This is a genomic window from Spirochaetota bacterium (assembly GCA_026414805.1).
Classification (GTDB): Bacteria; Spirochaetota; UBA4802; order UBA4802; family UB4802; genus UBA4802.
The window spans coordinates 1-57,671 of record JAOAIH010000011.1; the positions used below are offsets into that span (position 1 = coordinate 1).

41 protein-coding genes and 3 tRNA genes (1 of these 44 running past the window's edge) are annotated in these 57,671 nt (G+C 34.0%); 18 read left to right on the plus strand and 26 right to left on the minus strand.

Annotation, left to right across the window (positions count from 1 at the left end; translation table 11 throughout):
• Positions 1-283: 283 nt before the first annotated feature.
• Positions 284-2,329, plus strand: a complete 2,046-nt coding sequence (locus N3F66_03765) for a SpoIIE family protein phosphatase (protein ID MCX8123265.1) — start codon at positions 284-286, stop codon at positions 2,327-2,329.
• A 33-nt stretch (positions 2,330-2,362) separates the two neighbouring features.
• Here N3F66_03765 and N3F66_03770 read toward each other — a convergent pair whose 3' ends face one another.
• The gene (locus N3F66_03770) at positions 2,363-3,553 is read right to left on the minus strand and encodes an ROK family protein (GenBank protein MCX8123266.1); all 1,191 of its coding nucleotides are present in this window, start codon (positions 3,551-3,553) and stop codon (positions 2,363-2,365) included.
• 148 nt (positions 3,554-3,701) lie between these two features.
• Between N3F66_03770 and N3F66_03775 the strand changes: the two genes are divergently transcribed.
• From N3F66_03775 to N3F66_03820, 10 genes are all read left to right on the plus strand, one after another.
• Positions 3,702-5,141 (plus strand): MFS transporter, encoded by a 1,440-nt coding sequence (locus N3F66_03775; protein ID MCX8123267.1) that lies wholly within the window; start codon positions 3,702-3,704, stop codon positions 5,139-5,141.
• Between the two features lie 12 nt (positions 5,142-5,153).
• A complete protein-coding gene (locus tag N3F66_03780; GenBank protein ID MCX8123268.1) occupies positions 5,154-6,470 on the plus strand; it encodes a fucose isomerase in 1,317 nt (438 codons plus the stop codon).
• Positions 6,464-8,449: an alpha-glucosidase gene (locus N3F66_03785; GenBank protein ID MCX8123269.1), complete on the plus strand. Its 1,986-nt coding sequence runs from the start codon at positions 6,464-6,466 to the stop codon at positions 8,447-8,449. The genes N3F66_03780 and N3F66_03785 overlap by 7 nt, the downstream gene beginning before the upstream one ends.
• A gap of 162 nt (positions 8,450-8,611) precedes the next feature.
• Positions 8,612-9,304 (plus strand): hypothetical protein, encoded by a 693-nt coding sequence (locus N3F66_03790; protein MCX8123270.1) that lies wholly within the window; start codon positions 8,612-8,614, stop codon positions 9,302-9,304.
• 299 nt (positions 9,305-9,603) lie between these two features.
• Positions 9,604-10,608: an MBL fold metallo-hydrolase gene (locus tag N3F66_03795; protein ID MCX8123271.1), complete on the plus strand. Its 1,005-nt coding sequence runs from the start codon at positions 9,604-9,606 to the stop codon at positions 10,606-10,608.
• Between the two features lie 89 nt (positions 10,609-10,697).
• Complete coding sequence (locus N3F66_03800) at positions 10,698-12,137, plus strand: SLC13 family permease (protein MCX8123272.1); 1,440 nt, start codon at positions 10,698-10,700, stop codon at positions 12,135-12,137.
• Between the two features lie 70 nt (positions 12,138-12,207).
• Complete coding sequence (locus N3F66_03805; GenBank protein MCX8123273.1) at positions 12,208-13,050, plus strand: transketolase; 843 nt, start codon at positions 12,208-12,210, stop codon at positions 13,048-13,050.
• 143 nt (positions 13,051-13,193) lie between these two features.
• The gene (locus tag N3F66_03810) at positions 13,194-14,132 is read left to right on the plus strand and encodes a transketolase family protein (protein ID MCX8123274.1); all 939 of its coding nucleotides are present in this window, start codon (positions 13,194-13,196) and stop codon (positions 14,130-14,132) included.
• Between the two features lie 123 nt (positions 14,133-14,255).
• A complete protein-coding gene (locus N3F66_03815) occupies positions 14,256-14,729 on the plus strand; it encodes an RpiB/LacA/LacB family sugar-phosphate isomerase (protein ID MCX8123275.1) in 474 nt (157 codons plus the stop codon).
• A 239-nt stretch (positions 14,730-14,968) separates the two neighbouring features.
• Entirely contained in the window at positions 14,969-16,153 is a 1,185-nt protein-coding gene (locus N3F66_03820) for a CapA family protein (GenBank protein ID MCX8123276.1), read from the plus strand.
• Here the strand turns inward: N3F66_03820 and N3F66_03825 are convergent.
• Together N3F66_03825 and N3F66_03830 are read right to left on the minus strand one after the other, a co-directional pair.
• Positions 16,145-17,266, minus strand: coding sequence for an acyl-CoA dehydrogenase (locus tag N3F66_03825; protein ID MCX8123277.1), 1,122 nt, complete (start codon positions 17,264-17,266; stop codon positions 16,145-16,147). The genes N3F66_03820 and N3F66_03825 overlap by 9 nt on opposite strands.
• Positions 17,259-17,606 (minus strand): helix-turn-helix domain-containing protein, encoded by a 348-nt coding sequence (locus tag N3F66_03830; GenBank protein ID MCX8123278.1) that lies wholly within the window; start codon positions 17,604-17,606, stop codon positions 17,259-17,261. Before N3F66_03830 ends, N3F66_03825 begins: the two co-directional genes overlap by 8 nt.
• Positions 17,607-17,874: 268 nt before the next feature.
• Between N3F66_03830 and N3F66_03835 the strand changes: the two genes are divergently transcribed.
• The gene (locus N3F66_03835) at positions 17,875-19,122 is read left to right on the plus strand and encodes an acyl-CoA/acyl-ACP dehydrogenase (GenBank protein MCX8123279.1); all 1,248 of its coding nucleotides are present in this window, start codon (positions 17,875-17,877) and stop codon (positions 19,120-19,122) included.
• Between the two features lie 56 nt (positions 19,123-19,178).
• On the opposite strand, the gene N3F66_03840 is transcribed toward N3F66_03835, so the two are convergent.
• The 8 genes from N3F66_03840 to flgG form a co-directional block, all read right to left on the minus strand.
• Entirely contained in the window at positions 19,179-20,780 is a 1,602-nt protein-coding gene (locus N3F66_03840; GenBank protein MCX8123280.1) for an MBL fold metallo-hydrolase, read from the minus strand.
• A gap of 16 nt (positions 20,781-20,796) precedes the next feature.
• Positions 20,797-21,504: an ABC transporter ATP-binding protein gene (locus N3F66_03845; protein MCX8123281.1), complete on the minus strand. Its 708-nt coding sequence runs from the start codon at positions 21,502-21,504 to the stop codon at positions 20,797-20,799.
• 17 nt (positions 21,505-21,521) lie between these two features.
• Complete coding sequence (locus N3F66_03850; GenBank protein ID MCX8123282.1) at positions 21,522-22,826, minus strand: ABC transporter permease; 1,305 nt, start codon at positions 22,824-22,826, stop codon at positions 21,522-21,524.
• Between the two features lie 91 nt (positions 22,827-22,917).
• Positions 22,918-23,295: a rod-binding protein gene (locus N3F66_03855; protein ID MCX8123283.1), complete on the minus strand. Its 378-nt coding sequence runs from the start codon at positions 23,293-23,295 to the stop codon at positions 22,918-22,920.
• 7 nt (positions 23,296-23,302) lie between these two features.
• Positions 23,303-24,295 (minus strand): flagellar basal body P-ring protein FlgI, encoded by a 993-nt coding sequence (locus tag N3F66_03860; GenBank protein MCX8123284.1) that lies wholly within the window; start codon positions 24,293-24,295, stop codon positions 23,303-23,305.
• Positions 24,292-24,918: a flagellar basal body L-ring protein FlgH gene (locus N3F66_03865; GenBank protein ID MCX8123285.1), complete on the minus strand. Its 627-nt coding sequence runs from the start codon at positions 24,916-24,918 to the stop codon at positions 24,292-24,294. Before N3F66_03865 ends, N3F66_03860 begins: the two co-directional genes overlap by 4 nt.
• Positions 24,915-25,439, minus strand: coding sequence for a flagella basal body P-ring formation protein FlgA (locus N3F66_03870; protein ID MCX8123286.1), 525 nt, complete (start codon positions 25,437-25,439; stop codon positions 24,915-24,917). The genes N3F66_03865 and N3F66_03870 overlap by 4 nt, the downstream gene beginning before the upstream one ends.
• A complete protein-coding gene (gene flgG, locus N3F66_03875; protein MCX8123287.1) occupies positions 25,439-26,233 on the minus strand; it encodes a flagellar basal-body rod protein FlgG in 795 nt (264 codons plus the stop codon). The genes N3F66_03870 and flgG overlap by 1 nt, the downstream gene beginning before the upstream one ends.
• A gap of 182 nt (positions 26,234-26,415) precedes the next feature.
• On the opposite strand from flgG, the gene N3F66_03880 reads away from it, so the two are divergent.
• Positions 26,416-27,741: a hypothetical protein gene (locus N3F66_03880; protein MCX8123288.1), complete on the plus strand. Its 1,326-nt coding sequence runs from the start codon at positions 26,416-26,418 to the stop codon at positions 27,739-27,741.
• Positions 27,742-27,864: 123 nt separating this feature from the next.
• Here the strand turns inward: N3F66_03880 and N3F66_03885 are convergent, their stop codons facing one another.
• From N3F66_03885 to N3F66_03895, 3 genes are all read right to left on the minus strand, one after another.
• Positions 27,865-32,040, minus strand: a complete 4,176-nt coding sequence (locus N3F66_03885; GenBank protein MCX8123289.1) for a PAS domain S-box protein — start codon at positions 32,038-32,040, stop codon at positions 27,865-27,867.
• Positions 32,041-32,314: 274 nt separating this feature from the next.
• Positions 32,315-33,124, minus strand: coding sequence for a phosphoribosylformylglycinamidine synthase I (gene purQ / locus N3F66_03890; protein MCX8123290.1), 810 nt, complete (start codon positions 33,122-33,124; stop codon positions 32,315-32,317).
• Positions 33,125-33,132: 8 nt separating this feature from the next.
• Positions 33,133-36,120 carry an AIR synthase-related protein gene (locus tag N3F66_03895; protein ID MCX8123291.1) on the minus strand — a complete coding sequence of 996 codons (2,988 nt, stop codon included), beginning with the start codon at positions 36,118-36,120 and terminating at the stop codon, positions 33,133-33,135.
• 305 nt (positions 36,121-36,425) lie between these two features.
• Here N3F66_03895 and N3F66_03900 point away from each other — a divergent pair, with 305 nt between their 5' ends.
• The gene (locus N3F66_03900; GenBank protein ID MCX8123292.1) at positions 36,426-36,716 is read left to right on the plus strand and encodes a hypothetical protein; all 291 of its coding nucleotides are present in this window, start codon (positions 36,426-36,428) and stop codon (positions 36,714-36,716) included.
• Positions 36,717-36,751: 35 nt separating this feature from the next.
• On the opposite strand, the gene N3F66_03905 is transcribed toward N3F66_03900, so the two are convergent.
• Complete coding sequence (locus tag N3F66_03905) at positions 36,752-39,109, minus strand: sodium-translocating pyrophosphatase (GenBank protein ID MCX8123293.1); 2,358 nt, start codon at positions 39,107-39,109, stop codon at positions 36,752-36,754.
• A gap of 550 nt (positions 39,110-39,659) precedes the next feature.
• Between N3F66_03905 and N3F66_03910 the strand changes: the two genes are divergently transcribed.
• Positions 39,660-40,901 carry an HD domain-containing protein gene (locus N3F66_03910; GenBank protein ID MCX8123294.1) on the plus strand — a complete coding sequence of 414 codons (1,242 nt, stop codon included), beginning with the start codon at positions 39,660-39,662 and terminating at the stop codon, positions 40,899-40,901.
• A 27-nt stretch (positions 40,902-40,928) separates the two neighbouring features.
• On the opposite strand, the gene N3F66_03915 is transcribed toward N3F66_03910, so the two are convergent.
• Entirely contained in the window at positions 40,929-41,942 is a 1,014-nt protein-coding gene (locus N3F66_03915) for an aspartate-semialdehyde dehydrogenase (GenBank protein ID MCX8123295.1), read from the minus strand.
• Between the two features lie 426 nt (positions 41,943-42,368).
• Here N3F66_03915 and argC point away from each other — a divergent pair, with 426 nt between their 5' ends.
• Positions 42,369-43,415 carry an N-acetyl-gamma-glutamyl-phosphate reductase gene (argC, locus tag N3F66_03920; GenBank protein ID MCX8123296.1) on the plus strand — a complete coding sequence of 349 codons (1,047 nt, stop codon included), beginning with the start codon at positions 42,369-42,371 and terminating at the stop codon, positions 43,413-43,415.
• An 8-nt stretch (positions 43,416-43,423) separates the two neighbouring features.
• Here the strand turns inward: argC and N3F66_03925 are convergent, their stop codons facing one another.
• On the minus strand, positions 43,424-44,152 hold the full coding sequence (locus N3F66_03925) for a protein-L-isoaspartate(D-aspartate) O-methyltransferase (GenBank protein ID MCX8123297.1): 729 nt from the start codon (positions 44,150-44,152) through the stop codon (positions 43,424-43,426).
• A gap of 181 nt (positions 44,153-44,333) precedes the next feature.
• On the opposite strand from N3F66_03925, the gene ptsP reads away from it, so the two are divergent.
• A complete protein-coding gene (gene ptsP, locus N3F66_03930; protein ID MCX8123298.1) occupies positions 44,334-46,079 on the plus strand; it encodes a phosphoenolpyruvate--protein phosphotransferase in 1,746 nt (581 codons plus the stop codon).
• Positions 46,080-46,090: 11 nt separating this feature from the next.
• On the plus strand, positions 46,091-46,843 hold the full coding sequence (locus N3F66_03935; protein ID MCX8123299.1) for a class I SAM-dependent methyltransferase: 753 nt from the start codon (positions 46,091-46,093) through the stop codon (positions 46,841-46,843).
• Positions 46,844-46,911: 68 nt separating this feature from the next.
• Here N3F66_03935 and lon read toward each other — a convergent pair whose 3' ends face one another.
• The 9 genes from lon to N3F66_03980 form a co-directional block, all read right to left on the minus strand.
• Positions 46,912-49,359: an endopeptidase La gene (gene lon / locus N3F66_03940; GenBank protein MCX8123300.1), complete on the minus strand. Its 2,448-nt coding sequence runs from the start codon at positions 49,357-49,359 to the stop codon at positions 46,912-46,914.
• A 72-nt stretch (positions 49,360-49,431) separates the two neighbouring features.
• A complete protein-coding gene (gene clpX / locus N3F66_03945) occupies positions 49,432-50,700 on the minus strand; it encodes an ATP-dependent Clp protease ATP-binding subunit ClpX (GenBank protein ID MCX8123301.1) in 1,269 nt (422 codons plus the stop codon).
• Positions 50,701-50,734: 34 nt separating this feature from the next.
• A complete protein-coding gene (gene clpP / locus N3F66_03950; protein MCX8123302.1) occupies positions 50,735-51,325 on the minus strand; it encodes an ATP-dependent Clp endopeptidase proteolytic subunit ClpP in 591 nt (196 codons plus the stop codon).
• 95 nt (positions 51,326-51,420) lie between these two features.
• Positions 51,421-52,764 carry a trigger factor gene (gene tig / locus N3F66_03955; protein ID MCX8123303.1) on the minus strand — a complete coding sequence of 448 codons (1,344 nt, stop codon included), beginning with the start codon at positions 52,762-52,764 and terminating at the stop codon, positions 51,421-51,423.
• A gap of 533 nt (positions 52,765-53,297) precedes the next feature.
• A tRNA-Gly gene (locus tag N3F66_03960) sits at positions 53,298-53,369 on the minus strand.
• A gap of 4 nt (positions 53,370-53,373) precedes the next feature.
• A tRNA-Leu gene (locus tag N3F66_03965) sits at positions 53,374-53,455 on the minus strand.
• A 69-nt stretch (positions 53,456-53,524) separates the two neighbouring features.
• Positions 53,525-53,597 (minus strand) — tRNA-Lys (locus N3F66_03970).
• A gap of 176 nt (positions 53,598-53,773) precedes the next feature.
• Positions 53,774-57,289, minus strand: a complete 3,516-nt coding sequence (locus tag N3F66_03975; protein MCX8123304.1) for a PAS domain S-box protein — start codon at positions 57,287-57,289, stop codon at positions 53,774-53,776.
• Positions 57,290-57,292: 3 nt separating this feature from the next.
• On the minus strand, positions 57,293-57,671 hold the 3' portion of the coding sequence (locus N3F66_03980; protein ID MCX8123305.1) for a transglutaminase-like domain-containing protein. It continues 314 nt past the right edge of the window; the window shows 379 of its 693 coding nt (coding positions 315-693); its start codon lies off the right edge, out of view — the gene reads right to left on this strand; the stop codon is at positions 57,293-57,295.

A 57,671-nucleotide genomic window follows, 5' to 3' on the forward strand; every position in this document is an offset into this window, starting at 1 on the left:
TTGAAATATATTTTTTTAATTGTTTAATGAAAAAGCTATTTTTATTTTTCTTTGGCATAACTACCTCTCATAAAAAAAATTTATGTCACATATATTATGTCGGATGAAAAAATAATTTACTTAATATTTTTTTTAATTTAATAATATCGTTATCGATATTATAGTTGATAATTTTCTTTTACTATATAATTATTGATTAATATAAAATAACATTTTAAGGATATTATCATAAAGTTTAAGAATACATAAGTGACAAGCTTATATTACAATTTTGAGGAAATTTATGCAATCAAAACAAAATAAAGCAATGATGATAATATTTGTTTTAATAGGGGTTACAATAATTCCTGCAATTGCAATCGCTAAAAGTTTCTCAATCAAAAGCTGGCATTATGCAATAGGTGAAAAAAATCAGGATTATGAATCAGCCATTCAATTATCATATAAACCTCTACAAACAACCAGCAATCTACATGACCTCTTACCATCCAAAGAGGGGTATATCTGGGTGCGACGTGATTTTGAAATATATAACAATTTTTCACATAAAAGTTTAATGGGTCTACTTATCGAGCGATTAATGATAGCTGATGAAACTTATTGCAATGGCCAATTAATTGGCTCATCCGGTAAGTTTCCTCCAAATTTTTTTAGCGAATGGAATAAAGTACGATTATATACCATCCCCACCGGATTGTTACAAAAAGAAAAAAATACCATTCTTATAAAAATATATGTTAATAATGAAGGTTCAATAGCAGGGAAAACCCTTATAGGCTCATTTAATCAGTTGGAGCGTGAGTATAATTATCTGGATTTTTTAAACTCAAGGATAAATGCTATTATATCATTCTTGTTCTTTTTGGTTGGATGTTATTATTTCCTTATGTTTATTTTAAGAAAAAAAGATAAAGAAAATCTTTACTTTGGATTAACGTGCATTGTGTTTTCTTTCTATTTGTTTAATTTCTTTATTACGCGAATCCCTGGTTTTACATATGAATTAATCCCATATCTGTTATTTCAAAAAGTAATATTTATTCTTGTTTTTGTCATTGCATATTTATTAACACAATTTTTGGCAAAATATTTGGATATTCCTCAGAATAAATATTTACATTATTTATTAATTGCAGCAACTATTATTCCATCACTGTTATTGTTTTGGCCATCTAGCTACGCTTCGTTTCTTACAATACGCTATAAAATATTAATACTATTTTTACCTATATTTGTTATATATGGCATTGCAATAACTTTAATATCTCTTTTTAAACATAAAAAAGAAGCGTATATTTTATTACTTGGGAGTATACCTTTTTACTTTTGTGTTTTCTGGGATTTAATAGTACATAACTTATTAAAACTGGATGATGCAATATATTTAATGGGTTTTGGTTTTCCATCTTTTTTAATTTCAATCGCAGTTGTTTTGGCTGTCCAGACAGTACAATATCACAATGAAGTTGAGGAACTCAATGTTTCATTAGAAAAAAAGGTTGAAGAACGTACGCAGCAATTATTTGAAGCAAACCAAGAATTAAAACTTGCTTTAGCCCAAATACGTGAACAGCAGGAAATAGCACGTAAGGATATGTTGATGGCTGTTAATGTTCAACGAAGTATTATACCTCAAAAGCCACCTGTTGTTGAAAACTATGATATTGGTTTATTTTCCATGCCTATGTCGGGAGTTTCGGGTGATTTCTATGATTTTTATGTAAATAATTCCGTACTGTTGGGTCTAGGGCTTTTTGATGTATCTGGTCATGGAATATCTTCTGGATTATTGACCATAGTTTCAAAATCAATTATTTACCGAAATTTTATGAATTATTGTGATGTGCATTTAGGAAAAGTAATGGAGAATATAAATAATGAATTAATTAAGGAATTTGATAAAGTTGATAATTACGTTACCGGTATACTACTTAGATTTGATAATGATAAGGTAGAATATGTTAATGCAGCTCATGCTGATTTACTTTTGAGAAGAAATAATAGTAACTCTATTACAGTTTGTGTTCATAAAGAAAAAGATATAAAAGGAATGTTTTTAGGTATTGAAGGAATGAAAAGTGTTTTTTTACCGCTTCAATTCACTATAAAGCAAAATGACGTATTGCTTTTATATACTGATTGTCTGATAGAGCAGAAAAATAGTAATGCTGAGGAATTTGGTATAGAAAGAGTTAAAGAAGCTTTTTTGAATGCAAGGGGCAACAGTGCTCAACAAATATGTGATGAAATCATTGATGCTTTTAATCAATTTAAAGGGGATATGGATTTAACAGACGACTTGACGGTTATAGTATTAAGAAAAATGTGATACTAATAGTTGCTTCATTAATTATGCAAGAAATTACACCTGATATCCCCAGTCCTGTTTTATCAAGCTTAAACATACACCGTGGGCAATTGCTTCGGTCTTTATGCTTTGGAATTCTATTAACGCCCGCTTATACATTGTTATGTATCCGGTATCATGAAATATGTCTTTTATGTGAATATCTATCTGAGCAACTGGATCATTGTATATTTCAAACAAATCCCCGGTAAGGAGTATGTAATCCGGTGAAAAAACATTTATCACATCAAGTAATGCTTCAGAAAAATATTTTAAGGCTATATCAAGTTTTTCAAATATGCCTTTAGTTCTATTAGTATAATGATGATTAAGTTTGATAATTATGTTATCATAGCATTCATTTTCGTCTATGATGTTTTCCCCCTTCAACAGATTTACAAATGCTTCATATGAAAAATAACAATCAAGGCAGCCATTTCTTCCACAGATGCATTTGTGGTTTTCATTGCTGACTTTTATATGGCCAATCTCCCCTCTACTATTAACTATCGCCCCTTTATAAATTAAACCCAGTGCACTTGCAGCACGTGCCGAAACTACCATTATCCTGTCATATCGTTGATTAATATCTGATGTTGAAAGTATATACGATATCATACTACTGATATTATGATCAAAAAAAATACGAGTATTGGGGAATTTACTTGATAACAATGACATTAAATTAAAATCTTTTAGCTGAGGCATGAGTGTATATGAACGTAAGATACCGTTTTTTGTATCAATGTCGCCAGGGACAGTACAACCAACGGCAACTAGATTTGTAGCAAAAACAGGGTTTTTTGATAGCACTTCATCAATTTGTTGCACTATGATACTAGTGAATTCTTCTTTTGTGATGTTGCCTGGAATTCCTATTTTAGAAGTAGCTAGTACCTTATTGCTGAAACTTACTATGGATGTATACACTGCCTTCTGATTAAAGGTTATTCCTAAATATACCTGCTTTTCATGATTGAGTGTGTAAAACAAAGCTTTACGGCCTTTATCCTTTTGCTTGCCTTCTGTAGGCACTATTATACCTGTATTTTTTAATATTTTAAACGAAGTCATGACAGTATCCATGGAATACCCTGAATACCGCTTTGCTTCAGCTTTTGATAACGTAGAATGTTGCCTAAAAATGTCGACTATATGCTTTCGTTTATTTTCTTTTCTTTTGTTTATTTTTTCACCATGTGCCATATCATAACCTCTGGGTTTAGTAATTTTCTTGACATATTATCGATAACGATTTTATTATTATACTTACGGTTAAAATTTATAATATAACATTATTGCAAATAATTTTTACTTATGCAACAATTTTTTACAATTTAAAATAGGTATGGTTATGAATCAAGAAAGAAAAATTACAATCAAGAATTTATTGTCGTATGGTGTGGGTGATATTTTTGGGGGAGGTTCATTTGTTATTATTAATCTTCTTTTCATCTATTTCCTTACCGACATTGCCAAATTAAATCCAGCACTTGCTGGGCTTGTGGTACTTGCTGGCAAAGCCTGGGATGCAATCAGTGATCCAATAATGGGCTATATTTCTGATACCACAAAGTCCCGATATGGCAGGAGGAGAATATTTTTCTTATTGGGAATAATTCCAATTATCCTGAGCTTTATTGCAATGTGGCTGCCGCTTTCATCTGATAGCCAGATGATAAAATTTTTATATTATGCTTCTGCTTATGTTTTTTTCAGTACTGCTTTCACCATGGTGATGATACCATATTCTGCACTCAATGCTGAGATGACACGCGAATATAAAGAACGAACACGTTTATCAGGAGCACGTTTGATATTTTCTCAGATATCTTCACTGATTTCAGGGACAGTTCCCAAAATGATTATAGATAGATTTCAGGATAAAGGTGAAGGCTTTCTAGTAATGAGCATACTATTTGCTATCTTTTTTGCGTTGCCATGGATTATAGTTTTTTTTGGAACATGGGAATTACCTGATGTCCACATTGAAAATAAATCACTCACAGATTTTTTTAAAAACCTTACTATAATATGGACAAACAAATCCTTCCGCATTCATATTGGATTGTATATTTGCGCTTACTCAGCACTGGATTTAATTATGGCAATGTTTATTTATTATCTCACGTATTATATACAGAAACCTCAGATATTCACAGTGTGTTTGGGTTCAATGCTTGTTACACAGGTTTTGTTTTTGCCTGTATACGTTTTTATTGCAAATAAAAAGGGTAAGGGTTTTTCCTATAGGGTAGGAGTAAGTATATGGGCGATAGCTCTTGTCAGTACACTCCTGTTTGACAGTAACACTCCAATGTATTATATTGTTGCACTTTCGGTTGTAATGGGTGCGGGAATGTCGGCAGGCACAATGATTCCTTGGGCAATTTTGCCATCGGTAACTGATGTAGGTGAATTGATTACTGGCAAACAGCAAGCAGGTGTCTATGCAGGTGCAATGACATTTATACGTAAGCTTGTGCAGGCAATTGTTCTTGCTGTCTTTGGCGCTGTATTAGGAGCAATAGGATATAAAGCGGGAATGATTCAAAGCCCTGAAACCTTAGAACGATTGCGTTTGTTGTTTGCATTGCTGCCACCATCACTCATGATTTGTGGCATACTGATATCATTACAATTTAAAATCACACCAGTAACACATCCAATCCTTATACAGGAGATTAACAGATTAAAAATGGGTGGTAGTAAAGACACAGTTGAACCTCATGTAAAAGAAATTTGCGAAATATTAACCGGATATAAATATCAAAATCTCTTTAGAAAGCAATAACAGAGGTGTGCAATGAAAGAAATTACTCTTGGTGTAGTGTGTGTTGCACGTAAAACATTTGATTACAATGCAGCAGGTGAAATATTTGCCCGCATACAATCCCAATTGAAAAATGTAAAGGCAGTTCAATGGCACTGTTATGGTGATCTTGTATTTGAATTGGAAGATGCTCACAAAGCTATCTCGTTTTTGAAAAAAAAGGATTTGGATGCACTAGTGTGTATTAGTGGTACTTTCCATTTAGGTCATCTTGTGTTGGAACTAGTTAAACATTTTCCCGTCCCTGTTATGTTGTGGGGATTACCTGAATTGCCCTATGATGGGGGCAAAATACGGCTTAACTCAATTTGTGGTGTTAATCTTGATGCAAGCAATCTATACAAGGCGGGAATACGAAATTATTATGCACATTTTGGGAATGCAATTGATACTGACTGGGTAGGTGCAATACGTATTTTATCCATGCTTAAAAATGCAAAAATAGGGCTGGCTGGGTATCATGCACATGGCTTTTTTAACATTGATACATGGCAACCCGCACTATATCATCAATTTGGTGCAATGGTAGATCATTTTGAGTTAGCACAATTATATAATCACCCGGTCAATAAACAGTATGCTGATGAGTATAGGGAAATAATTGAATCAAATTTTGATACTGGTGAGATCAATTCAATACAAAAACAAAAGGTCATTGAATTAAGTTCACGACTCAAAAGCTTTATTGAAGACAACAATCTCACTGCACTTGCTATTCGTTGCTGGCCTGAATTTGCAGCGCAATTTGGCATTGCACCGTGTGCAGCAATGTCACTTGTGCAGGCTCATGATCTTATTATTGCCTGCGAAGGGGATGTAGATGGTGCAATATCTATGTTAGCTCACAAAGCGATAGGTGCTCAAACCCCATTTTTATTTGATTTTTCACAAGTGAACCTTGATGAAAATTTTGCATTGCTATGGCATTGCGGAGTTGCACCGTTTGTGCTTAAAGATACCGCAAACCAGGCTTCGCTGGATACGTATTTTGCTGCAGGAAAAGGTGTCACTACAGGCTTTGTCTTGAAGCCTGGTGATGTCTCAATATGCAGATTTGATTTTGATGGCAGTAACTATCGCTTGCTCTTATTAAAAGCGCATGGCGTCACTATGGATAAATTGTTAAAGGGAACATTCTTAAAGGTTACCTTTGATATGCCTGTTAGAAAAGTTCTTGATACCATAATTTATAATGGCATAGCACATCACGCATCAATGGTGTATGGGGATTATATAAAACCATTAGAGATAGCAGCCAGAATAAAGGGGTGGGAGATAGTGACATGTTAAAAGTAGACTATAATGAAACATCCTTTTCAGTTTATTACAAAAATCGCTGTATATTGAAGCATTCATTACAAAAGCCGTGTATAGCATTAGGTAATGGTACTGCTGTATATACAATGAAAGAAGGCAATTTTACAATAAAAGATTCCATTTTGTTTAAACAGTACCTTACACAATTTACAGTAAAGGAATATACTGGTTCAATCATAGTAGAATTTGAAGATGTTTTAACTTTAAAAATTACTGCAGATACCTACTGTACTATTGCAATTGAAGCTAAAAATCAGTTTAACAGATTTTGGTTACATTGTGTAGCCGACAGCAATGAGCATATATATGGCTGTGGAGAACAGTTTTCAAAACTGAATTTAAAGAAAAGAAAGTTACCTTTGTGGGTAAGAGAGCAGGGAGTAGGGCGGGGGCACGATTTAATTACGCTGTTAGCTAATATTTTATACGATGCTGGTGGTTGCTGGTATACTACATACTATCCACAACCAACATTTGTATCGAGCAACAATTACTTTGTCCACTGCAATGCGTCTTCATATGCTGAGTTTACATTTAAGAAAAAAGAACACATCCTTCATTTCTTGCAGATACCGGATTCGATAGTTGTCGGTGTATACAATACTCCGGTTGAATGCATAAAAGCAGTAGGTGATTTGTTGGGGCGACAGCCACGGCTGCCTCAGTGGGTACACGATGGGATGTGGTTAGGTGTGCAAGGTGGTATAGATGTTGTAAAGAAAAAACTCCAAAAGGCCCAAGATGCAGGTGTTAAAGTATCTGCGGTGTGGGTGCAGGATTGGGTTGGCAGAAGAATCACATGGTTTGGGAAACGCCTTTTCTGGAACTGGAAATATAATAACGAGTTATATCCCAATCTGCCATCATTTATTCAGGAGCTATCGCATAAAAATATTAAATTTTTAGGGTACATTAATTGCTTTTTAAATTCTGAAGGCGATTTATATAAAGAAGCAGTAGAAAAGGGATATTTAGTAAAAAACAAAGACGAATCAGTATATCAGTTTGATACCACTGGTATTATTGCAGGAATTTTAGATTTAACCAATCCCCATACGTGTACCTGGATAAAAAATGTAATTAAAGATAATATGATCGGCATTGGCATTGCTGGCTGGATGGCTGATTTTGGTGAGTATTTAGAAACTGATGTAAAGCTATATTCAGGTGAATCAGCTGAAATGTATCATAACAGATATCCGGCTGAATGGGCTCGAGTCAATTATGAAGCGCTTCAGGAAGCAGGTAAAGTTGGAGAAGTAGTATTTTTTACCCGTGCAGGATACACTGGCTCATCACACTACAGCACATTAGTGTGGGCAGGCGATCAGCTTGTCAACTGGAGTATGGATGATGGATTGGCTTCCGTTATTCCTGCTGGTATTTCACTTGGATTTTGTGGGGTTGGATATTTTCACTCAGATATAGGTGGATATACGTCATTAGCCTGGATTAAGCGCAAAAAAGAGCTTTTTATGCGATGGGCAGAATTAGGTGCATTTACTGCAGTTATGCGCACGCATGAAGGAAATAGGCCAGATTCAAATTGGCAATTTGACAGCGATAACCAAACTCTTCAGCATCTGTCAAAAATGACTAAAGTTCACGCTGCACTCAAACCATATATTGAACACTGTAAGGACGAATATCACACCAAAGGGTTACCCTTGATGCGACACCCTTTTATACATTATCCTGAAGATAAAAGGCTCCATTCCTTTCAGTATCAGTATTTATTTGGCCGTGATATATTTGTGGCACCTGTGTATAAACCACGGATAAAAAAGTGGAAGCTATATTTACCAAAAGACAGATGGATTCATATATGGACAGCCAAAGAATATGCTGGAGGGTGGGTTACAGTTGCTTCTCCTTTAGGTTATCCTCCGGTTTTTTATAGAAAAGAGTCAAAATATGCAGATCTTTTTGAGATTATCAAAGATATAAATTAGTATTATTAAAAATAAAAAAATTGTAAAAATAAGTTGCATAATACTAGTAGTTAATATTAAATAAAAAATAATTTGGCATAAGTAATTTATTGTTAGTTACTATGTGTTTTATATAGCATGCTTTTGTGGGATAAATTTTATTTAAATTTGGAGGATATTATAATGTCACTAAAAAAAATTATAGTATCAATCATTGTTATTATAACGCTATATTCAATTGTTATTGGCAACACTGGAAGATATAATCTTATCAAAAACAATATATTAACAATATGTGAATGGGAAAATGCAGGAGCAACATCAACATTAATAGATAGTAAAGATGCTACCAGATATGAACCTAATAAAATATTTGATGGTGATATCAAAACTGCCTGGGCAGAAGGTGATAAGGGACCAGGTATTGGCGTTAAAGTTGTGTTTGAGATTCCCACTCCCGGCTATTCAACTAATCTTTCAAACGGTGCTAAAATAATGAATATAGTAAATGGACTTGCATATTCTAAACAGCTATTTTATTCTAATAACAGGATCAAAGATCTAACCTTAGAATATTATGTTGGGGTTGATATTGGAGAGGAAGAGAACAACTGTTCTCGTTATGTATTGTATTTGTATGATACAAAATCGTATACTTTAAAAGATACCATGGATAAACAAAGTTTAAACCTCAATATAAATTTTGAAAAAGCTAAAAATTTCTGGAAGCAATCACGAGATATTGCCCGAAAAAAAGGATATAAAGTTTTTGAAGGTGACTATGGACGATATTTGTTTGGAGTACTAACGATAAAAAGCATTTATAAAGGCACTAAATATGATGATACCTGCATAAGTGAAATTTCTTTTGAATAAATATAGTCAAAGCCATTGTACTTCGTATTCAACTTTTGTTGCTTCACTTGCCAGTGTAACAATTTTTGCTTGGCCCCATTGTGAACGGAATGAATTACAATCAGAAAAAACATGCCTTAGTCATTAACATTGTTTGCAAAAGTCAATTAAAAATTTATTTTTTATATTACCTGTATTAAATGAATGAAATGAAATACTGTTTTTATGTTAACAATAAAGTAATTGACAACTATTTAAATTATAAATTTACATACTTTACAAACTTTTATAAATAATTTGACAATATTATAAGGGCAAAATTGAAGCTATCATATAAAATATCAAATATCAATAATACAATATATAGAATTTCATTACCATTACCAGGATATCCTCCATATATAAATGTATATCTCTTTAAAGGTGAAGTTAATACTTTATTTGATACGGGGATTTACTGGACATGGCGTTTATTACGCAACGCTTTAAAAGAGCTGGGTTTGCAATTTTCCGATATTCATCAGATTATTCCATCACATGGGCATGTGGACCACTATGGTGCAGCGTATGCGATAGTTAATAAAAATAAATATGCAGCAGTAATAGCACATAATGCTGATTCAAAGCGTATAGAAGAAGGCATATATGCAAAGCCTTTAGATATGCTTCGCTTTATAACTGCAATGGGTGTTCCAACACCGTTAATTGTACCACTTGCATTTCTTGATGTTATATTCAAATCAATGGGACACACTGTTACAGTTACTAAAAAAATTGTTGGTGATGAGTTTTCTATATTAGTTGGGAATTATAATGCCAAATTACTATTAACACCGGGGCATTCTAAAGGAGCAATGTGTTTATACATTGAAAAAGAAGGATTTTTATTTTCTGGTGATCACATTGTACCTGGTGTAAAACCTATCATATTGGCTGGTTTTGAACCAAATACTTCATTTCCCGTTTGGCAAAGCCATACCATATTTCATAATTCTTTGAAGAAAATTGAAAAATTAAATCCAAAATATATATTTCCTGCTCATGGCGAACCATTCCAGGAGAAATTGAGTCGTTTAATATCAAAATACCTGAAGGTATATCAATTCAGAAGAAAAAGAATGTTTAATCTATTACTCAATAATGACTATACAGTATATAGTCTTGCTCGTAATGTTTTTAAAAACCTTAAAGGGGTAAATCTGGTACTTGATTTATATCTTTCATTATCTGAAACTTATACTCATCTTGAAGCGATGTGCAATGAAGGTGAGGTTATACGATATAAATTTGATAAGGTATATTATTATACAGCTTCATTATTATAAAATTGCAGTTGACATATTATATCGATATCGATTAATGATAATCAACTCAATGTTTTAATTAAAATTTTTAATGCCATCCTGAAATGACAATGGAGCAGGGTAGAAGAAAAATAATCTATTTGATAGTTGCTATTGCAGCAGCCTGTGTAATTGTTTTGTTACCATTAGAAACACTAATTGTAGCAGGCAACGATATACAATTAACAACAACCGGAAAAAAAGCACTGGCTATTTTAGTATTTGCCGTCATATCCTGGGTAACCGAAATTATGCCATTTGCAATTACTGGCTTGTTATCTCTTTCGCTTTTGGTGATAGCTGGATGTGCTAATCTGGCTGACCTTATCAAGGAGGGATTTGGTAATCAGGTAATAGTATTTTTTATTGGTGTAATGATAATAGGTGCCATAGTTAATGAAACATCCTTCATTGCAAAGGCAACACATTATATTTACAAAAAATATTATAATAATCCAAAAATATTAATACTCATAGTATTATTTACAGGAATGTTACTTGCCGGTTTTGTTACCGAAATGGCTGCTGCTGCAATGCTGCTTCCTTTTTCAGTATCCATTTTAAAGAAAGCACAGGTTGAACCTTTGAAAAATGATTTTGGAAAAGCTCTGATGATTGCATGCGGATGGGGACCAGTAATAGGTGGTATCGCAACACCAGCAGGTTCTGGAGCTAATCCAATGACTATCAGTTTTTTAAAAGATCTTGCAAATATTAAATTAACCTTTGTTGATTGGATGCTTGTTGGATTTCCTGCAGCTTTGTTAATGTTACCATTTGCATGGATTATTTTAATCAAAAGCTTTGATGTATCTTCAGTTACTATCGCTCCAAATGAAGAAAAGATACCAATGCCAGTTACAAAAAAAGATATAATTATTGGGATTCTTTTTATTATTACCGTATCACTGTGGATTTTTGAACCATTAATTCATAGCCTTTTTCCCGCTTTACAATTCATAAACATGTCATTTGTAGCGTTAACAATTTCATGCCTTATGTTTTTACCAGGTATCTCACCCATAAGCTGGCAAAAGATTGAAAAATCCATAAACTGGGGTGCAATAATTCTAATTGTTTCGGGATTAGCTATTGGATCAACTATATATACAACGGGTGTTGCTAAATGGCTTGCATGTTTATTTTTCAGCCATCTGAATGTATTGCATCCTGTTGTAATGGTCTTTGTGATAGTTCTTGGAGTTTCAATTATTAAAGTATTGTTTTCAAGCAATACGGTTACTAGTATTATTATGGTTCCACTATTGATTGCTCTGTCAACTACTATTGGTATAAGCACTTCGCTTGTTGCAATACCTGCAGGATTAACTTCATCATTATCATTTATTCTTGTAACATCAACTCCAACAATTGTCATTCCTTACTCTGCAGGATACTTTTCAATATCTGATATGGTAAAACCTGGGATATACATGACTATAATTTCGTCGGTATGTGTTACAATAAGTTTTCTGGTGTTTGGTACTTTGTTTAATATAATAACATGGTAAGTGTACAAATACATTGTGATTAAAAATTTTTTAATTTTTTGTGCGATAGTTACTGTTAATGGAGGCTTTCATGAATACAATATCAACTGCACAACTTGAATCTTTGGCAAAAGAATTCCGCTATGTTATAACTGACATGATTTGCCGCGCTGGCTCGGGCCACTTAGGTGGTTCACTGAGTTTAGTGGAAATTGTCATGACATTGTATTACCGTATAATGAATGTTAAACCAGACAATCCAACCTGGGAAGATCGCGATAGGTTGGTATTATCCAAAGGTCATGCTGGGCCGGTATTGTATGTTGTACTGGCATATTTGGGATTTTTTCCTAAAACCTGGCTTAAAACGCTAAATCAAAATGGCACAAATTTGCCAAGTCATGTAGATCATAATAAAACACCTGGTATAGATATGACTGCGGGGTCATTAGGGCAGGGATTATCTTGCGCTTGTGGTATGGCATATGCAGCAAAATTAAACAATAAAAGCCATAATGTATTCTGCATTATTGGCGATGGTGAAAGCAATGAAGGTCAGATATGGGAAGCAGCAATGTTTGCAGGTCATAATAAACTGGATAATCTTGTTGTAATATGTGATTATAACAAAATGCAAATTGATGGTTTAACAGATGATGTTGTTACATTAGAACCATTAGCAGATAAATGGCGAGCTTTCAATTTTGAAGTATTTGAAATGGATGGTCATAACTGGGATGATATTTATTCAACAATTAATAAAGCAATTTCAGTACAAGGGAAACCATCAATGATAATTGCACACACAGTGAAAGGAAAAGGAAATGCTGAAGTAGAGAATAAAGTTGCAAGCCATAATATTAAAATTAATAATCAGGCAGATTATGATAAGTACATGAAAGGCCTGGGATATACAATTGAATTACCATATTGATTGTAATAAAATTTATGCTAAAAAAAATTATTACACACAGTGTTAACCTGAATTTTATTCAGGATCTAAGTCTTTTAGTTAGTTTGAAATCTAGCTGGGAATTATACTGTAGATGGATTTTAATTTTTATGGGGAGATAAAAAATGAACTATCAAGATATGGAAATGCGTGCAGTGTATGGATTAACATTATGTGAACTTATGGAAAATGATAAAAATGTATTGTGTTTAGAAGCCGATTTAAGCAAAGCATCGGGAACAAATCCTGCTGTATGTACAGCATATCCACAAAATTTTATTAATGTTGGTGTTGCCGAAGCCAATATGATTGGGCTTGCTGCTGGCCTTGCGCGTGAAGGGAAAATTCCAATTTGTGCAAGCTTTACTTGCTTTGCTTCCCGCCGAGTATATGACCAGATTACTATCAGCGTTGCTTATGCAAATACTAATGTTAAAATAGTTGGCACAGCACCTGGTATTACACAGGGGCCAAATGGTGGCACTCATATGGATTTTCTTGATCTTGCTATCATGCGTGCAATGCCAAATATGCATGTATATAGTCCCTGCGATGTATATGAACTGAGAGCTGTTATGAAGTATATGGCAACACATTATCAACCCACATACATGCAGTTATTGCGCGCAAAGATGCCTACTGTATTTGATGAAAGCTTTGAATTTAATCCAAAAAAAGCAACTATTGTATCTACAGGAAATGATGTTACTATCGTTACAACAGGATATACAACACATTTGGCTGTAAAAGCAGTTAAACAATTAGATGTTGAAGGAATTAAAGCAGAACATATTCATTATAGTTCAATTAAGCCATTTGATGAAAACACTCTTATTGAATCAGCAAAAAAAACTAAAGCAGTGGTTACTGTTGAAAACCAGAATATAATTGGAGGATTGGGTAGTGCAGTGTGTGAGGTTTTAAGCGAAAAATTTCCTGTAAAAGTTAAGCGATTAGGCGTACCAGATCAATTTGGTGAAGTGGCAACTGAAGACTATTTATTAAACAAATATGGATTCAATGTAGAACATATTGTAAATGCTTGCAAAGATTTGTTAAGGTGATAATAATTTTGTTACGGCCAATCCCTCTCTCTTATTTAGTATGGGGGAGGAGGTATGAGTTAAGTTAATTTAAGTTAAGTTAATTCTTACTTTACTTTTAATTTTATTAAGGAGGAAATCCTCATGAATTTTGTGATAGGATCTACACGTGCTGGATTACAATTGAAACGTTCGATTATAGAATATATGACAAAAAATGGTCACATGGTTGAAGATGTTGGGATGAAGGATGAAGAAAACTTTGTACCATATCACATCGCAGCGGCTAATGTTGCTAAGCTAATTTCGCAGGGTAAATATGAAAAAGGCATTATAATTTGTGGGACTGGTGCTGGCAGTGCAATAGTTGCAAATAAGTTCAAAGGAGTATACGCAGTACATTGTACTAATTCCTTTGAAGCAAAAAAAGCATCAGCAATAAACAATGCAAATGTTCTTGTACTTGCTGAATGGCTGACACCTGCAAATCATGCATTTGAGATAATTTCAGATTGGCTATCAACACCATTTGGTAGCGGTTTTGATGAGGATTGGAAAACATTTTTATCAAACTGCATTGATGAGATTAAAGACATCGAGGAAATAAATTTTAAATAATTTACTACAAGTAAAGTAATAGTTATTTTCATTATATATTTTTTTGTATTAAATTATAAATAGTTTTTAATTATTATATTTTTAATGTGACATAATATATCTTATCGGAAGTAAAAAGTCTTTATTGTTATCAATGATATTATAGAAATGAAATGTTTATGGACAAAAATAATAACAATATTGTATATGTATTATAGTTATAAAAATTAAATTAATAAAAACGGTTTTGAGTTTTAATGATGACCAAAATATATATTAAATTTATCATACTATTAACGTTTATTTTAAGTTATTGCAGTATAATTAATTCAACACAAAATAATTCAATAACTATTACATTTATTGGCGATGTCATTATGCATGGCCCTGTGAAGTCTTTTGCTTTAAGGAATAATATAGTTGATCCAAAAACAAAAAAATCAATAAACAACAATGGTTTTGATATACTCTTTGAAAATATAAAGTCTGAGTTTGAATCATCAAATCATGTAGTTGCAAACATGGAATTTCCTGTAGCACCTCCGTATACAAGTAAAGCATTTATATTTAACTGTCAACCTCAAGTACTGGATGCTTTCAAAAATATTAATATTAACATTGTGAGTTTAGCCAACAATCATATATTAGATCAGGGTTATGAGGGTTTAATTGCCACACTACAGATATTAGAATTAAAGAAGATACAATATGTCGGTGTAAGCAAAAAGGATAATTTAAAACAAAATGGACTAATTATTGGCGATGAATTGAAGGTTGGAATTGTTGCATATACTGGGGTCTTTAACTATGAGCTATCGCATAAATATAAAAATAGCATATACATCAATAATATTTATGATACTAAAAAAGTACTCAGTGATATTACTGATATAAAAAACAAATGCGATTTCCTTGTGATGATTGCTCATATTGGAAGCGAGTACAGTACACAACCATCAAAAAGCGATATGAATATGTTGCGTATGTATTGTGAAGCTGGTGTAGATTGTGTTATTGGACATCATCCACATGTAATACAGCCTGTAGAACAGATTAAAACAAGCGATGGACGTATATGTACTATATTTTATAGTTTAGGTAACTTTATAGCTAACCAATCATCAACTCATATTGATAGTAAAAGTGGTGTCAATTGCAGTACACGAGAAGGCTTAATTGTTAGGTTACTATTGAAGAAACAGAATGAAAAAATATATAATGAGTATACTGTTATTCCTATTTTTATTTATAATATCCCAGAGACAGATGCAAAGTATAAATATGGTAGAAGAATACAACCAATAAGTTTTAAAAAACATATTGCAATGCAGAATGAAAAATATAACAACAGCGAGAATACAAAAGAATTTCAGAACAGGCTGAATGATATAAAAAAACATTTGTTTTTATATGGTAAATATGATAACATAATTTATTCAGATTAAAGAAGCAATTATCATCTTCTGAACATTCTCAGTACCATCAATGAACATCATTGTTTTTGCAAAATCATTTAATTGCTTAATTTCGCTTGTGTCAATAACGGACCTATAACCTAAGGCATCCATTCCAAAATTAGTGATATCAACAAACAATCTGCTTGCATAATATTTAGCCATTGAAGCTTCTTTTGTAAATGGCTCATTATTGTCTATTTTTTCACAAGCATCTCTGTATAGCAAACGGGATGCATAGAGACGTGTTTCAAATTCTGCTATCGGGAAATTGATACCCTGAAAATCATATAAAGCTTTTGAAAATTGTTTTCGGCTTTTCACGTGGTTTATAATAATATCGAGCGCTCGTTGAGCACCACCAACACAACATGCTGCAACTAAAGGCCTGCCTTTATCCAGCATTTCCGTTAGCAAAAAATAACCACTGCCTTCATCACCAATCTGATATTGTGCATCAATTAAAACATTCTCAAATGTAATTGAACCAATAACACTATTCACAAAAGCTGACACATCCATTCTTTCAACTTTTATGCCTTTAGAATTTGCTGGAATTAAAAAAGCATTCAACCCTGCTCTGCCCTTTTTGCTACCTTGAGCTATGATAAGATAAAATCCAGCAATTCCACTGTTGATAACAATTACTTTTTTACCATTGATTAAAATTGAATTGTCATTTTTAACGGCAGTTGTGCGAATAGAAGTAATATCAGAACCAGCCTGTTCTTCTGTGAGGCAAAATGCTAATGGTTTTTCGGTATCAGTTACTAACTTCAATAGCCATTTCTTTTTGTTATTATCTGCAAAAGATTTAATCAGTTCATAGCAATGTATAGTTGTTAATAATGTTGGTAATGTGTGATAATAATCATATGCCAGCGTTTCAAAAATGTAGCCTGCCTGCGTAAAAGACGATGATAGGCCTTGGTATTCGCTATTTAATAATAACAGATTTATTTTATGAGTACGATAGATAGCATAATATGCCAGTGCACGATCAATATCAGATAAATTATGTATTTGCTTGGTTTGTGATTGCAGAGATTCAAGACATTTATTTAAAGCTTTATTAATATTTTCAGGCAAGTATGCATTATTCATGGTCCTTTCTCCAGAGAAGAAAATCGATAAACTGGTTTAATTGTGAAAGTTCTTCGTTGTTCAAACGTTTTATTTTATATATAAGCAAATATATTTTTTCATCAGAAATTTCATTACAATTATTTTCTGAAAGCGATTCCTCATCAAGAAAATATGAAACTGGTTTTTCAAGATAATTGGCAATTTCTTCAATTTGATGAAAATATACCCTTCTTTTACCTAATTCATAATTAGACAATGCTGCCTGGGTAATGCCAAGCATTTTTGCAAGTTCAAGCTGTGTAATACCCTTTTCTTCACGGGCTAACTGTATCTTTTTCCCTATTTCTTTAAATGCCATAATAATTTACTATTGAGCATTCAACTTGATGATATGTAACATTTTAAAATATCCAAAAATTATTCATAAATTCAGTAAAGCATATTTTTAATTATTAAAAAATTCAAGAAATTCATTGACAAATATAACAATTATAACAGAAATATAACAAAATGTTATATTTTGATTTAAACAATTACTATAAATTTAATTATTTTGTGATGCGATAGTAACTTATGCAAACAAAAACAAGCTACAAAACAAAATAATATAATCTCTGGAGGCGTATATGTTTGATTTCATAATGACAGATGAGCAAATAAAATTGCGAGATGAGGCACGAGATTTTGTAAAATGGGTCCCACGTGAAATGATTCTGGATATGGATGCAGAAAAGATTCATTTTCCAAAAGAATTTTTAAAAGAAGCCGGGAGGAGGAATCTTTTAGGAATACGTTTGCCAAAACAATATGGTGGCAGAGGGCTCAAATGGGTAGATGATTGTATCGTAGCAGAAGAAATAGGTGTTGCCAGTTATTCTCTGGCATGTTTGTGGGGTGTAGGTGCCGATATTGTATGCGAGGCGATAGTTGAATTTGGCAATGAGGAATTAAAACAAGAAGTTGTTGTTCCCCTTCTCAAGGGTGATGTATATGCAGCAGAGTGTTTGACTGAACCGCGAGGCGGGTCAGATTTTTTTGGTGCAACAACTATCGCCAAAAAAGATGGAAGTGATTGGATAATTACTGGCCAAAAGCGATTTATAGTTGGTGCAGAAGGTGCTGACTGGTTTATGGTATATGCCGTAACAAATCCAGAAGGAAAGCCACATGAGCGCCTTACCTGTTTTATGGTTCCCAGAACAAGAGGTGTTGAAACAAAGTATATCTATGGGTTGATGGGAGTACGCGGTGGCGGTGCTGGAAGATTAATTTTAAATGAGGTAAGAGTACCAGAACGATATGCATTAAATGGCATCAATGGTGGTTTTGATGTGTTTGTAAAAAATATGATACCTGAACGATTAGGAACAGCAGCAATGACAATAGGCAGTGTTAGACCAGCTGTGGAAATAGCTACACGGTATACATCAATGCGAAAAGCATTTGGTCAACCTATTGCTAATTTTGAAGCTGTTGGATTCAAAGTAGCCGATAGTGTGATGCTTCTTGATGCAACACGGTCATTGGTATATAGTACCGCTTTGGCAATAGATTCGGGTAAAGTTCATCCCGGAAGAATCAGAAGAATGGTATCAGAATCAAAGAAGTTTGTAACTGAATCCGCCTGGACTATTGCCAATAATTGTATGCAGGTTATGGGAGGTATTGGTTATACAAACGTTTATCCTATTGAAAGGATTGTGCGTGACATTCGCCTTTCAATGATATGGGTTGGCACTAACGAAATAATGGATCTAATTATTCAAAATGAATGGTACAAAGAATATTTCAAAGTAATTTCTAAAGAAAATATTCGTGATGTTGAACAGGATGCACCAGGTGCTGATCAGATAGAGGAAAAAGTATACGAATAAAAATAATATAAATTGTGTAGCTATCTCTGTTCAACGCAGTGATAGCTACACATATATTATAATTCATCGTTTATCATACTAATCAATTCACGTACATCTTCTATATCATGTTCTACTTGATTCCAGTTAATTCGCCTACCCTCCTCTTTTGCTTTTTTATACCGCATCTTTAATGTTGCAAGCATCTGCGATATTATGTCAATTTCAGATTCTATGTTATCAGCTCTTTCTATAGGGCTGTATTGTGCATATTCAGATTTTAACGTGTCACAATCGATTATCTCTCCCCAATGTGGTACATACACTGTGTAACCAAATCTGTTGCGGACTTCATCTGCAAAAGCTGTTGATGCTTTTTCTTCACCATGTATCACAAAAACCTTAAGAGCAGGGTTTTTAATATGGCTCATCCACTCTAGCAAGCCCTCTTTATCAGCATGTGCTGAAAATCCGCCAATAGTGTATATTTTGGCTCGTACAGCTACATTTTCGCCATAAATTTTTACAAGTTGTGCACCATCGATAATTCTACGACCCAATGTGCCTTCGGCCTGATATCCAACAAATACAACTGAAGACTCGGGCTTGTACAGGTTATTTAAAAGATGATGTTTGATTCTTCCTGCAGTGCACATACCGCTTGCTGCAATGATTATCGCACCCTTTGCATTAGTATTTAACCACTTAGATTCTTCCACCGTCTGTACAAAATGAAGATTAGGAAAATCAAGAGGGCTATCGCCTGATTTAAGAAGTGATTTCATTTCATCATCAAAACAATCCTGGTTATTCATGAATATCTCAGTAGCTGATGTTGCAAGTGGTGAATCCAAATATACCGGTATTGGAGGTATTTCCCCTTTTTTTACAAGTTGCGCTATTGTATACAAAATTTCTTGAGTTCGTTCTATAGCAAATGCTGGAATAATAATATTACCTTTCTTATTATATGAATCAAGTATAACATGTTTTAATTCATTATAGGTATCTTCTTTACTTTTATGCAATCTGTCACCATATGTTGATTCAATAAGAAGAATATCAGCATACTCTGGAAGTTCAGGGTCTTTAATTATGGCCTGATTTTTTTGCCCAATATCACCGGAAAAAACAATAACTTTCTCTTTAGAATTATCTTGTATATGCATTTCAATAAACGAAGAGCCTAATATGTGTCCGGCATCGTTAAATCGTACTTTAATTTGAGGGTGAATGGATATTGTATCATGATAGTTAACTGGATTGAAATATTGTAAACATTGTTCTGCATCTTCTGAAGTGTATATGGGTTGGATAAATTCACGACCAAGTTTTTTTCTTTTTTTGTTTATTATCTCTGCATCCTGTTCTTGAATTCGGGCACTATCTGGCAACATTATTGTGGCTAATTGACAGGTTGCTTTTGTTGCATAGATTGGTTTTCTGAATCCTTCTTTTACAAGTTTAGGAATAAGCCCACTATGGTCAATATGTGCATGGGTAAGAAGTAAGCAATCTATCTGTGGTGGAGCATATATAAGGTTTAAGTAATTGCGTTCACGTAGTTCCCTTGTACCTTGAAACATCCCGCAATCAACCATAACGGTAAAATTGCTACTTTTAACAATAAATGATGAACCCGTAACTGTACGTGCACCACCAACAAATTCAATTTTCATATTATTTTCCTTAAAATTATATTCTGACATCACTCTGTATCATACCATCGATAAGTGTAATTACTCGCTGGGTTTTTGATGCTATATACTGATCGTGTGTAACAATAACCACTGTAGTACCCGTCTCATGACAACTTTTAAATAATAAATCAATTAATAAATCCGAGTTTTTTCTATCTAAATTACCTGTTGGTTCATCAGCTAGTATAATGTCAGGATGTGTAATGAGAGCACGAGCTACGGCAATACGCTGACATTCACCACCAGATAATTCAGCAGGTTTGTGATGAGCTCTATCGGCTATTCCAAAATGGTCTAATAATTCTAATGCCTTCTTTTTTGCTTTTTTTGTAGGTTGGCGCATAATCAGAAGAGGCATCATAGTATTTTCAAGGGCAGTAAATTCAGGCATTAAATTATGCATTTGAAAAATAAAACCAATATGAGCATTCCTGAAAGAAGATAGATCATCATATGAATAAGGTGCAATATCCTGATGCAATATCTGTACACTGCCTCCTTGAAATGTATCAAGGCAACCAATAATATGGAGCAGTGTTGATTTACCTGCACCCGATGGACCCATGATAGAAACTATCTCCCCTTTATTAATACTTATACTAACATTTTTAAGGACAGTTAACGAACTGCTGCCATATCCATACTGTTTTAGTAAATTATCAGTTTTAATTACTATATTTTCAGAATATGTTTGTTGAATCATTGTACTATCCATTACGTTTATTCATATCGAATTGACTCAACAGGATGCAATCGTGATGCATGCCATGATGGCAATATAGCAGCAACTGTAGCAATAAAGATTGCAAGTATAGCAACAAGCATAACAAATTCCGGTTGAATCTGAGTGGGGAGCGAATCTATATAATATACATTTTTTGGTATCAAAGAAACAGGATAAAATATACCAAGATCAAATGTGATATAAATCCATGACATTAAACCATTAATAACACCTTCAACCCAGTGAATGATTGCCTCTAAATTTATTGCTGTTACCAGTCCTGTAATAACCCCAATTATTGCACCAATCAGTCCAATAAAAAATCCTTCCAGAATAAAAATTATCATTATTGAGTATGGTTGTGCTCCCATTGCTTTTAAAATGCCAATAGCTTTTCGTTTTTCCATAACCACCATTACCAAAGTACCCATAATAGTGAATGAAGCCGAAATAATTACTAAAAAAAGGATTATTGTCATAATAAGTTTTTCTAATTTCAATGCATAAAATAGATTCTGGTTTTGCTGTTCTGCAGTTATTACCTGATAGTCATACCCAATAATTCCCTGGATAATTGACGAAACTTTATCCATATCGTACACATCATGAAGTTTTAATCCAAGACCGCTAATTATATTACCAATACCAAATAAATTTTGAGACTGTGTAAGAGTCATGAGAATAAGTTTTGTGTCAAAATCATAATACCCTGTCTTAAAGAAAGCAGCAATTCTGTATCTACCAATTCCAGGCGTTATTCCTTCACGTGCTGTCAACCTACCCTTTGGGACAATGATTTCAATGTAATCTCCCAACCTCAGATTATAATTGAAAGCCATCTCTTCACCAATAGCAATTGCGTTGGTGCTTTTAAATTCTTTATCGCCTGCAGTGATAAATTTTGTTACATCTTGTGGAACTTCACCAGGTTTGCCATATCCACGGATGGCTACCGGGAAAATATATGATTTAACACGCACCAGCCCCTGCCCCTGGACAAATGGCAATATGGTTTTGATGTGTGCAACATTTTTAATTTTGTTCGATAGCTCATTGTAATTTGGTATTCCCTCACTATCGGTATCAGCATAGTAACGGCTTATTGTGACATGTGCATCGACATCAAGAATTTTATCGCGTATTTGACTTTGGAAGCCGGTCATTACAGACATCACTACAATTAACACAAACACTCCAATGGCAACAATGAATATGGAGAGAAATGTATTGAACGAAATAAACCCCTGAGATTTTTTAGCTTTGAGATATCGCCAGCCAATAAAAAGCTCAAACAAATGCATAGTAAATCCTTTTGATAAAAGTTTTTACGAATGTATTTGCTAATTTTATTTTGTCAATTAGTTATAGATAAAGTTACGAGTTATTTGTTTATTATTTACTACTTAACTGTTCATATAGTGTTTTTGCTAGTCCAAAATTTGCAGTTTTTGACATCTGGAGGGCATATTCATTATACAACATATCCTCAAATATTTCCTGAGCCATTCCACCATAGAGCAAATCGTTCTCTTTGTGGAGAGTTTTCCGCATCTCTTTCAGCATCTGGTAAACAAATAACGACTCCATTTCAATACATACATCCATTAGCTTTTTATCAACAGGTTTTTCACTTTGTTTTGCAATTGCATCATTGAGCATTGATTTGAATTCTGTAGATTTGCCTTGTAGCTTTTGCTCTATATATTTTTGTCTGTTAATTGAATTAACCGTTTTTTGGTTATCAATAATATTATTTATTGTTGTATCCATACAAACCTCACTGCACAATTAACTCAGCATGAAGGCATCCTGCCTGCTTCATTGCCTTTAAAATAGCAATAATATCCTGAGTGCTCATACCAATATAATTTAACGAATCAACAAGGTCTTTTACTGTTGCTGCATCTTTCAGTAAATACATGCTCCCCTTTTTACGTGTTTCTTCTATTGTAATTGTTATGCCCTGCTTACTTATTACAGCCTGAGAAACACGAATATCACCACCCATAACGATAGTACCATTGCGTTCATTAATAACAACACGCGCACTATATACAGGAACAATTTCAATATTTTCAACTTCAGCAATAAAATCGGTAGCAGAAACATTTTGTGGAATAGTACACTGTATGAAACCCTTATCAATAAGTGGTTGCGAATCTGGATATTTTTTTTCTATGGCAGTTTTAATTTCCCTTGCAACAGAAAAATCAAAATTTAAAAGTGAAAATCGTATTTTTCCATCTTTAACAATCTCAGGTAAGATTTCTTTTTCAACAATACCACCAGAAACTATCCTACCTATTGTTCCCCCTTTACGCTTATCACCGGCAATGGAAACAACACCCTGTGCCACTACATAAGTAATATCATCAGCACCCTTTAATGCTGATTGTAATAGCACACCATTTTCAAGTGATTTTGCATCACCAATGGAAGAAACAGTTACATCTATTCTATCACCAACTCGCACATACGGTGGAAGGGTTGCAGTTACAAGTACCGCAGCAATATTTTTTGAATTAATATTTTCATCATTAAGCCCAAGATTCTTTAATACATTTGAAAGCGAGCTCTGTGTTAATTTAACTTTACTATCGCCTGTACCCTGCAATCCTATAACAAGGCCATACCCATATACTTGATTTTCTTTCAGCCCATCAATTGTTACCAGATCTTTAATTTTTACTGGTACTTCAGCTTCAAGAGATGTTGCACAAAATATAATAACTACTATCACATACCATATTTTTAATGAAAAGTGTTTCATTGCTGTGTTAACTCACCTAAAATTCTTTGAAGATATTGAATTATGATCTGTTGTTTTTCCTGCTCGGTCAATGCTGATGAAGCTGTTTCACCTTCTTTCAATGGCGGTCGAGTTATCTGCACACCCTCTTTGATACCCTGTATCTGCAAAACCAAATTTGCAATATCGCTTGAATTAATTGTGCCACCCTTTATAGCTGCAGGGTTAACGATGCCAGCAACGTTGAAAACAGTTGTTACACCACTAAATGAAAACGTTTTGGTACCTGCAATTCTGAAGTTACCATTGTCAAGGCGTTGCTGCACTGTTGCTGCAATATACAGCGCAATATTACCGCGATGCTGTAGATTTGTGCTGTTATTCTTTGTTGCTTTTTTATTTGCATTTACCTGTGGCAGAAATGGCGTGATGTTGCCATCCGGGCTTGAAGTGACCGTAAACGAATCGTTATTAGCAAGTGTCAGCGTAAAGCGCATTTGCGAAATATCTGTTATTGCTACTGTAAAAATATCGCCTACCTTTATGGTATCCTGTGCAGTGTAAATATTTTTGTCTCTCCAGATTGTATCAGCATACAAAGATGGAACAATCACCAGAGCTATCGCCAACAAATATTTTTTCATAGATAACACTCTATACTATTATTACCAATTTTACCAATGACAGTTTTACCATTAAATAATGAAATTTTTATTTCGTCACCGGTTTTTCCACTTTGTAGTGCTTTACCTGTCATTTCTATCACTATTGATTTTTTAATTAGCCTGACAGTAACCACATCACCTTTAGCTACTATTAATTCATTTAAAATTGGCGATAGCTCCTTTGAAGAGCTATCGGGTATCAAGAAAACCTCAGGCTTTACCAGCTTGACTGCACTTCCGTTAACAATAGCAAGACCGCTTACAACATTTTTTAATGATTGATACACTTCATTTCGAGTAATATATCCGTCTTTGAGTGCATCGTTAGTTATATTTACTTTTTTTACTGCTTCAGCTTCATCACCATCTACTATCGCAATATCATCAACTGTAACTATTTCTTTAGCTAAAATAGTTGATTTTAAATACACCACTACATCTGCATACAACAACGAATGTGCAAAAAATATAATGAGCGTTAATAATAGTATCCTATTCATTATCGCTTTAATCCAATTGCAGTACCTAACATGTTATCAGATGTCTGAATGGCTTTTGAATTGATTTCATATGCACGCTGAGCAACAATCATATTAACCATCTCTTCAACTACCTTTACATTGGACATTTCTAAAAAACCTTGATGCGTACGTGCCATTCCATCAATCCCCGGAGGGCCAGCTATTTCTTCCCCCGATGCAGGTGTTGTTTTATATAAATTGCCACCAATGTTCTGCAACCCTGCAGGGTTAACAAATCGCGCTATCTCAAGCTGGCCAACTTCAATGGGATCATCATCACCAACTATTTTTACAGTAATCCTCCCATCCTGACTTATGGATAATGTTTCCATAATAAAATTTTCTGGCAACACAATTGGTGGTTCAAGTAAATAACCGTTGGAAGTAACAATCTGTCTGTTTGAATCTATTTTGAAAGAACCATCACGAGTATACGCTATTGTTCCATCATAGAGTTGCACTTTAAAAAATCCCTCACCTTCAAGCGCAATATCAAGCTTATTACCAGTTGCCTGCAAACTTCCCTGATCAAACAGCTTCTGGGTTGCTGCAACCTTTACACCATGACCCACTTGAATGCCTGTTGGCACTTCACTTATTTCAGTTGCTGGTGTGCCAGCCATTAGGACGGTTTGGTATATTAAATCTTCAAATTCAGCTCTGATCTTTTTGAAACCTGTTGTGTTAACATTGGACAAATTATTGGATATCGTATCTATATTAAATTGCTGTCCTATCATCCCTGATGCAGCAGTCCATAATGAACGCATCATATAAACACCTCGTTACAATAAAATAGTGTACTTTTATGTACTTTTCGGCATATTTATTTTATTGCTTTATAGAAATGATTGACAAATGAGCTATAAAAGGGTAACAGCGTAGAAGATATAAACAATTATTTGTAACTTTAATACTATATTCAACACACAGTATAAAAATAAAGGAGACACTTATGAAATTAAAAAAAGTGATAGTTTTATTTGTTATTGGACTGCTATTTGCTGCTTGTTCAAGTGTGGATAAGAAAAGTAATTCCTCCAACACATCAACTTCATCACCTAAAAATGGTCCAGGAAAAATCTACTGGGACGACAAATCTTTAAAAGGTGAAGGAAATTTTACTAATGGAGCAAAAACTGGCAAATGGATTTTGTACCATAAGGGTACTGGCGAAAAATTAGCTGAAGGGGAATATGTAGACGACAAACAGCAAGGATTCTGGACATATTATCATAAGAATGGAGCAAAAAGCCTTGAGGGTAATTTTGACCAAGATCAAAAAACAGGAGAATGGATAGCATATTATCCTGAAGGCCCTATCATGTGGAAAGCTACCTTTGTTATAAAGCAAAAAACTGAAAGTGGCTTTACCATGAGAGTTGGTAGCATTGAAGGTACAAAGACATGGTTTTATCAGTCAGGAAGAATCTGGAAGGAAGAGCAGTTTACTAATGGTGAACAGACAGGAAGAAGCCAGGAATACTATGAAAACGGCAATCCAAAAATTATTGCATGGTATAAGGCAGGACAGCTTGATGGACAATGTAATAAATGGTATGAAAATGGCAAAAAATTAGAAGAAGGCACATATAAGGAAAACAAGAAAAACGGTAATTTTAAATTTTATTTTGATAATGGACAGGTTTCTGCTACTGGAAGTTTTATAATGGATAAACCTGAAGGTGACTGGAAATTCTATTCAAAAGAAGGTCTATTGCAAAAAGAAGGCAAATATAAGGATGGCAAAGAAATTGGTTTATGGAATTTCTACATGTATCCAACCAAAGTACAAAGAATAAAAATAATGGAATTGCCTCTACAGGGTGGGATGATAGATAATACCAATGAAAGTGCAAAATTATATAATGAGAAAGGTCAACTTATTGGTTTTGGCCAGTTAACTGGAATTCCAAAAGGCATATATACAATAATGAAAGATGGAAAACCAGCTGGTGAAATGTCATCATCATCTGTACCAGCTGATGATGTTAAAGAAAAAGTTACATATATTTGGACAGGAAAATGGGAAACTCCAAAGAAAAACGGTAAGTGGACTGAATATTATCCTGGCACAAAGAATATAAAATTGGAAGCAACATATTTAATGGATAAATTAAATGGTTCGTATAAAGAATTTTATCCAAATGGTAAAATAAAATCCGAAGGTGAATATTTAAATGACAAGATGAATGGTGAATGGAAAGTATATAAACCAGATGGATCACTGGATGATGCACAGTCGGGCAAGTACATGCTTGGTAAAAAAATGAGTTTTTAATATGTTCAGCAAATATATAAAAAGTTGACTATCATTGTACTGTGATTTATAATATGTTTTCACTTATTTGAATAAGTGCATTTTTGTTGTACATGGGGTTGTCTTATTTTGTGACAGCCCCTATTACTTTTTATCCAATATATTTCGTAATTTCTTAGCTAAATCTAACATTGAAAAAGGCTTTTGTAAAAAATTTGTTTCTTTGTTTATTATATGCTCATAAAGCATTATATCTGTATAACCTGACATAAACAAGCACTGTATATCAGGCTTGATTTGTTTAATTTTTTCATAAAGTTCAACACCATTCATCTGTGGCATTACCAAATCAGTAAGTAGCATGTCAATTTCATTGCTTTTTGTTTTCATTATATCAATAGCCTCAGAAGGTGAACTGGTTATAATTACTTTATACTGTAGCCTCTCCAGCATTATCTGAATCATTTTCAACAGTGATTGTTCATCCTCTACAACCAGCAATGTTTCTCCATTACCAAGAGGTTTTTCATCAATTTTGATTTCATCCTTAATAGTATCTGGAGTTACGTATCGCGGTAAATAAATCTTAAAAGTGCTTCCAATTCCTTTTTCGCTGTATACGGTAATAAATCCATTATTTTGTTTGACTATACCATACACCGTTGACAATCCTAATCCAGTACCTTTACCAATTTCTTTAGTTGTAAAAAATGGGTCAAAGATTTTATTAATAATCTCTTTATCAATACCGCACCCATTGTCACTTACCGAAAGTACCACATATTCACCAGGCAGGCAATCTGTAATATCCCTGCAGTAGTCTTCATCAAGAAGCATGTTCTGTGTATGTATAGTAATAATGCCATTATCACTAATCGCATCACGAGCATTTATACATAAATTTGCTACTATCTGGTTAACCTGAGTTGGGTCAATGAGTACATTCCAAAGTTGAGGATGTGGATTAAATCGTAATTCAATATTCTCGCCAATTAATCGTTGTAACATCTTCAACATATTTCCTACAACGTCGTTGATATTTATCACATGGGGCTCAGTGATTTGCTTTCGTGCAAAAGTTAAAAGTTGTCGGGTGACATCAGCTGAACGCTTTGCTGCGCTTATAATTTCATTTAAATATATTTCCAGATCCTTTTTATTATCTATTTGCATTAATGCTAACTGTGCATTTCCCATTATTACTTCAAGCATGTTGTTGTAATCATGAGCAACACCCCCTGCCAACCTGCCAATTGATTCAAGTTTTTGAGCCTGTATGAGCTGTTCTTTTAATCTATCTCTTTCTTCTTCAGCTTTTTTCCTTTCGGTTATGTCAATATATAAGGTAGCAATATATGCTGGGTTCTTGTCACTATCATATAATACAAACCTATTGGCCATCCACCACTTAATGCCTGATTTATGATGTAGAGCAACTTCAACTGGTTCAACTTTTCCTTCTTTAATAGCCTCTCTATCTCCCCTAAGCAGTTTTTCAGCATCCTCTTTAGGAAAAACATCGTAGGGAGTTTTGCCAAGCCAATCTTCTTTTTTTAATTCCATAACCCTTTCCCACTCATCATTTAAATAAATATATCTTCCCTGCAAATCGCGTATGACAACAACAAGTGGGAGATTTTTCATAAACAATGAAAATTTTTCTTCTGATTCTTCTATCTTTTTTGCAGCTATCTTAATATCAGAAATATCTTTAAAAACAGTTGCAAACTGTCCCTTTTGTGGTGAAAACACTGAGATAATAAAATATTTATTCATTGGCTCATAATATGTTTCAAAAACAGTTGATTTACCAGTTAAAGCTACTTCTTTGTATATTTCAAAAAAAGGTGGTTTTTCTGTGTTATATACTTCTGTTGCTAATTTATACAACACATCTTCCTTTTTTAATGATAGAATTTGTTCATATTGCGGGTTGACATCTATAATTCTATAATTTACGGGATTATTGTTTTCATACACAAGCTCATGCAGGCAAATTCCATCATTGGAATGAATAAATATATTTTTGAATTTTTCTTCGCTTATTCGCAGTATTTCTTCTATTTTTCTGCGTTCAGTTATATCATGGGCTATGGCATAAGCTATTCCAAGTGATGTAACAGGATGTGAATTCCACTCTAACCATCGATATGTTCCATCTTTGCAACGATACCTGTTTTCAAATGTTATTAGATCATTTCCTTTGAGTAAATCATTTTGAATTACATGCAATGTTTTTTCAATATCATCAGGGTGTATAAATTCTAAGAATGGCCTTGACAGTAGCTCTTCCTGTGTATATCCCAGTGTTTTTTCAAATGCGGGATTAACCATTAAAAATGTTGCCGTGTGTAAATCTGTAATGCATGCTAAATCCTTAGTTAAAAGAAATAGATTTTTATAAGACTCCTCCTTTTCTTTATGGAGTTGAATTTCGTATACTATCTGGGATAATATGGTTACCCTGCTAATGTCTATCGGAGAATATTCCTTACTGATAGTGCCAACTCCTAAAATTGCAACTAATGAATTATTAATGAAGACAGGGATAAAAAGTTCACTTAATGGTTTTGAAATATTTGTAACTTTACAGCTAAAGTATTGTGATTCTTTATTATTTATAACCGGTTTTTTAGTTTCCTTACATTCATTCCACAATTTTTCATAATCTATACTGCAATCAATGGTATTATCAATGCAAAATGAGTGGAATGAATCTGGTGATACAATATTTGTTAATTCACCGGTTTTATTATAATAGTATTTATAACAAACAAAACAACTTACCTGGCTATCAGTAATATCTGCAATCAATTTTAACGCATATTGGATAAATTCCTCTTTAGAATGCTGCATTGAGTAGTTGATGAATCGTATTCTGATTTCGGATAATAGCTGAAAAAAACTTTCTTTTGTTCTATCCTGAATAATAATGACTGTACCCAGAATATTTCCTTCATTATTTTTTATTATTGTACCTTTAAAATCTATAGGAATCACTGTATTATTTCGTGAAAGAAGAACAGTTGTATAGTAATCTCCTTGAAATGAACCTTTGAGTATAGATTGATAGATATCATCATTAGATATTAATAAATTTTTATTAATAATATTAAGAACATCACCAACGTATTTTCCTTTAACATCTTCGTACTGCCAGCCAGTCAATAATTCAGCAATATAGTTGAATATCTCAATGTTTCCATTGCTGTCGGTGACAACAATTGCATCCCCTATTGATTCCAGAATTAGTTTGTATTGCAAAAATTGTCTTAGTTGTTCACTTTTAGCATCGGAAAGTTTTTGGAAATAAAGTTTTTCATTATTTTTTGTATATATAATAATATATGCAATAACTAATCCAATGGATAACACAGCAACAATTAAAGTTAAGAAAAATACATTGAACCATTGGCTCAATATAACTGAGTAGTTTTGTTTAGTTATAACCACCCATTCAATATCCGGAATAAATAATGAATAAGCTAAAACTTTATTGGAATCATTATCATATCCAAAAAGCAAACCACATTTCCCATTAAAAGATTGATAAATGACGTTATCTTTCTTTAATGAATCAATCTTGAATATTATAAACTGTGGATTATGATTCTTTATGTTAAAAGAATAAACTTGTCGTGTCCGTTTTTGAATTAAAACAGTTTCAGCTGATTGGGTTACTCCTGCTGCCCACTGAGATAATAGTGGCAAAAGATAATCTTGTGCCCTTGAAATACAAATAAGAAAATAAGAAGGCAATACATTTTCATTTACAAATAATGGCGCAATAAGGCTTATATGTAAATTGGATTCAGGGTAGTCATAATGGAGGTCTGTAACCGTAATTTTTTTTTGTGTTTTACAAGTGTTTAAAAACAATATACTTTCAGCGCTGAGTTTTTCTACAGTGTGATGTAATGTAAAAATGATAGAATGATTGGCACTTACTATTAAAATATCATATATGTCATTATTTTTAGCATAGAAATTTAATAACTGCCAAAGCTGTCCATATTTTTCTTTATCAGGATTGGAAAGATAGTTTTTTGAAAGAACAGTAAACATATTTGAATTAATAAGAAGAGTAATGTCATCAATCTGGTCTTTAATCCAATTTTGTATACCGTCCTTTTTTATTTTTGCATTACTTGATAACCTATATACAGAATGTGTCCGTACTGTTTCAAACTGTATATACAGCAAAGCTATGCTGAATGCTAAAATACAAAACAAAATAATACCAAGAATTATTATGATTTTTCGGGGTATTATTGATATATTGAATAAGCGAGATAACTGTTGTAATTTAGATTCTATCATGTAATAAACTCAATACATGGATAGCTCACATAAAATTTATGAAATTATATATAGAGTAAAAAAACGATATCAGCAAAAACTACCCATTTATTTTATAAAAATATTTTGCCAAAGTCAAACAAATTTATTGTAGTGTTATTATGAAATTTAAATTTCATTTAGACTAAATTGTATTAGTTAACATGAAAAAAATATAAGTATGGAAATATGTAATTGATTGAAGACTAAATGCGTATAGTTGCTTTTTTACAACCATACATAGGGATTGAATATTCTATAAAAAATATTCTACCGCATTTTTAAAAATTTTTAAACCTTCACCGTATACTGGCATATCCGTTTTATTTCTTTTATATTCTTCACGTAGATATGTCCAGTCATCTCGTTGCATAAAATAGATATGACGCTCAGGATGTGGCATCATTCCCATTATCCTTCCAGTAGTATCGCAGATGGCAGCGATATCTAACATAGAGCCATTTGGGTTATATGGGAATTGTCCGTGTGCTAAAGTGCCATCTGGTTTACTATACTGCATTATTATTTGATTGTTTTTAGTTAATGCATCTATAATATTTTGTGGTGCAACAAAATTACCTTCACCATGTGCAACTGGAATATGCAACATATCAATTCCCTTTGTAAAGACACAGTTGGAATTGGGATTAATTTTTAAATCAATCCATCGGCATTGAAATCTGAATGTTGCGTTGTGCTCAAGAGAAACCTCTACCTTACCAAATGGCAAAGTTAAACCCGGAACTATCCCAAGGTTAACCATAACCTGAAATCCATTACATATACCAATCATCAAAGTATCACGCTGTAAAAAAGCATACATCTCATCGGATAAATTATTTTTTATTTTATTAGCAAGAGCTTTCCCGCTACCGGTATCATCCCCATAAGAAAATCCTCCAGGGAATGCAAAAATCTGATAGTTGTTGAGGATAGATGTATTTTCAATGATATCATTTATGTGTACAATAGTTGCTTCAGCACCTGCTAATGCAAATGCAAAACGGGTTTCTTCATCACAATTAATTCCATATCCTGTCAGTATGAGTGCACGTGGTGTAGCCATTTATACCTCTAAAATTCACTGAATGTCGATTTATATGCTGTGTGAAGTTCGTTAACCGAAATTGAAATTATAGTTTTGTTGTTCAGACCAATTACATTAATATATGGCTCATTTTCAACATATCCAATGTGTGCAAAGGGTATGTCTTTGCAAAGTGCTTCAAATTCTTGTTTATTCTCAGGAGCTATCGAAACTAAAATACGCCCCTGTGATTCTGAATACAGCAATGTATCATTTCGATCAATATTGTGGTGAGGTATTTTACTTAAATCGATATGAGCACCCAATAAACCACCCATTGACGATTTTGCCAAAGCTATCGCTATACCACCTCGTTCAACGCTGGCACTTGATGCAATAAGTCCATTACGTAATGCTTTTTCAACAGTTATGTAAATTGCACTATTGCGCTGCGGATCAACTTTAGGCACAGTACTACCGATATATTTTTTCCCTGATAATTTTTCCCCCATATAAGCAAGATATTCACTTCCACCTAGTTCATCGTTAGTAATACCAAGTATATAAATTAAGTCGCCGGGCTTTTTAAAATCTAATGTTTGGCAATATGAAATATCGGAGACAACTCCAATTGAAGAAATCAACAGTGTAGGAGGAACAGAAATAAATACTTCATTGAAATTTTCATCGTATCCTTTGAAATCATTAAACATGCTATCTTTTCCGCTAATGAATGGTGTTTTATACGCTACAGCAAAGTCATAGCATGCGCGTGCTGCTTCTTTTAACTGACCTAATCTGTATGGATTAGTAGAATCACACCAGCAGAAGTTGTCGAGCAATGCTAATCTATCAAAATCACAACCAGCAGCAACAGCATTGCGAACTGCCGTATCAATTGAACATGCTGCCATCCAATATGTATCAATATCACTGTATGAAGGATATAATCCGTGGGATAGCACTACTCCGCGCTTTGATGTGAGCACTGGACGAATAACTGTAGCATTGCCATTAACTTTTCCTTTCCCCTGCAATGGCTTGATCACACTGTTTCCCTGTACTTCGTGATCATATTGTGTTGATATAAATTCAAAACTAGCTGTATTGAGACGTTGAACCATCGCTATAAAATCATTAGTTGCATTCAGTGGATCATCAAATGCTGGATATGGATGTGATTGTGGTGCATAGGTACTTGTAAGCTTTTTCTGAGGAAGACCTTCATGTAAAAAGTGAAGATCAATATTAAAGACTATCTCATTGTTATAGTATACTATGCCTCTGCCTGAATCAGTAAACTTACCTATAACCCATGCATCCACTCCCCTTCGTTTCATTAAGTTTAAAAATTCCTGCAGCGTTTCATCCGGTACTGCAAGCGTCATGCGTTCTTGAGATTCTGAAACCCATATCTGCCAGGGAGCAAGGCCAGGATACTTTAATGGCACTTTGTCAAGATACACAATAAAGCCACCAGCTTCACGTGCCATTTCAGAAACTGAGCATGAAAGACCACCTGCACCGTTATCGGTTATTGAATGATATAGCCCTTTATCGCGGGCTTCCTTTACAATGGCATCAGATAACTTTTTCTGAGTAATAGGATCGCCTATTTGAACTGCAGTGGCTGGACTCCCTGATGTCAAAGCTTCGGAAGAAAATGTTGCGCCATGAATTCCATCGCGTCCCACTCTGCCGCCAACCATTACAATATTGTCGCCAGGCATGGCCTTTTTCTGGACTGATGATTTGCCTTTTATTTTTTTTGGTATAAGACCAACTGTGCCCACAAATACAAGAGGTTTCCCTTTATAACGATCATCAAAATATACAAATCCCTGGGGTGTTGGAATACCAGAACAATTGCCACCAACATTGACGCCATGGATTACCCCTTCCATGATTCTTCTGGGTGAAAGCATTTTGGAATTTTTATCTTTTGATTTGTATAATGGCTTTGTGTCAAAAGGATTAGCAAAGCAGAAACCATAGCGATTGGCAACAGGTTTTGCGCCCAATCCAAACCCAATAGCATCCCTGTTTACACCTACAATCCCGGTGATAGCACCACCAAATGGGTCCAGTGCACTTGGACTGTTGTGAGTTTCAACCTTATCAGCAATAACATACTCATCATCAAACTCTATCCCTCCTGCATTATCACTAAATACAGAAACACAGATGTCGTTTTTTCCCTTCTCTCGCCTTATTCGTAACGTTGCTTCCTTAATATAATGCTTGAATATACCGTCATTGATATCATCCAGTTGAGCTGCAAATATAGTGTGTTTGCAGTGCTCGCTCCATGTTTGAGCTATGGACTCAAGCTCTACATCAGTAGGATTTCGCTTCTCTATCTCTTGATAATATTTTTTTATTGCTTCTAAAGAAAGCATATCAAGAGCTAATGGTCCTCGCCGTGTCCCATCAGGATTTTTTATGCCTTCTTTCCCCAATGCTAAAAGCTCTTCTTGAGATACGTTTAATGACACTATTTCGGCTTTTGGATCCTCATGTAGGGTTACAACAGGGATAGCATTTCCAAACCCGTTATTTGAAATATAATCATCATATGTTAAAATATTTGCTCTTTGTATCAATGGATTATACAATTCCAACGAAATCTCGTGTATATCATTATAGCTTATATCACCCCATAGAAAATAAGTTGAAGTAGTGAAAACAGATTTTTCAGGATCACATTCGGTTTTAAAAATGTCCTGTATCATTTCTCGGGTTGTGTGGGCTACGTTATCTGTTACTCCCGGAAGATAGCCAATCTCTATGGCATACGTAAAATGATTGGGTATATATGGTTGATTTATACAGTAATTTTGTGTTACAGGCTGTATAAGGGCTTTTGCAACATTTTCAATTTGAGTTACGGTAAGAGGTATGTTAATGAGATAGTTATCGGTACGAACACATTGTTCAACATGAAACCCTAAATGGGATAATTTCTTTTTTAGAACAATACCCCTTGAATCAGGGATAGTATAATATATTTCAATGCGATAATGAGCCAATTCCATTATTATTAAACCCCTTGATTGTCTTTGTGAATGAGAAAAATTTCTATAATAAAAATCAAGCCATAAAATTAAAAGCACACCAAAATGGTGCGCTTTTTATTAAGATTCTATCTTTAGCTGCTCGGTATGTATCAGTTTTGTTCAGTGCTAAAGATACGAAAACAAACTGTTGCATGTAATAATTATATCAAAACTAGTATGATTATCAAAAAAATATATTATTTTATTTTCGTTCTATAGATTGATTTTATTTTTCTAAATTAGTATATTATTGTAGAAATATATATCATTTAGGGAGGTGTGCCATGAAAGCAGGTTTATTAATCACCGGTAATGGTGCCTTAATCTATTTAACCTCGTACGATAGCTTTATGAATGAAAAACTTAAAGAAAAATTAGCATCTAAGGGAATTACAAAATTCATTGCGTATGAAATACCTGTAGAAGAAGCTAAAAAAAGATATGGTGGACATTTTGATATTGTAATTAGAGATTTACATGAAACTGATGATTTGCGTATACTTGACTACGATGGTTCAAGAGCATTTAAAATGTTTTCGTTCAAAGAATTAGGAAAGCCAGTATATCATGAATAAAAAAGCAGGGGGGTTTAACCCCCCTGCTTTTTTTCTTACTTCATCATACCTAATAGTTTTGCAATCTGTGGGTAGAAGTGAACCACTACACCAGCAAATACTACAGATACCATACTCATAAGCTTCAAGAGAATGTTAAGAGATGGACCTGAAGTATCTTTGAATGGGTCACCAACTGTGTCGCCTATAACACCGGCTTTGTGAGCATCAGAACCTTTTCCGCCATAGTTACCTTTTTCAATAAATTTCTTTGCATTGTCCCATGCACCACCTGCATTGTTAAGCATACATGCAAGTGCAAATCCTGCTGCCAAAGCACCAGCAAGAACACCAGTTGTTCCTGCAACACCCAATAGTAATCCTGCTGCGATAGGAACAATCAAAGCTAACATTGAAGGAAGGATCATCTTTTTCTGTGCACCAGCAGTTGAAATCATAACGCAACGTGCGTAATCAGGCTTCTGAGTTCCTTTCAATATGCCTGGGAATTCCTTGAACTGACGACGTACTTCTTCAACCATTGCACCAGCTGCTCTACCAACAGCCTTTATAGTCAATGCTGATATAACGAATGCCATCATAGCTCCAAGGAATAAACCGCAGAGTACCATAGGATTAAGCAGAGTGATATCATATGCTCGTACAAAATCGCCGATTGTAGCATTTTTGATAAGTACGTTATTTAAATCAGGAGTTATATTTGCAGGCAATATATTATAAAATTTAACAGAACCAACCTGGAAGAAACCTTCTGCACTTCGTGCTGCATACTTGCTAACCCAGATTTTTACTTCCTCAATATACGCAGCAATAAGAGCCATAGCAGTAAGTGCAGCAGAACCTATAGCAAAGCCTTTCCCTATTGCAGCTGTTGTATTGCCTAACATATCGAGTGCATCGGTTTTTGTTCTTACTTCTTTACCTAAACCACTCATTTCTGCATTACCACCAGCATTGTCAGCTATTGGTCCATATGCATCAGTTGCAAGTGTAATACCAAGGGTAGAAAGCATTCCAACAGCGGCAAAAGCAATACCATATAATCCTTTTGATACTGCTTCAGGTTCTGTTCCAAAACCGCCTGCAAGGCCAAATGCAGCAAGGATGCCTAGTACTATGGTAAGGACTGGTATACCTGAAGATAACATACCAGTTGAAATACCATCAAGAATACCTGTTGCAGGTCCCATTGTATGCTGTTTTGCAATACCCTGAGTTGGCGAATAATCATCAGCAGTATAGTATTCAGTAGATTTACCAATAATTAAGCCTGCAATTAAACCAGCTATAGAAGAACCAAAAACACCCCACGAAATAATATTAACATGAGCTAACACCGCTAATGCGATAATTAAAAGGAATGAACTTCCCCATACGCCACGGTTAAGTGCTTTCAGCAAAGTTTTCATTGAGGCATCTTCTTCAGTTCTAACAAAGAAGATACCAATAACTGAGAAAATAATACCAAGACCAGCAACAATCATAGGTGCAATTACTGCATTGATGTTTTCTATACCAACAAGTGGCAAAGCAGCACCTAATGCAGCAGTTGAAAGGATTGAACCGCAGTATGATTCATAGAGGTCGGCACCCATACCGGCAACGTCACCAACATTGTCGCCAACGTTGTCAGCAATTGTAGCAGGGTTGCGGGGGTCGTCTTCAGGAATCCCAGCTTCAACTTTACCAACTAGGTCAGCACCAACGTCTGCAGCTTTGGTGTAGATACCACCACCAACACGAGCAAAAAGGGCCTGAGTAGAAGCACCCAAACCAAAGGTAATCATTGTTGTAGTAATTTCTACAAGTTTGCCATGTTTAAATGCTTCATTAGTAAGCAGTGAAGCATCAAATGTTTGTCCAGCAGCAATAATGCCTATTTTTTCAGCTAATGCCTGGCTGAATCCCATGATATTATTATCATACACCCAATTCAGAACAATATACCATAAAGAAATGTCAAGCAAACCAAACCCTACAACTACCAGACCCATAACTGCACCCGAACGGAAAGCTACCTGCAATCCTCTGTTTAAAGATTCCTTAGCACCCTGAGCTGTTCGTGAAGATGCATGGGTAGCAGTATTCATTCCCAAAAATCCACACAATCCTGAGAAAAAACCACCTGTTAAGAAAGCAAATGGTACAAACGGATTCTGGATCCCATAATACGCTAGAATTGACAATAAAATTACCAGGATCACAAAGACTAAAGAGACCACCTTGTATTGTTGCTTGAGATAAGCAAAAGCCCCTTCACGCACTGCCTGTGCAATTTCGATCATTTTTTCATTTCCTCTATCTGCTTTCATCATCATTTTATAGAAGATGTAAGCAAATAAAAGAGCAACGATCGACCCAATTGGGGCTATCCAAAAAAGCATACTATCCATAGGGCCACTCCTTTTTTATTAATATTTTAAATAATTGTAAAACATTTAAAAATAGTAAAGTGCTCTTTTGATGTCTAAAAAAATGAAATACCATTTATTGTCAAGTGTATTTTACAATTAAAAAATTTAATGGCTGGGAAACTTCAAGTTTGAAGTGCAACATTTAGATGATAGTGTAGCAGTTCATAGGGAGATTCATAATTCCATGATTCTTGTAATTTTACCTTTTTTATATCGTTTATAGCATGGATACACATATCAGGTTATAGCTCTCATAACACGTTTGCACCTAAGCAGCTAACTATGGGTGCAGTTACAAGTAAAAATTTTTCTTTCTGCATACCACATTTTTTTAATGACTTTATACTCATTATCATTTATATTTATGTGAATACAGCTTTGAAAGTGCACTCCACAGGTGCCATTATAAATTACAATTAACTAACTTTATTGGATATGCTTCTTTAGAGGCTAATTTTTTTAAATAATATGGACAGTATAACTTAATTTTTGTATATTGAGATAATTAATTTATTTACAAAGGCTATATATGGAATGTGACGAGAAAAAAAGAAAACTCTCAATAGAAGAAATAATAAAACTCTCAAATGAGCTCAATACTATTCAGGATTTAGATATACTGCTTGAAAAATTACTTTATGAAGCCCGAAAATCAGTAAATGCTGATGCAGGTTCCATATATATAAAAGATAAGGATGAGCTTGTTTTTAGTCATGTGCAAAATGACACTCTTATACAACGATTGCCTCCAGGACAAAAATTAATATATTCAACTTTCCGTGTTAAAATTAATACCCGTTCCATTTCAGGTTTTGTTGCTTCAACGGGCACTATAGTAAACATTCCCGATGTGTATAATATTTCCCCCCACGTACCGTACAAATTCAATTCTACTTACGACGAAATCTCTAAGTATAAAACAACATCAATGCTTACAGTCCCCTTGCAAACAGTAAATGGCACCATCATTGGTGTATTGCAGTTAATAAATGCAAAAGACGATAAAGGAAATGTAATATCATTTACTAAAGATGATGAACCAATAGTAATGTTGTTTGCAAATAATGCCAGCCTTGTATTGCAGCGTGCTCAGATGACCAGAGCACTGCTTTTAAGAATGATAAGCATGGCCGAATTGCGTGACCCCAAAGAGACAGGTGCCCACGTTAACCGTGTAGCTACTTATGCTATTGAGCTATATGAGCGTTGGGCAAAAAACCATTCTATTGATCAAAAAGAGATAGAAACTAATAGGGATATTTTGCGTATGGCTGCCATGCTTCATGATGTTGGTAAAGTAGCTATATCTGATCTCATTTTGAAAAAACCTGGTCGATTTACTAAGGAAGAATATGATATTATTAAAGGACATACATTTCTAGGAGCCAGGTTATTTAAGGATACTCAATCACAGTTTGATGAGATAGCAAGTATAGTAGCACTTACACATCACGAAAACTGGGATGGCACTGGATACCCCGGCTATGTTGATGTTGATACAGGGAAGCCTCTTGAAAAAGGTATTGATGGTAAACCATTGCCACGTAAAGGTGAAGAAATACCCATATTTGGACGAATAGTTTCACTGGCTGATGTATATGATGCGCTTTCATCACGAAGAGTATATAAGGATGCATGGGATGAAAATGACGTGCTCAATGAAATTAAAAATGCTTCAGGAAAGAAATTTGATCCCGAGCTAGTTGATATATTTTTTGAATGTCACGACTTTCTAAAATCTATCAGGTTGCGGTATCCTGATAGTGAATAAATAAAAAATTTACGTACATATACATTATTATACCATCTTCTTTTCTATTAATAATTCTGCGATTTGAATAGCATTGAGTGCTGCACCCTTGCGTATATTATCAGATACTATCCACAGGTTGATTCCATTTGGTATTGATTCATCCTCTCTGATTCTGCCTACAAAGACATCATCTTTGCCTGCTGCATGAATTGCCAGAGGATATTCATTCTTTGATGGGTCATCAACAACTGTTACACCTTTTGCATTTCGTAGCAGTTCTCGCACTTCCTGTGGAGTTATCTTCTTTTCAGTTTCAATATTCACTGATTCTGAATGTCCATAGAATACTGGGACCCTTACTGTTGTTGCAGTTACTTGAATAGAGCTATCGCCCATAATTTTTTTGGTTTCGTTAACCATTTTCATTTCTTCTTTTGTGTATCCATTTTCAAGGAATACATCTATATGAGGCAATACATTAAAAGCTATTTGATGTGGATACACTTTTCGTTGCGAAATGGGATTTCCATTGATTATATCTTTTACCTGAATCTGTAGCTCCTCAATTGCTTTGAGGCCAGTCCCTGAAACAGCTTGGTATGTGCTAACTACAATTCGCTTTATCTTTGCCACATCATGTATAGGTTTGAGGGCAACCACCATTTGTATTGTAGAACAATTGGGATTGGCTATAATACCATTGTGCCAGTCAACATCATTGGGATTAACCTCGGGAACAACTAATGGAACATCCTTTTCCATACGCCATGCTGAGCTGTTGTCAATTACAATACATCCTGAATCAGCGGCTTTACGTGCTACTTCACGACTAATAGAAGCACCAGCTGAAAACAAAGCAATATCAAATCCTTTAAATGAATTATCAGTCACAGGTTCCACAGTAACCTTTCTGTCCCCAAACTCTAAAGTTTGCCCTACTGTAGTTTTACCCAAAAAACGGATATTATTGATAGGAAAATTGCGCTGTAATAAAATTTTTCTGAACTCTATACCAACAGCTCCAGTTGCACCTAATATCACTATGTTGTATTTCTTCATGTTTATTCCCCTGAAATTTTTATTTAGTATTTTTCTTATATAGCACTTTTTTTTGTCAATTATAACTTTTTTATTAAGAAATTTTTTACGTTATAACACATAATAATTTTTCTCAATTGACAATCAGTGTAGCATTGGGCATAACGTTACAAGTATTATAAATTTTTTTGTTCGATAGTTATTGATAAATGTTTTATTTATTTTGACAAGTTGTATAAAATTTCTATCACAGTACATTGTATACTAACTATAACCGTATGTGATATTATAATAAAATTATAAATGAATGACAAGATTTTGGAATAAATTTTTGACATTGATAATATGGAAGGAAGGATATTAGTAAAAAAATTAAAATCTTTTTTGGTAGATTAAATTCTTGAGAATAATATTGACAAAATTTTATTTTTAGTAGGAGACATCATTATGAAAAAAGCATTAATAGTTGGAGCTACAGGATTTGGTGGACTTGGATTAATTGAGATACTATTACGCCATAAGGGATTTAAGATTGCACAGCTAGTAGCTCGTAAAGATGTTGGAAAAAAAATATCTGATGTATTTCCTCACTTAGAAGGATTCTGCGATATGATCGTTGAATCACCTGAAGAAATACACTATGATGATATGGACATTGCCTTTTTTTCAACCCCTGATAAAGCAGGTATGCAGCTAATTCATGAATTTTATAAACGTAATATCCCTGTTATTGATTTCAGTGGCGATTTCAGGTTCACCACTGTTGATGATTATACTGTGTATGCAAAAAATAAAGGAATGAGTACCGAACACTTGGCTACTGATGTTCTTGCTCATACCGTGTATGGTCTTCCTGAAAAATATGCAGACAAAATTAAAAAAGCCAGAATTGTTGGCAACCCTGGCTGCTTTGCAATAGCAATGATTTTGGGATTACTCCCTGCAGTAGAGGAAGGTATAATTGAATCAGATACAATCATATGTGATGGTAAAACAGGTGTATCAGGTGCAGGGAAAAATCCAGGTGAAGCAAATTTTTATCCTCAGCGCTACGAAGACGTTAATACATACCGTGAAGGCCATCACCAACATATTGTAGAAGTGGAAAATATTTTGAATGCACACAGTAAAAGTCACAAAAAAATATTATTTATACCACAGATTGTACCTTTAAATAGAGGAATTCTGATTACTATCTATGCTGATGTAAAAGCTTCAATAGATGCCACAAAAGTCTTTGATTTATACAAAAGTTATTACGCCAATAAACCGTTCATTCATATAACCCAACGTTCTTGCCATACCACCGATGTACGCGGTACAAATCGCTGTCAGATACGCCCTTCAATTGACCAACGTACCGGCAAGCTTTTCATAACCTCAGTGATAGACAATCTTATAAAAGGACAATCAGGGAATGCAGTGCAAAATGCCAATTTAATGATGGGTTTTGATGAAACCGAAGGATTAATGGTTCCTGCTTTTTACCCTTAAGCAAAGCATTATTCATTTGACGGAACCATAGGTACAAAACGCACATAGGTTATTACTTTTTGTGAATATTTATTGCCGTTGCGGACAATTTTTACAAGTTCTTGGTGATAATCGCCTACCGGTGCTACCAGTATACCACCATCCTCTTTGAGCTGGTTGAGCAATGCATCAGGCACTGTTGGTGGTGCTGCAGTTAACATAATAACATCAAACGGAGCATGTTCAGGCCAGCCTTTATAGCCATCACCAATTTTAACAGTAACATTTTTATATCCTAACGATTTTAGTCGCATGGCTGCCTGTTTACCAAGTGGTTCAACTATCTCAATGGTATACACTTCTTTTGCAAGCAATGACAAAATTGCAGCCTGGTATCCCGAACCGGTACCAATTTCAAGAACTTTCTCACTGCCATCAAGTTCACATAATTCGGTCATCAATGCTACAATATATGGCTGCGAAATTGTCTGTCCATAGCCAATAGGTAGTGGATGGTCTTCATACGCTTGAGGGATACTGAGTTCTGGTACAAACTTATGCCTTTCTACTTGAAGCATAGCCTTTAACACACGAGGGTCTTTCACTCCACGGGCTTCTATCTGTTTTTTTACCATCAATTCACGAAGCTGTTGCAAAGATTCCCCCTTTACATCATTGAACGTAGCATTAAATAATGAAACAAGAGCTATCGCTAGTGCAATCATTATAAATATAACTGTTGTAATTTGCCAATTCATTTTTCAAATTATATTGAGTTACTGCTTTTAATTCTAAATATAAAATTTTTTATTTATCTTGACAAGTTTTTTACAATAAATATTCATTTCATTTTCAAACTTGAATTGAATATTTTGATTTACATTTTAATATATTTGACAATATACTTGAGCAACAGCTACTGGTAGTAGGTACAATATCATGTCAAAATCAATAGAAGGTATTATTGCTTCACCAGGGATTGTAATAGGCAAAGCCTATATTTACAGAGGTGATAATATTATTGTTCCCAAATACACTATACCCGAGGATCAGGTTGAAAAAGAGATAAGAAGGTATGATGAATCTCTTGCAAAAACTAAGGAAGAAATTAAAGCGATCCAGTCCCAGATAGCAAGCAGTCTATCCAATGATATGGCCGATATCTTCAAAAGCCATTTGATGGTACTTGAAGACCCCTATCTTGACCAAAAAGTTCGAGAAACTATCAGCAAAGAAAAGCGTAATGCTGAATGGGTACTAAATGATATATCTTTACAGTTAATTCAGAGTTTAAAATCTATTGAAGATGAATATCTCCGCGAACGAATTATAGACATATCAGATATAAATAAACGACTTATTAATAATTTACAGAAAACTCATGATGAATCACTGGCAGATTTAAAAGAGGAAGTAATTGTAGTAGCAACTGACCTTACTCCATCTGATACTGCAATGATGAATAAAAAATATGTTCTGGGATTTATTACTGACCGCGGTGGGAGGACATCGCATACGGCAATTATGGCCAGAGCCCTTGAAATACCTGCAATAGTTGGTTCACAGGTTGCAACATCCCTAATAAAACATGGCGATATTATTATTCTGGATGCAATTCATGGTAAAATAATTGTCAATCCATCAAAAGATGAAATAAGTGAATATGAAAAATACCGCGAAGACTTAAAACAACTTGAAAATGAACTAGCTTCTATAATAGAGCTTCCCTCTCATACTTTAGATAACGAAACTATATATATTTATGGCAATATTGAAATTCCTGATGAAATGAACATAATACGCGACCATGGTGCACAAGGTATTGGACTTTTCAGATCCGAGTTTCTTTTTCTTGACAAATCACTACCGGATGAAGAAAAGCAATTTGAAGAATATAAAAAAGTAGTAGAGTTTTTTAATCCACATCCAGTTACCATACGCACTCTTGATATTGGTGGTGATAAAATTTATGCATTTACTAAACAATATAAAGAGCGCAATCCTTTCTTAGGATGCAGAGCAATACGTTTTAGTCTTGAAAATGAATTTTTATTCAGGCCACAGCTAAGAGCTATATTACGCGCTTCGGCGTATGGCAATGTTAAGCTGATGTTTCCCATGATATCTTCAGTAGAAGAGCTTCTGAAGGCAAAATCAATTCTATATGATGAGATGGAAAATCTGCAAAAATTAGGAATACCATTTAATCAAAATCTTCCTGTTGGCATAATGATAGAAGTTCCTTCAACTGCAATTAACGTTGATATCTTCTGTAAATATTGTGATTTTTTCTCTGTTGGTACTAATGACCTTGTTCAGTATACGTTGGCAGTTGATCGCATCAGCGAAAAGATAGCTTATCTTTACAATCCTCTCAATTTAGCAGTCCTTCGTCTGCTTAAATTAATTGCAGATGTATCAAGTCAAAATAATATACCTCTTTCTATATGTGGCGAAATGGCTGGCGAACCAAAATATACTATGCTTTTAATAGGTTTAGGTTACCGTCAATTATCCATGAGTTCAGCATTCATGTATCAGATCAAGCGTATTATACGCTCTGTTACTGTGGAGGAATGCAAGGAGATGGTTAATAATCTCATGCAACTGGACAGTACGTATGAAATTGAAAATGCTATGATGGAAGTATTAAATAAAAAATTCCCCAACATGTTTTTTAAATAATTATCATTATTATGAAATTATATCACGACTTAGCTGAATATTATTTTACTATAGAAAAATGCCATCGAAATATTACCGATGATATTAATCTTATTTCAGAGCTTGCTAGTAATATTAAAAATCCAGCTCTTCTTGATTTGGGGTGCGGCACCGGTGAGCATCTGGGTGAGCTTTCTAAAAAGGGCTTTGTATGCACCGGTATTGACAATAGTAAAAGCATGTTAACATATGCAAAATTGCGATTCCCAAATGCTGCTAATTTTTTACTATCTGATATTACAAGTTTTGATTTCTTTGAGGATTTTGATGTTATTATTTCTTTATTTGGATCATTTGATTACATGATAGTTGATGAAGATGTGGATAAAGTTTTATGGAATACATGGCAAGCATTAAAAAATAATGGATTTTGTCTTTTTGAAATATGGAATGCAATACCAGTACGTGAAATAAAAGAAAAACCATTAACTACAGTATCAAGAGTTCATTATAAAAATCTGATCATTGAACGTCAACGAGGCTTTACGCTCATGCCTGATAATTCAAAAACCATTGCAGAAGTAAACTATTTATATACAATTTCAGATGGAACAACTATACAGCATATCACCGACAAACATGTAATGCGTGCGTTTTTTAAAGAAGAAATTGAAGGATTTTTAATGGCCAATGGATTTAAAATTGTAAATATTTTTGCAAATTCAAAAAAAGAACCCTTTATCAAAACATCCAATAAGCTTTTAATCCATTTTATAAAAAACTAAAAAATATCCATGATTTTATCATAACCATGGATAATTAATTTTAGAAATTCAACAGTTTTTTATGTTTTTTATGTATAATTATATTTTGTCAACAATTCATTGCTTATATCTGAAATCACAGATTCCCTTACTGTATCTTTCCATTGTTCATTAAGTTTTTCAGTTTTTTGTCTATCCTTAAAGAACTTGTCAGGTTCTTCTAATGACAGGAATAACACTTCTTCCATACTTGTAACCGGATGAAATATAAGCTGCTTACGAACGTATTCAGGAATCTTTTCAAGGTCTTTTTCATTATCCTTGGGAAGTATAACATGTTTAATCTGAGCACGATGTGCAGCAAGTACCTTCTCTTTTAAACCTCCAATAGGCAATACTTTCCCCCGAAGAGTTATTTCGCCAGTCATTGCAACATCACATCGTACTGGAATCTGACTCAGGAGTGAAGCAATCACTACTCCCATTGTAATACCAGCTGATGGCCCATCTTTTGGAATAGCACCTTCAGGAACATGTAAATGTATGTCATGTTTTCGCAATACATCTTCGGGAATGTTAAAATATTGAGCATTTGCTCTAACATAGGTGAACGCAGCATGTGCTGATTCCTGCATAACCTCGCCCAACTGCCCTGTTAGTATCAATTGTCCCTTTCCTTTTATTAAGGATGCTTCTACCTGAAGCACATCACCACCAACCTCAGTCCATGCAAGTCCATTTGCAAGGCCTATCTCACTTTTTTGTTCTTTTTCGCCATATTTAAACTTAATGGGCCCTAAATATTCATGTAAGATGTCAACTGTAATTTCACGTACATGTGAAGAACCGTATTTTACCACTTCACGTGCAACTTTACGGCACACCTTTGCTATTACTCTTTCTAAATTTCTCACACCTGCTTCTCGTGTATAGTGCCGTATGGTGTATAACATCATATCTTCGCTATATTTAATATTTGAATTATTTAATCCATTTTCCTTTATTTGTTTTGGCAACAAAAACTGTAAACCTATATTTAATTTTTCAGGCTCAGTATAGCTGTTTATTTCAATTATCTCCATTCTGTCCTGCAGTGGAGCCGGTATTCTATGCTGAACATTGGCAGTAGTAATAAACAAAACATCTGAAAGGTCATATGGTACTTCCAGATAGTGATCTACAAATGAATTATTTTGCTCAGGGTCAAGGACTTCAAGCAACGCAGAAGAAGGATCACCTCTGAAATCCATTGACATCTTATCAACTTCATCAAGAAGAAATACGGGATTAACGACTCCAGCTTTTTTCATTTGCTGAATTATTCTTCCTGGTAAAGCACCTACATATGTGCGTCTGTGGCCCCGTATTTCAGCCTCATCTCGCACACCACCCAATGACATTCTGACAAATTTCCTGCCTAATGCTCTTGCAACTGAACGCCCTAGAGAAGTTTTCCCCACACCCGGAGGACCAACAAAGCACAGTATTGGGCCTTTCAATTTGTTGGATAGATGACGTACTGCAATATATTCAATAATCCTTTCTTTGACTTCTTCCAGACCATAGTGATCTTCATTGAGAACCTGCATCGCATGGTCAATATCACGATTATCTCTTGTTCGCTTATGCCATGGAACATCTCGTAACCATTCAATATATGTACGAACAACAGCCGATTCAGCAGATAACGGTGGCATTTTTTCAAGTCGTTTTAGTTCTTTTAGCGCCTTGTCTTTTGCTTCTTTAGACATTTTAGCTTCTTCAATGGATTTGCGAAGTTCTTCAACTTCATCAGCTAAGTCATCGCCCTGTCCTAATTCCTTTTTAATAACTTTTATCTGTTCATTGAGATAATATTCTTTTTGAGTTTTTTCCATCTGTTTTCTAACTTTACCTTGTATCTTCTTTTCAATGTACATTATCTCAATTTCGCCGTTGATAAGTTCAATGAGCTTTTCAATTCTATCGACAGGGTTCCCAAGTTCTAGAATGGCCTGTTTATATTCCACACGCATTGTTATATATGAAGCTATAACATCAGCCAAATGCGAAATATCTTCAATCTGCATCACTGTTGTAAGAGCTTCCTGCGGAACTTTTTTATTTAATTTTATATATTTTTCAAAAGTATCAATTAAATTGCGTTTCAATGCTTCAACTTTGGAATCGTTTTCGTAAGGGCGCTCAATATCCTTTATGCCTACAATAATTCCGCTATCCGTTGATTCAAAATTAGAAATATATACTCGCGAAATGCCTTCAACAAGAACTTTTACTGTACCATCAGGCAATTTTAAGAGTTGAAGAATTTCTGAAAGAGTTCCTACATCGTGTATATCTTCTTTTTTTGGATTTGCTATTTGCGAATCAACCTGAGCAGCAAGGACCAGGAGGCGGTCGCCTTTCATAGCTGAATCCAATGCTTTAATTGAAATATCCCTGCCTACAAACAACGGTATTACCATATGTGGGAAAATTACCATATCACGCAATGGTAACAGTGGATATCGTTTAAAATAATCTATATCTTTTTTCATAGTTTCTCCTGAATTTTCTGTGTAATATTCCCATTAATAAAATAATGAAAATTGTGCAATTTGTACATATACTTATGCACTTTTTTCTGCTGATCGTTGAATGATTTCAGGGGATTTCTTGTGAAGCACCACATCTTCGTTGATAATAACCTTTGCTATGGATTTCTTGGAAGGAATTTCATACATAAGATCCAGCATTATTTCTTCAAGAACTGATCGCAATCCGCGAGCTCCTGTTTCGCGTTCAATAGCTATTTGTGCTATTGCATCAATCGCAGAATCAGTAAATTCAAGTTCAACATTTTCAAAGGCAAAAATTTTCTGATATTGCTTTATCAATGCATTTCGAGGTTTAGTAAGTATTTCTTTCAAGGCTTGTTTATCAAGCTCATGTAATACTGCGTGTACATGCAATCTCCCTACAAATTCAGGTATCAGGCCATACTTAATTAAATCTTCGGGAATCATTTTATCAAGAATATTTGCTTTCCCTATATCTTTTACAGATTTTATTTCTGCACCAAATCCCATTGTTTTATTGCCAATACGTGCATGAACTATTTTATCCAGCCCAACAAATGCACCACCACATATAAAAAGAATATTCTTGGTGTCGATAGATATAAATTCCTGGTGGGGATGTTTCCTTCCACCCTGAGGAGGCACATTTGCAATAGTCCCTTCAACAATCTTCAGTAATGCTTGTTGTACTCCTTCACCTGATACGTCACGAGTAATTGATGGATTTTCTGATTTACGTGAAATCTTATCTATTTCATCTATATAGACTATTCCGATCTCGGCTCTTTTTACATCACCATCAGCATTCTGGATAAGCCTGAGTAATATATTTTCGACATCTTCACCAACATAGCCCGCTTCGGTTAACGAAGTTGCATCAGCTATCGCAAATGGTACTTTCAATATTTTTGCCAAGGTTTGTGCTAGTAAAGTTTTACCACTGCCTGTTGGACCAATAAGCAAAATATTGCTTTTGTCTAATTCAACATCGCCTTTGCGCAAGTTAAAATTGCTAGTAATCCGTTTATAATGATTATAGACAGCAACTGAAAGAACTTTCTTTGCATACTCCTGCCCAATCACATATTCATCCAGAATTGCTTTAATTTCATGAGGTTTGGGCAAGTTGCTTGTTAAAAGGTCACCACCTTCTAGAGCCCAGTCTTCCTCTAAAATTTCATTGCATAATTCAATACATTCATCACAAATATAAACATTTGGGCCTGCTACTAATTTACGTACAAGATCCTGACTCTTCCCACAAAACGAGCAATAATGAGTGATCTCTGGTTTGCCATTATCTTTTTTCTTGCTTGACATATATCCTCTTACAAAAAGTTCTCTTATACATTACTTATCTACTATCTTTTCGGATAACTTTATCAATTAATCCGTACTCGACAGCTTCTTGAGCATCCATAAAATAATCTCGATCTACATCCCTTTCAATTTTTTCTATAGGCTGCTTGGTATGAAATGCATAAATTTCATTTAACCTTGACTTAATTTTCAAAATTTCTTTAGCATGAATAGCAATATCTGATGCCTGCCCCTGAAAACCACCCATCGGCTGATGTATCATAATACGTGAATTGGGAAGTGCTGAACGCTTTCCAGGTGCACCTGCTGCCAGTAATAAAGAAGCCATCGATGCGGCTTGCCCAAGGCAGATAGTTGCCACATCAGGTTTTACATATTGCATTGTATCATAAATGGCTAAACCAGATGTTACAATCCCACCGGGAGAGTTAATATACAGATAAATATCCTTATCAGGATCTTCTGCTTCCAGAAATAATAACTGAGCTATTACCAGACTTGCCAAATGGTCATCAATAGCATCACCAATGAAAATGATGCGGTCTTTCAATAAACGGGAATATATGTCATACGCCCGCTCACCACGTGCTGTTTGCTCTACCACAATTGGTACTAGATAGCTCATGCATTACCTCAACAAATTAATAAATTTCTAAACAACCTTTATTATATTGTAGCATTAGTTTATATAACTTCTATAAAATTATAGAGAATAGTTTTTTACTTCTTTTCGTTAATGTACTCCTGGAAGGTTACGGGTTTAAGCATTTTTATATCAGCTACCTGATAAATGTAATCATAGGCTGTATCAAGTATTAAATCACCCTCAATTTCTTCTCTGTTACCCTTCTCTTCAATTACCTTGACAACTTCTTCTTCTGTAATTCCATTTCTCTGAGCTATTGATTTGATAAATTTCTGAAATTGTTCTTCTGAAACTTTAAGTTGCTCAAGTTCTGCAATTTTAGTAAGCACTAATGCATTTTTGATATTGCGTTCAGCTTCATCTTTTATTGATTTAGTTAATTCTTCGGGATTAATCCCAAAAATTGATGCAAATTCATTAATATCTTTGCCAACATTACCAAATCGTGATTGCAATCGTCTGAAAATTGCATACATTTCTTTTTGGATTAAAGATTGTGGTATATCAAATTTACTGTTTTCTACAATTTTTGTAAGGATATCATTCTTTGCCTGATTTAATGTTTGCTCTTTTGCATACGTTTCCAGATTTTCTCGTATACGAGCTTTTAACTCTTCTAAAGTATTATATTCACCAACACTTTTAGCAAATTCGTCATTGAGCTCTGGTAACTGTCGCTCAAAAATTTCTTCTATTTTTACTAAGTAAGTTACTTTTTGTCCCTTAAGATCTTCTACTTCATAATCTTTTGGATATTTTACTTTAATTTCTTTTTCTTCGCCTTTTTTCATTCCAATAATATCATTATCAATTGCCCATGATTCTTTGCTTTTGCCTACAATAAGGCTATGGGATGTAAAAGCAGCTGCATCTATCTGTTCAGGTGTTTTGTCATCAATTCGTTTCATCTTCAAGGTTACCTGGTCACCTTTATTTACTTTTACATTCTCACCTTCTTTTTTAGTTACTGTCGCCATGCGTTCCCGCATTGATTCAATTTCTGCATCCACATCCTCATTAGTTACTTTCACAGTTTTCTGTTCAACATGAATTCCTTTATAATTCCCAAGTTCAATTGTTGGAGGAATATCAAATTCCACAATAAACGAAAAAGGTTTGCCCTTTTCAAGATCGTTAAAATCAAATACAGGCTGGCTCACTGGTGTATAGCCTTTTTGCTCAATTGCTTCAATATATGCTGAACGCACTATGTTTTCTGCAGTTTCCCCAATTACGAAATCAGCATATTTTTTTTCTACTAAATCAATTGGGGCTTTCCCAACCCTGAAACCCTTTATCTCAGCCTTTTTTTGTACATTTTTTAAAACTTTTTCATATTCGGCATTAACCCTCTCATGAGGTATTTCAATATCAAGCCGTATTCGTGCATTTTCAAGTTTTGACTCTTTAATTTCCAATGTTGATCTCCTATAGTATATGATAATATAAATGTTTTACTCATATTATACAGGAAGGNTAACTTCCATAATAATGGTCAGTGTAAACTAATTTAAAAATTACATAAAGCCATTTTCATATATTACTGAAATATAAATATAGCACAATTTTGTATTACTATTGGATAATCAATTGATTTTTTGTATATTTAATTTTACTATATATACCGTCAAATACTTTTTATGTGATAATTATTAATTCTATACAACTAATAAGAACCTTAATAGGTGTTGTTGTGTATAATCAATCACTTTACTGAATATCCTTTTTCATGAGGATGTATTTTTTGTTTTGTTTTACACTTCACTTGTGAATATGATGATTAAAGATAAATAAATAGAAATAGTATGAATTATAGAATAATTTTATGGTTAAGAAGGAAAATTATGGAAATATTGGTGTATATATAAACGCTAGCATTAAATTTTCATTATTGAAAATTATTTAAGAATAAAGAAGGCTGTGAAAATTATCACAGCCTTCTTTGTAGCTGAGCGGGAAACGGGATTTGAACCCGCGACCTCAACCTTGGCAAGGTTGCACTCTACCGCTGAGTTATTCCCGCCTTTTGCGAGCGAAGGGACTTGAACCCCCACACCCTAAGGTACTAGATCCTAAGTCTAGCGCGTCTACCAGTTCCGCCACGCTCGCATACTTTTATTACAATATCAAAAAGTCAAGCAATTTTTTCAAGCTTATTTTCAATTGCGTAGCGGAATTTGGGTTGCCCGAGACTCGAACTCGGAACCATCTGATTAAGAGTCAGGTGCTCTACCAGTTGAGCTAGCAACCCTTCTTAAAAATGCCAACCTGACTTCTAATTGCAAAGATCATTCAAAAAGAATATCAAGAATTTTCAATATTAAAGGATCATATTTTATGTCAAGTGTTTTTTAAAGATAAACAATATTCATTATACTACCTAATAATAAATAGCTCTTATTTAAGAATTTCTAAAAAAAATTATAATTATACTTTCAAGGAAGCTATTATTTGCTTCAAATCTTCAAAGCGGTAAGGTTTTGGCAATATCCCATTGAATCCGTATTCTCTGTAATTTGACATTACCGGATCATTTGAATAACCACTTGAAACAATAACTTTAAACTCGTTATCAATTTGGCGGATTAGAGCTATTGTATCTTTTCCACCTTTTTTTCCTGGTACTGTTAAATCCATTATTGCAAAAGTATACGGTTGTTGATTAGTTCTGGAAGCTAAATATTTTGAATACGCTTCATCGCCATCATTTGCAATATCAACTTCATATCCCAATTCTTGGAGCATTGCTTTTAATATAAATTGTATATTTTCATCATCTTCAAGAACAAGTATTTTCCCTTTCCCAGAAATTAATGTACTCTCTAACTGATTTTCTATATGTGCAATTTGTTTATCAGTTGCTTTTAAGTATATATCAAACCGTGTGCCCTTATTAAGCTGTGAATCCACAAATATAAATCCACCATGCTGTTTAATAATGGAATATACAACAGTTAAACCCAGTCCAGTTCCATGTGGTTTTGTAGTGTAATATGGGTCAAAAATTTTCTCTATAGATTCATTATTTATACCAGGCCCATTATCCTGTATGGATATTCTTATAAATTTCTCTTTACCAATAATTGATAGTATTGGATCATCATCCTTTACATTACTAGCATAAATATTCAACACTCCTTTATCTTCCATAGCCTCTCTGGCATTAATGACTATATTCTGGATAACCTGGCTTATCTGCCCTTCATCTGCTTCTACATGCCATAGATCATCATCTATAAAAAAATTACATTTTATTGCTGAACCACGCAATACGAATGTGGCGGTTTCTTTTATTAAATTATGTATTTGAGTTATTTTCTTAACGGGGGTTCCACCCTTGGCAAATGTCAATAATTGTTGGGTTAGCTCCTTTGCCCTGAACGAAGCATTTTCTGCTTCCTGTATATTTGTGTAAAATTCTGCTGAATGATTAATTTTATTTTTTATTATAGACAAATTCCCCACAATAGAAGTTAGTATGTTATTAAAATCATGAGCTATACCCGCTGCTAACAATCCAATCGATTCTAATTTTGTAGTTTGTGCAATATGTTCCTCCATTTTTTTCTTCTGAGTTATATCACGAATGACTATCACTGCTCCTGAGATATTTCCAGTGTGATCTTTCAAAGGTAATATGTGTAATTCAATATTATATGAAACATGATTTACAAATAAAGTGCACTCATTAGTTATTGAACTTTTTTGCAATTTTTGCAATATATCATCAAAGTTTACTTCAACAGGCTGCTTGCAATCCAAATCAAGAATATTGAATGCTTTTTGACCTATAAGAGATTCTATTTCTTTTTGTAAAATGGTGCAGGTTGCTTTATTAACAACAATGATTTTACCTTCATTATCAGTTACTATTACTGCGTCATTAATTGATTCTAAAATTCTGTTCAATCTTTCTTTTTCATTATGTAACTGTATGTTCTTTAATGTGAGCTCTTCTTTAGTTTTTGTTAAATCCCTGTTAACCTGCTGTAATTCCCTGTATTGTTCATATATTATCTGAGCACTTCGTTTTATCTGGGTGACGTCTATAATGGAACTTATTACTAATTTCTCGCCAGATGCCATGTAGACGTCAGAATTAATAATACAATTTTTTAATAATCCGTTTTTTGTTCTGAATGTAACAGCAAAATCTTTGACTCTTTTATTTTCCTGTAATTCTTTAACATACTTTTCTAATTCATCCCTATCCGCAAATACATTTAACTCTAATATTGAACGACCAATAACTTCATGTAGAGGATAACCAAATGTATCGCATGCTGCTTCGTTTACTTCACGATATACACCATCTTTGAAAGTATTTATAGTCATGGGTATGGGGCTAGAGTGAAATGCCTTAAAAAACTTTTCTTCTGATGTTTTTAGTTGTAGTTCAATTGTTTTTCTATCTGTAATGTCCGTTGCAGAACCCAATATTGCTATGCGTCCATTATACTGAATGGTTGCAACATGAAAATCCAGCCACTTCACTGTATTACTTTTTGTGACTATTCTTGCTTCATATCTATTAATAACTTTTTCACCACGCTGTCGTGCAGCTGCCCGTAATTTAGCTTGTTCTACATCGTCAGGATGAACAAATACCCAGAAAGGCTTCCCAATGATTTCCTCTTCAGGATATTCTAAAATATCGATGGTTGCTGGGTTAATCCATTGCATACGATTATCCTGAATGATGAAAATAGAAGTTAGAACAGAATTTGCCAGTGTTTTAAATTTTTCTTCACTTTCTTTTAATTTAATTTCAGCCACTTTCTTTTCATGGATATCGGTTCCAACACCTGAAAGCCCAATAAAGTTTCCTTGCTCGTCATAATGAGCTTCAGAAATAGTCAAAATATAACGATATGAACCATCTTTTGTTTTCAAACGATATTCAAGTGGTTCAAAAATTCTTTTCTTTGATCTTTCATAACTTTCAAGCACCATTGGCAAATCTTCAGGATAGATAAACTCCACAAATGATTTGCCAATCATTTCTGAAGGGGTAAATCCTATAAAATTCTTGATATTAGGGCTTATGTATCTTATTATTGTATCTCTATCAACCTGGTATACCACATCATGAATTGCAGCGATTTTTTCATTATCAAACGAAGATTGAGCAAGCAGTGATTTCATCATGAATTTATCAATAACTATCCCAAGTTGCTGGCTAATTACTTCTAGCAATGGTTTGATGTATCCTGGAATTATGTTTGTTGAGTGAGACCCAATATTTATGACACCTATAACATTGTTTCTAAATACTACAGGTATTGCTGCAATTGCTTTAATTCCTTCTTGTTTTCTAAAATCATTATCATCTAAATCCATTGTAGTATAATCAATATATTGTGGAGTTCCTTTGATTATCATTTGATAATTCCAGCTGTCAGGTTTATATTCAGAAACTTTTTCAATAAATGATTCACTGACACCCTGCGCAAAAGTTAATTTTAAATGCTGTGTAAGTGGATCAATTACATAAATACCACCACAGTCCATACCGGTAACTTTTATTACAGTATCCAGTATATATTTTAATACTTCCACAAAATGCTTTGTATCATCATCAAATATTTTTATATTGTATAACTCTTCATATATTTTTTGTATTGTATCTGAAAAATTATTTTTTAACCTGCTCAATACCAGTATTTGTTTTGGTGCATCATTATTTATTTTATGAATGCTAAAAACATAAGGAAGACTCTGATTAGGTGATTCCAGAATAATTTGATTTTTATCTATGGAATTGCTGGTATTATTAAAATAGCTTTTCAAATCTTCACTTATTAAATAATATGGGAAAACATCATCAATTTTTTTATGTATCGCGTTAGGATTATTAGAATAGATGACATGTAAGGAGCTATCGGTTACAATAAAATCACAATTGGTAAATTGTAAAATATCAAAAATTTTTGAGGTCTCCATATCTTATTTAACAATCTCTTCGGATTCAAAATTTCGGGATGCAAAATTTTGCTCAAAGAGGGTAATCCATAACTCAACCCTTTCCCTGCCGTAGCATTCCTTCCATGCTTCAACAATCATTTCAACAGGCACATCGGCAAAACTACCATGATATTCAATATATTCCATATATTGTCTTTTTTCTGTGTTGTATTCCGGAAATATTGCATCATCCACCCCATTAAAATCTATGGGTGATATTTTGTGTAAATGGCACAATTCTTTATTGAATGCAGGGGTGGCCTTTACCCATTTTCCATTTAAATAAAATTCAGTAAATCCATGGTATACAAAAATATTAGTACCTAAAGTTTCCAAAAGCTGTTTTGTTGCAATATGATTT

Bases quoted from the DNA above. Each gene is read 5' to 3' on its own strand.
- N3F66_03910 (MCX8123294.1), top strand. From the start codon at position 39,660: ATGGAATGTGACGAGAAAAAAAGAAAACTCTCAATAGAAGAAATAATA.
- ptsP (MCX8123298.1), top strand. From the start codon at position 44,334: ATGTCAAAATCAATAGAAGGTATTATTGCTTCACCAGGGATTGTAATA.
- N3F66_03975 (MCX8123304.1), bottom strand. From the start codon at position 57,289: ATGGAGACCTCAAAAATTTTTGATATTTTACAATTTACCAATTGTGAT.
- N3F66_03835 (MCX8123279.1), top strand. From the start codon at position 17,875: ATGTTTGATTTCATAATGACAGATGAGCAAATAAAATTGCGAGATGAG.
- N3F66_03895 (MCX8123291.1), bottom strand. From the start codon at position 36,120: ATGGAATTGGCTCATTATCGCATTGAAATATATTATACTATCCCTGAT.
- N3F66_03820 (MCX8123276.1), top strand. From the start codon at position 14,969: ATGACCAAAATATATATTAAATTTATCATACTATTAACGTTTATTTTA.
- N3F66_03765 (MCX8123265.1), top strand. From the start codon at position 284: ATGCAATCAAAACAAAATAAAGCAATGATGATAATATTTGTTTTAATA.
- N3F66_03885 (MCX8123289.1), bottom strand. From the start codon at position 32,040: ATGATAGAATCTAAATTACAACAGTTATCTCGCTTATTCAATATATCA.
- argC (MCX8123296.1), top strand. From the start codon at position 42,369: ATGAAAAAAGCATTAATAGTTGGAGCTACAGGATTTGGTGGACTTGGA.
- N3F66_03865 (MCX8123285.1), bottom strand. From the start codon at position 24,918: ATGAAAAAATATTTGTTGGCGATAGCTCTGGTGATTGTTCCATCTTTG.
- N3F66_03855 (MCX8123283.1), bottom strand. From the start codon at position 23,295: ATGGATACAACAATAAATAATATTATTGATAACCAAAAAACGGTTAAT.
- N3F66_03825 (MCX8123277.1), bottom strand. From the start codon at position 17,266: ATGAATAATGCATACTTGCCTGAAAATATTAATAAAGCTTTAAATAAA.
- N3F66_03805 (MCX8123273.1), top strand. From the start codon at position 12,208: ATGAATACAATATCAACTGCACAACTTGAATCTTTGGCAAAAGAATTC.
- N3F66_03870 (MCX8123286.1), bottom strand. From the start codon at position 25,439: ATGAATAGGATACTATTATTAACGCTCATTATATTTTTTGCACATTCG.
- N3F66_03845 (MCX8123281.1), bottom strand. From the start codon at position 21,504: ATGATTCAACAAACATATTCTGAAAATATAGTAATTAAAACTGATAAT.
- N3F66_03800 (MCX8123272.1), top strand. From the start codon at position 10,698: ATGGAGCAGGGTAGAAGAAAAATAATCTATTTGATAGTTGCTATTGCA.
- N3F66_03830 (MCX8123278.1), bottom strand. From the start codon at position 17,606: ATGGCATTTAAAGAAATAGGGAAAAAGATACAGTTAGCCCGTGAAGAA.
- N3F66_03915 (MCX8123295.1), bottom strand. From the start codon at position 41,942: ATGAAGAAATACAACATAGTGATATTAGGTGCAACTGGAGCTGTTGGT.
- N3F66_03815 (MCX8123275.1), top strand. From the start codon at position 14,256: ATGAATTTTGTGATAGGATCTACACGTGCTGGATTACAATTGAAACGT.
- clpP (MCX8123302.1), bottom strand. From the start codon at position 51,325: ATGAGCTATCTAGTACCAATTGTGGTAGAGCAAACAGCACGTGGTGAG.
- flgG (MCX8123287.1), bottom strand. From the start codon at position 26,233: ATGATGCGTTCATTATGGACTGCTGCATCAGGGATGATAGGACAGCAA.
- N3F66_03780 (MCX8123268.1), top strand. From the start codon at position 5,154: ATGAAAGAAATTACTCTTGGTGTAGTGTGTGTTGCACGTAAAACATTT.
- N3F66_03785 (MCX8123269.1), top strand. From the start codon at position 6,464: ATGTTAAAAGTAGACTATAATGAAACATCCTTTTCAGTTTATTACAAA.
- N3F66_03790 (MCX8123270.1), top strand. From the start codon at position 8,612: ATGTCACTAAAAAAAATTATAGTATCAATCATTGTTATTATAACGCTA.
- N3F66_03905 (MCX8123293.1), bottom strand. From the start codon at position 39,109: ATGGATAGTATGCTTTTTTGGATAGCCCCAATTGGGTCGATCGTTGCT.
- N3F66_03900 (MCX8123292.1), top strand. From the start codon at position 36,426: ATGAAAGCAGGTTTATTAATCACCGGTAATGGTGCCTTAATCTATTTA.
- N3F66_03850 (MCX8123282.1), bottom strand. From the start codon at position 22,826: ATGCATTTGTTTGAGCTTTTTATTGGCTGGCGATATCTCAAAGCTAAA.
- N3F66_03810 (MCX8123274.1), top strand. From the start codon at position 13,194: ATGAACTATCAAGATATGGAAATGCGTGCAGTGTATGGATTAACATTA.
- lon (MCX8123300.1), bottom strand. From the start codon at position 49,359: ATGAAAAAAGATATAGATTATTTTAAACGATATCCACTGTTACCATTG.
- N3F66_03840 (MCX8123280.1), bottom strand. From the start codon at position 20,780: ATGAAAATTGAATTTGTTGGTGGTGCACGTACAGTTACGGGTTCATCA.
- N3F66_03860 (MCX8123284.1), bottom strand. From the start codon at position 24,295: ATGAAACACTTTTCATTAAAAATATGGTATGTGATAGTAGTTATTATA.
- N3F66_03770 (MCX8123266.1), bottom strand. From the start codon at position 3,553: ATGGCACATGGTGAAAAAATAAACAAAAGAAAAGAAAATAAACGAAAG.
- N3F66_03880 (MCX8123288.1), top strand. From the start codon at position 26,416: ATGAAATTAAAAAAAGTGATAGTTTTATTTGTTATTGGACTGCTATTT.
- N3F66_03935 (MCX8123299.1), top strand. From the start codon at position 46,091: ATGAAATTATATCACGACTTAGCTGAATATTATTTTACTATAGAAAAA.
- N3F66_03925 (MCX8123297.1), bottom strand. From the start codon at position 44,152: ATGAATTGGCAAATTACAACAGTTATATTTATAATGATTGCACTAGCG.
- purQ (MCX8123290.1), bottom strand. From the start codon at position 33,124: ATGGCTACACCACGTGCACTCATACTGACAGGATATGGAATTAATTGT.
- clpX (MCX8123301.1), bottom strand. From the start codon at position 50,700: ATGTCAAGCAAGAAAAAAGATAATGGCAAACCAGAGATCACTCATTAT.
- N3F66_03775 (MCX8123267.1), top strand. From the start codon at position 3,702: ATGAATCAAGAAAGAAAAATTACAATCAAGAATTTATTGTCGTATGGT.